This is a genomic window from Peribacillus sp. N1 (assembly GCF_054600815.1).
In genome coordinates this window covers 403,700-461,370 of record NZ_BAAHZO010000005.1, presented here as the reverse complement: position 1 = coordinate 461,370, position 57,671 = coordinate 403,700, and the positions used below count along the sequence as shown (strand labels likewise).

The following is a 57,671-nucleotide window of genomic DNA, read 5'->3' as shown; positions in this document are numbered from 1 at the left end:
GAGTTGACCAAAGGTGAGTATGTGGAGAGATAGGATAAATGCCTTCAGCATCCTGCTGATGATCATTAGTATGATCGTATATATTATTTTTCCCCAGCCCTTTACCCTCATTCTGTACTGTATATTTGGCATTGCCTTTATCAGCCTGACTTTACTGAATTAAGACTACCTTTGAATGGGTGGAGGACGGAACCAATAAGAAGAAAAGAAACAAGCCTGCCGAATCAATGGCAGGCTTTTTTGATGCATAATGTTTCATAATGAAATTATAACTATTGGCATATGAAATTGTTATTTTTATCATAAAAAATAGGTTTTATAATAAAATATACCTATATCAGCCGTAATTGTAGTAATATTGCTTGAGGAGGAGATGGAGTTCTGAGCGAGATGCAATTTTCCCGGTTAGTAATGCGGGTAATATTGAACGAGGCCACTAAAGTGAGTATTCATATCATGATTGAAAAAATGAGATAGGAGATTTTAATTATGAAAAAATTAATAGTGCTAATAGGATCCTTGCTGTTTGGACTAATCTTAATGAATGTTTATACTGATTCATGAACAATGGCACGTGATGGACTTGAAATTAATACATCATATATTAAAAACTCGAAAGAATTAGTGGCTGATATGAGTGTCTCTGGCTATATTCATAAAAAGAAAACGCTAGAAATCAGAACTACTTTAAAAGAAAAGAATACAATTTACATAGATCAAACTGGTAGTGAATTAGAATATATAGTAATCGATTCAACGGGAGAAAAGGTATACTCTGAAAAAATAAAAGGAGATACAATTCGTGCATTTGAATCAATGTCAGGAGAAGGAATCATCAAAATAGTTTTAAGTAGCGGGAAGCATACTGCGATTATTAATATAAATGAAGATGTTCTTAATAATGAATAAAACAGATTCTTAAAATCTGTACGGGAGCTAAACCGCTTCACAAGTGTAAAACGGAAGCTGATATTTAAAGGGAACCGATGAGGATATTTTCACACAATCGTACTATGAAATCCCGGGGCGCCATGGATTTAAAACGACTTTATAAGAGCCATTTTAATGCAGAAACGGTATAATTAATTGGCAGAAGTAGACATTAATATGGACTGCAACTGAGTTATACCGCGTGTTTTAATATGAATCTTGAGAGAAAGAACATTTATACAAAAGTCAAAGTAAGAAAAGGAGAAACCATGACTAATGAAACAGGATGGAATTTAGACAATAGCTATGCGCGTCTTCCGGAAAAGTTTTTCACGAGCACGAACCCGACTCCTGTACATTCACCGGAGTTGATCATTCTAAATGAACGTTTGGCGGATTCTCTTGGTTTGGACGTTAAGTCGCTGCAAAGCGAAGATGGTGTGGCGGTATTTGCGGGAAATGAGATTCCCGAAGGTGCTTCGCCGCTTGCTCAAGCATATGCTGGGCATCAATTCGGTCATTTTAACATGTTAGGGGACGGCCGGGCGATATTGCTTGGCGAACAGGTCTTGCCCGAAGGCGAGAGGGTCGATATCCAGCTGAAGGGTCCAGGAAGAACGCCATACTCCCGCGGGGGCGATGGCCGGGCTGCACTTGGACCGATGCTGCGCGAATACATCATCAGTGAGGCGATGCACGGGCTCGGCATTCCTACCACCCGGAGTCTGGCAGTGGTGACGACCGGTGAAACGGTAATCCGTGAAACTGGGCTGCCTGGTGCCATCATGACTCGTGTGGCTTCGAGTCATCTTCGTGTCGGCACTTTTCAATTCGCTGCAAAATGGGGCACGATCGAGGAACTCCGGACACTTGCCGACTATGCCATTAAGCGTCATTTTCCAGACATTGAATCCGATGAAAACCGTTATCTTTTGCTGCTGCAGGAAGTGGTCAAGCGTCAGGCTGAGCTCATTGCCCAATGGCAGCTGGTTGGCTTCATTCATGGGGTGATGAACACCGACAACATGACGATTAGCGGGGAAACCATCGATTATGGACCTTGCGCCTTCATGGATGCCTATGACCCTGCAACGGTATTCAGTTCAATTGATAGACAAGGCCGCTATGCCTATGGTAACCAACCTGTTATTGGAGGTTGGAATCTTGCGCGATTCGCTGAATCCCTATTGCCGCTGTTGCATGATGACCAAGATCAGGCCGTTACTTTGGCCCAAGATAAGATTTCCGTTTTTAATGATCTATATCATTCTAATTGGTTAGCGGGAATGAGGTCGAAACTGGGGATATTCAACGAAGAGACTCAGGATGAAGCGCTTATTAATGGCATCCTCAGTATGATGAAAAAGCATGGTGCCGACTATACTAATACCTTCCGTGCCTTGACCTTTGATAAAGTGGAGGATACGGTCCTTTTCGGGACACCGGAATTCGCTCAGTGGCAAGAGCTTTGGAAGGCGAGACTGGGCAGGCAGAAGGAATCGAAAGAATCTTCGAATCAGTTGATGCAGAACAGCAATCCTGCAGTGATCCCACGGAACCACCGGGTGGAAGAAGCGTTGGAAGCGGCAGTGGAGCAAGGGGACTATAGCGTGATGGAACGGCTATTGGATGTTCTTGCAAATCCTTATGCACACTGCGAGGAACAAGCTGAATACGCCGCACTGCCTTTGTCAACAAAACCTTACCGAACTTTTTGCGGCACCTGATTATGAAACATGTATGAAGCAGCTCCCGCGATTGAAGTCGATTCTTTGTCAGCTTCAATTGCGGGAGCCTTTTTGTGTATTCATTAGTAAAAAAGTTTTGTTTGAAGAATGTCCAGGGCACGGTCAATTTCCGCTAAATCTTCCTTCGATGCATGTTGCAGCCGGCTTTGGAAACGGGATTCTACGATTGCAAAAGCCTCGTTCATCATCATTTCCCCCTCTTTGGAAAGGCGGATGTATTGTTTCCGTCTATCTTCCGAATCACTTATTTTTTCAATTAAATTCTTTTCGCTTAATTTTTTCAGTTCACGGCTCGTGTTAGGCATGGAGATATGCTGACAGTCACTGATTTCACTTGGTGTGACAGGCTGACTGACTGTTATATATTCAAGAATTTTATATTGTACCGGCGTGATGGAATCGGATTTGGCGTTTTGTGTCAATTCGTGTGTGACTTGATGTACGGAAGTCGTAAATGTGACCATTTTTTCAAAAAGAGCTTTTTTGTCCATAACTTTCACCTCTTACTGAGAAGATAACAAAAGTGTTATCAAAATACAATTATCATTTGACAACAAAAAAGGGGGTGTAATATGATTGTTATCAAATGATAAGTAAATAGGGGGTACGTCATGAACATGCTGGTCATCTACACATATCCAAATCATAAAAGCTTAAGCCATTCTTTTTTAGAAAAAGTCATTCAAGGAAGTCAGGAGAACCCTAACATAAAAGGGATTCAGGTCTTGGATTTATATGATGAGGGCTTCAATCCGATCTTGGAGTTCAATGAGCATAAACGAAGGCGTGATATGCATCGTGATCCTCAGCTTGAAAAATATAGAAATCAGATTACCTGGGCCGACCAGATTGTCTTTGTCTATCCAATCTGGTGGGGGAGGCCTCCAGCAATGCTGATGGGATACATTGATCAATTATTTTCTGCGAATTTTGCCTACAGGGACAAAAAGGGATTGTTCCCGGAAGGCCTACTGAAAGGAAAGTCGGTCGTATGTGTGTCCACGATGAAGGGACCTGCAAAGTATCCGCTTCTCTGGTTGAATGATGCGCATAAAATATTGATGAAAAGAGCACTATTCAATTTTGTCGGAATCAAAAAAGTGAAATTTTTTGAATTCGGAAATATGGAAAGTCCAAAGGGGAAACAAAGCCAAAAGCTAGAGAAGGTTTATCGGTATTTCAGAAAGGTGGCAGTCTAAGTTTTTACGTGATTGATAGGGGCACTTGATTTGTATATTTTACTATGAACCTGATTTGCTTTTTTGATTTCCCCCCCAGGCACTCGCTTTCCGTGGGCGGTCCGGAAGCATCCTCGGCGCTCTTTACGCCTGCGGGGTCTCCCTTGGACACGTTTTTCCCGCAGGAGTTCCAATCAACATTGGGTTGGGACTTTATGTCGGCGACCTTTCTTTTTTTATCTATTTACGTGTATCAGATTACATAGTTTGTTATGCAACCACTTTGCCGTGCAGCTTCGCAATCAATCCCGTTTTGTTTTCACGGATATCCATTTGTTCTTGATAAGCGTAAGGATCATACAAATCACTAGGATCGTAAATGAAGCTAATCCGCTGAACCATATGCTTTGGAATTCACTTACATAAGGCTGGATGATGTATGAAGCGACAATGGCCAGGACCGCGCTTATCGGTATGTAGTCAGCGACTTTCCCTTTGCTGAATACGATAACAAGGATTGGTGCAAGTAATGCCGAGTATATGTTGCCTGAGTAAAATAAGAGCTCCAATAGGTTGGGGGAATAGAAGAGTGTAGCAATGAAAACCAATCCTCCAACACAGATTGAAAGCAGGCAGGCCATCCTTATTTTTTGCTGGTCGCTTTTTTTTGTTTGTAATGGTTCAAGAATATTGGCTACGATCAGGCTTACCAATGAATGCAGGCAGGCACCGAATGTTGAGGTGATTGCACTGAAAGCGCAGAGCACAAAAAGGATGAAAAAGAATGGTGTCGTTATTTTGTTTGCCAATCCAGCCAGAATCGAGTGTATATCAGTGAAGCCGCCCGTAAAGATAACCATGATGAACAGGGATGAAAAGGAGAGCGGGAATATGATCCATATAAGGCCGGATAAAGAGAATGTCAATCGAACCTTTTTCATTTCTATCATGAATAATCGCTGCCATGATGTCAGGTCAAAGAAAAACTGGCCGAACCCGACTAGAAGCCCTGCAAAAAGAAAACTCCATAGATCATATTTATTGATTACGAGCATGTATGGATGGTATAAACGGATTCCATCATAAACGGGCTGAATCCCTTCCTTGACGAAAAAGTATAAGGGGATTAATATAACCGCGGCAAACATGAAGACGACTTGAAAAGCTGCGAATCCATGAATGAGCTTTAACCCGCCGAATCCAGCATAAAGGACACAGAAACCGAAAAAAAAGAACAGCCCGACATAGAGTGGCGTATCGAAAAGAAACTGACATAGGGTGGACGCAGCCATTCCCTGAATGAATAAAATGTGTAAGCTGGTTATGACCAGAATCACGATCAATATCCAATATCCGAGGGGATTGAGCCGGGCTTTTAAATAGTCCCCAATGGTCAAGCCCATGGGGAAGTCCTGCCGGACCCTCTTCCCGATGAAGCTGAACATGAACAGGGCGATCGCTCCCATCAGGGCGTATCCGATCCCTCCGAAAACTCCATACTTCACCATCGATTCGGGGGAGGATAATATCGTGGTTCCTGTCACCCAGCGTGCCAGGAGGGAGATGATCCCTAATCCCATCCCGATTTGAATGGGGCCTTGTACGTATTCTTGAAATGTACGTGATCGCAATGTTCATTTTCCTTTCTCGCGGAACTCCTTTGGCGTGATTCCCTCTATCTTCCGGAATAAAGTGCTGAAATAATGCTGGCTATTGAAACCCGATTTTTCAGCGACGTCTGATATGCTCCAGCTGGTGTTATTGGTTAAGGTCCTTTTTGCGGCCTTTATTCTATAGTGCATTAAATATTCCGAAAACGAAGTGCCGACTTCTTCATGGAATTTCCTGCTTAAATAAGTCGGATTGGTATGCACTTCACGGGCGATGTCCGAAAGGGAGAGTTTTTCGGCATAGTTTTCATGAATGAATGAAAGCGAATGGTGAATAAGGGTTGAATAGTTATGGGAAGATTCCCTTTTGTCATACTTGGCCAGGACTTTATGCAAATCACTTTCTATTACAGGTTTCGTTAAATAATCAACCACGCCTATCCTGATGGATTGCTGGGCATAATCGAAACTTTGATGCGCGGTCACCATGATGATTTCGACCTCTTTGTTTAATGCCCTTAGGTCTTCACCAAATTCAAGACCCGATCGCCCCGGCAGGTTAATATCAAGGAAAGCGAGGTTGATTTTATGATTTTGGTTGAGGGTCAGTGCCTGACAGGCATCAGCAGCTTTATGAAACTTCCAAAAAGGGTATATGGACTGAATCATATATTCCATTTGTTCAAGGACCAATGGTTCGTCATCAACTAATAATACATTCATTCCGGCTCCGCCTCCTCCGATTTCTTATCAAAAACCAGTGGCCATGATACCTCTACCTTAGTTCCCGAATCAGTAGAAGCTATATTCAATTGTGCACGATCATTGAAATACAAATATAAGCGCTTTTGGATATTATCCAGGCCATGGCCGCCTTCGTCCGTAGCGAATGGTTCCTTTCCCATTAACCCATTATCCGCCACTTCCAGATACACCATCTGCGATTCCAGATAAAACCGGATATGCAGCAGGGCTTCACCCACTTTTTTTTCCAAACCGTGTTTAAACGAATTCTCCACCAATGTCTGAAGAATGAAGGGGGGAACAAGTGCGGTTGCTAATGGTTCCGGGCAATCCATGTCAATCTTGAGCCGATCACCGAAGCGAAGGGTCTGGATGTCGAGATAATGCTGGGTATACTGAATTTCCTGGGAAAGGGGGATCAATGGTTCTGATGCTTTATATTTGAATTTCAGGAATTGCGAAAATGCCTCCAAGGCCCGTATCAATTCAGCCGTCCTGTTCAGGCGGGCCAAGCCCAATATGACATTTAGTGTATTAAACAAAAAGTGTGGCTGGATTTGCTGGTTCAATTTATTATATTGTGCTTCTTGCAGTGCTTGCTCCAGGCGGATCTCTTTGTTTTTATTTTCAAGAAGGTCGATCCTTTTCTCGAATATGAATAGAAATAAAAGAGCGATAGCTCCCATGATGGGAGCTAAAATGAAGAGCATGATAATTAAGGTGAATCCCTCGTAACTTAGCATGGAGAACCTCTGCTGGTTATATTTTTAAATAACTTGAATTATTCTGTTTATTAGTATCATACTAAAGACCCCTCCGGAAATCTACAGCTTATGACACAATGTGACAAGCGACTTGATGATTTTGTGCAGATTGTTTCAGTTCGGGTAGCTGTGTTTTGCAGATATCCTGTACGAAAGGGCACCGTGTATGGAAGCGGCAGCCGTTTGGAGGGTCTATGGGTGAGGGGACATCACCCGTCAATAGGATCCGTTCTCTTTCATGCACAGGATTCGGTACTGGGATGGCCGATAGCAATGCCCTTGTATATGGATGCTGGGGCTGTTCGAAAATGGACTTTTTATCGGCTATCTCGACTATCTTTCCGAGATACATGACCATCACCCGATCCGAGATATGTCTGACCACACCTAAATCATGTGATATGAAAAGAAAGGTAAGGTCGAACTGGCGCTGTAAGGATTTTAATAAATTCAGCACTTGCGCTTGAATGGAGACATCCAGTGCAGAAACTGCTTCGTCACATATGATCAATTTTGGATCCACTGCCAGAGCCCGCGCAATGCCGATCCGCTGTCTCTGGCCGCCGCTGAATTCATGCGGGTATCTTTCCATGGATTCAGGTCTCAGCCCTACATGTCCCAATAATTCTTCGATCCTGCTCTTTCGTTTTTCTTTAGGGACTACATTTTGTATCGCTAAAGCTTCTCCGAGAATTTGGCCGATAGTCTGTCTCGGGTTAAGGGAGGCAAATGGATCTTGAAAAATAACTTGCAGATCCTTCCTGGTACGCCTCATTTCTTTTTTTCCTAAACTCAGTAAATCCCTGTCCTGAAAGTGAATGCTCCCGCTTGTCGGTTCATCCAATCTAAGGATTGCCCTTCCGGTAGTCGATTTTCCGCAGCCGGATTCACCGACTATGCTTAAGGTTTCACCCTGTTTGATATCGAAGGTAATGTCATCAACGGCTTTTACATGATTGATGGTTCTTCCGAAAAATCCACCCTTGATCGGAAAATACTGTTTCAATTGATTCACTTTAAGCAGAACCTTTTTCTCTGCAGCTGGTACACCCATCATTAAACCCCTACCTTCTCTTGAGCGTCATATTCCTTCTCCCATTGGGGGGTGAACATCCAGCAGCTGACCTCGGTGCTTGGGCCGATAGCCTGGAGATCCGGTACGGCTTGTTCACAAATGCTCTTCGCATGTGCACAGCGGGGAGCGAAGCTGCATCCCTTGGGCATGTTGTAAGGACTTGGAACGGTCCCTGGAATTGTAGTCAGTTCTTCCTGGTCCATGTCAAGACGCGGAAGGGAGTTTAATAAACCGATTGTGTAAGGATGTTTTGGGTTTGTGAATATTTCCTTGGCCAAAGTGTATTCAACGATTTTCCCTGCGTACATGACAGCAACCCGATCACAGGTTTCGTATACGACTCCCAAATCATGAGTAATCAAAATGACAGCAGTCCCGAAATCCTTTTGCAGCGTCTTGATCAGTTCGAGAATTTGGGCTTGGATCGTCACATCCAGTGCTGTTGTCGGTTCATCCGCTATTAAAACCTCAGGATGGCAGGCAAGTGCCATGGCAATCATGACCCTTTGCCTCATTCCGCCGCTTAGCTCATGCGGCTCCTGTTTTGCCCTTTTTTCAGGTGAGGGGATCCCGACGAGCCGAAGCATGTCGACCGCTTTATTCCATGCTTCCTTTTTTCCCAGCTTTTGATGGAGCCTGATCGCTTCTGCAATTTGCTCGCCCGCTGTATATACGGGATTCAGTGATGTCATCGGCTCCTGAAATATCATCGAAATTTCATTACCGCGTATGGACCGCATCTGTTTTTCAGACTTCGTAAGCAGATCCTCCCCTTTAAAAAGGATGCTGCCACCGGCAATCTTACCGGGTGGCGATGGAATGAGCCTTAACAATGATAGTGATGTTATGCTTTTCCCGCTTCCCGACTCTCCGACGATTCCGAGCGTTTCCCCTTTATTGAGGGAGAAACTAATTCCATTGACTGCCTTACTCGTTCCTTCATCAGTGAAAAAGTGTGTCTGCAGATTTTTTACCTCCAGTATTTTATCATCATCCTGTTTCATCATCATACCTCCTTAGTTCAAGTCTATTCTTTTGTTAAAGTATCGATAGAGGACATCCACCGCTAAATTCATGAATACGAAGATAACGGAAGCGATGAGGACCCCGCCTTGGACCATCGGCAAATCCCTCGTTCTGATTGCATCGACTATCAATCTCCCAAGTCCATTGATGGCAAAAACGGACTCTGTCAATACCGTACCGCCAAGGAGTGCACCGAACTGGAGGCCAACTACGGTAATGACGGGGATAAGCGCATTTTTCAAGCCGTGTTTATAAATGATGATATATTCTTTTAATCCCTTGGCTCTCGCGGTCCGGATGTAGTCCTGGCGAACGACTTCAAGCATGCTCGACCTGGTCATCCTGGCAACGATGGCCGCACCGCCGGCCCCAAGGGTTATGGCTGGGAGAACCATGTGGCTGAAAGTTCCCCAACCTGAAACCGGAAACAAATGAAGGTTCACGGAAAAGAAGTAGATAAGCATGAGGCCCAGCCAAAAACTAGGTAACGAGATTCCCAATAAAGCAACGATCATGATGGAAATGTCAGCTGCCGAGTATTGCTTGGTAGCCGAGATGATTCCTGCGATCATTCCAAGCACAACGGTTATGAAAATGCTGGCAAGTGCCAGTTCAAGGGTGATGGGCAAGCGGACCATGATTTCGTCCAAAACAGGGCGGCTGCTGCGGAGTGATTCTCCAAAGTCACCTTGAACGGCATGAAGGACATAGTCAACGTACTGATAGAGGATTGGACGATCCAATCCAAGCTCATGACGCAGTGATTCAATCGTTTCTTTAGTCGCTCCTTCACCTGCAAGCAGTGTTGCCGGGTCTCCCGGGACCATTTGCATGATGAGGAAAACAACAAGACTTACACCCAGTAAAACCGGTATCGTTTGAAGTACCCGTCGGATAATGAATACGAACATTTTCTCTCCTCCTTATTTTTTCATTCTTGGATCCAGGGCATCTCTAAGTCCGTCCCCGAAGATGTTGAAACCAAGTACCAGTGTTGATATCGCTATCCCCGGAAACAAAGCGATGTGGGGGGCACTGAACAAATAATCCCGTCCGCTGCTCAGCATCGCGCCCCATTCTGGTGAGGGCGGCTGGGCTCCCAGTCCCAGGAATGACAATCCGGCTGCCGACAGAATGGCCGTTGCCAGACGTAATGTGGCTTGAACGATGACGGGAGATAGAATATTCGGAAAAATATGCTTGCAGATGATCGTGAAGTCAGTTGCTCCCAATGCACGAATGGCATCGATATATTCCAGCTTCCTGACTGACAATGTGGAACCTCGTACAATCCGGGCAAACATCGGTATGGAAAAGACACCGACCGCTACCATTACATTGATTAAACTTGGACCAAGGGCACTAATGATCGCAAGTGCAAGCAGTATTCCCGGGAAAGCCAGCAGAACATCGACAATCCTCATAATGACGGTATCGATCCATTTTCCGTAATAACCAGCTGTTAACCCGAGGAGTATGCCAATAAACGCCCCGAAGAATACAGAGACAAATCCAACCGTTAATGAAAGCCGTGTTCCATATAATAATCTGCTTAAAATATCCCTTCCCTTATCATCTGTACCCATCCAATGTTCCGCTGACGGAGTCTGGAGTTTGTTGACTAAATCAATTTCATAGGGATCCTGAGGTGAGATCAAAGGTGCAAAGATAGCCAATAAAATATAAAAAAGTACGATGTACCCGCCTACCAATGCCAATTTATTTCGCTTGAATTTTTTATAAAAAGCTTTCCAGTGTCTTAGTTTCGGAGTTTTTCTTTCTTTTACATTCAATTCGGTATTATTGATGACGACCTCTGGCTTCATTGGATTTCCTCCTTTTCTTTCATTCAATTTATTCAAAAAAGGTATTGAAGTAAATATGATGCGGAAAAGCAGTAAAGATAATTAAAAAATGAGTAAAGATTCCGAAAATATAAAATTCGGTTTTTTTTTATAATTTACATTAAGCCCGATGTACTCATAGCTGAAAGTTACTTGGAGAAACAAAGGCAGGTTGAAAAGGGAGGAAATAGAATGAGAAAAAGTATGATTGGGTTGCTTTTTGCTTCTTTATTAGGCATCTCATCCGTTTTATCAGGCTGTGCAACAGAAGAAACCGGCAGTAAGGAAACAGTGGAAAAAGCGAAGGAAGGAGGAACGCTGATCGTCGCGCGATTATCTGATGCGACCACCCTTGACCCTCATTTCATAACAGACATTCCATCTGCAAACGTCGTTTATGAAAAGGTTTATCAAACATTGGTCGTTCCTGACAAAAACATGAACCCTAAACCGCTGCTCGCAAAAGAGTGGAAACAACTGGATGATGTCACTTGGGAGTTTAAATTGCAGGAGGGAGTCAAATTCCATGATGGAGCTCCATTCAATGCCGAAGCGGTGAAAACCAATTTTGACAGGGTACTGGATCCGGCAACAGCTTCTCCGCAGGCTGGTAAATTGGAAATGATCAAAGAAATTAAAGTCGTTGACGAAACGACTGTACAATTCAAGCTGAAATATCCTTATGCTCCGCTGCTATCGATTTTAGTGAGTAATGAAGGAAGCATCATCAGCCCTAAAGCGATTAAGGAAAATAGTGACAAACTGGCTCAAAACCCCGTTGGGACAGGGCCATTCGTTTTTAAATCGTGGAAGCCTGGTGAAGAAATCGCACTTTCGAAAAACAAGGACTATTGGGGGGATAAGCCTAAGATCGATGGGGTGGTATTCAAGGTTGTCCCTGAAGATGCCACGAGGATTGCAATGATAGAAACGGGTGAAGCACATGTGACCGATCAAGTGCCAGTGACGGAGATTGATAGAATCGAAGCGTCAGGCACGATGGATTTATATCGCACGGAGGGACTTGCAGTTGAATACTTAAGCTTCAATGTTAAGAAAAAACCCTTTGATGATGTACGGGTCCGTAAGGCGGTCGCACATGCCATCGAGGTTGATTCCATTATCAAAGGGGTTTATAACGACGTCGGTACGAGGGCGAATTCAACAATGAGCCCGAAGGTGTTTGGTTATGATCCGGATATAAAAGGCTACGACTATGATATTAATGAATCGAAGAAGCTCTTGACTGAAGCGGGGGTCAAGGATGGTTTGGAGTTTACATTGACGACGAGTGATCGTAAGGAAAGGATCAATATGGCCGAGGTGATTCAATCCCAGTTAAAAGGAATTGGAATTAAGGTCAAGATTCAAGTCCTTGAGTACGGGGCTTACATTGATGCGACAGCCAAAGGCGAGCACCAGGTAGCGATAGGCGGCTGGGGCAATGCTACCGGGGATGGAGATTATAATCAATACAATCTTTTCAATAGCAAATCCCAAGGTGCTGCGGGAAATAGTTCATTCTATAGCAATCCGGAAGTTGATAAATTGATTGAAAGTGCACGTAAAGAATCGGATGGAGATAAACGTAAGGAACTATATTCCAAGGCTCAGGCAATTGAAAGGGAAGAAGTTCCATATGTTCCTATCCGTAACTATGAACACTTGGCCGTATATGGCGGGACGGTTAAAGGACTTTGGCTGAATCCGGCAAATTATTTAATGCTTGATGACGTAACCGTGAAGTAGGAATTCATCACAAAAGGAAGGCAGCATAAGGAAGTTATGCTGCCTTCTCAATTAGGAGGGGAAAATATGATAGATTTACTGCTAATCCATGGGACCGTGATAACCATGGATCAAAACAGGAGAATTCTGCAAGATGGCGCCATTGCCATACATCAAGGAAGGATTTTAGCCGTAGATTCAACGGAAAAACTGAAATTGAAGTATGAGGCAGTTAAAGTCATGGATTGCAGCCATCAGTGCATATTGCCTGGATTGATAGATGTTCATGGTCATGGGGGGCATTCCATGTTCAAAACGATTGCAATGGAGAATATTGATTTTTGGATGCCGATCATGACGAATGCGTATAAGCATTTTGTTACGGATGACTTTTGGTATTACGAAGGAAAGCTATCCTCGCTTGAGAGATTAAAGGCGGGCGTGACAACTGGGGTTAGCGTGTTAGGATCCATGCCGCGGTCCGATGAACCGATTTTCGCCATCAATCATGCAAAAGCATACGCCGAAGTGGGAATCAGGGATGTGGTATGCACGGGTCCTTGCAACCCTCCATGGCCCCATTCATTCAGCCGGTGGATCGACGGAAAGCGAGTGGTAAAGGAAGTTTCCTATGAAGAAGTGTTACAGGGGGCGGAAGCTGTAATCGAGGCGCTGAACCATGCGAATGAAGACCGCACGAGAGCCTTCATTACACCATTTGTCATCGTTACATCAGTGGATCCCTCGAATCCCACCTCACCGGACAGGCTTTATGGGCTGACTGATCATGACCTTTATCAAGCGAAGAAAATAAGGGAGATTGCCAGGAAATATAAAACACGAATTCACTCAGATGCCTTTGGCGGGATGATTCATTTAGCGATACAGGATAAGGAAAACGCCCTATTGGGTCCAGATGTCCATTTACAGCATTGTCGGGGCATTTCCTTCGATGAGGCAAGAATACTGGCTGAAACAGGTACCAACATCAGTGCATCACCTGGATTTGGCCAGGTTCATGCCCGTACCCCGATAACCGAATTATTGGAGATGGGGACAACTGTGGCAATCTCCACGGATGGGACTTCCCCTTCCACAAGCTTTGATATGTTTCAGGCAATGAGGAAAACACAGTTTGTTCACCAGGCAGCGCTTAGGGACTACTATTATTTACCTCCAGGCAAGCTACTGGAAATGATCACGATAGATGCTGCGAAATGCATTGGGTGGGATGATGAAATAGGCTCCCTTGAGATCGGGAAAAAAGCGGATGTCATTACGGTCAATCTGCATCAGCCCCATCTGACCCCTGAATTCATGCATGTTCACCGGCTTGTATTTCAAGCAGTGGCGAATGATGTGGAGCATGTCATCGTGGATGGCAAATTGATCATGGAAGGAAGGAAAGTACGGACGGTCCATGAAAGTACAGTGCTTGATGAAGCGAATGAGGAGGCCTTTTCAACGATAAAGCGTGCCGGGCTCGAAAAGTATATGCAGCCGACGAAATACTTCTGGGGGCATGCCAGGGCCTATGTAGATGAAAAGCGATATGACGAACGCGAAGACGCTGCCGTGATGGTGAAAGGGGAATAAGATGAAAACCAAGCTTAAAGGAAGATATGTAATTGGATATGATGGATACGATCATGTCATTTTGGAAAACGCAGAAATCGTTTATGAAAAAGACACGATTCTGTATGTCGGAAAAAATTATCCTGAAGAAGTGGACAAGGTAATGGATGCCGGTAACGCCATTATCAGTCCCGGGTTCATAGATTTAAATGCATTAGGGGACATTGACCATGATATTTTACATTTTGAAGCCGGTGCCGACAGACAGAAAAACCTTCTTTGGTCAGAGAATTATATAAAAAGCGGACATCCTGAATTAATGACCGAGGAAGAAGAAGCTTTTAAATCACTATATGCTTATTCACAACTCATTCTTCATGGCGTGACGACGGCGATGCCCATCACTTCCGTTTTTTATAAAAGCTGGGCTGAAACCTATAATGAATTGGCAGCTGCGGCAGAACATGCCGCTGGATTGGGATTAAGGATTTACCTTGGCCCAAGTTTCCAATCAGGAATGAGAGTCGTCCAGCCTGACGGGAAAATTAAACTGCATTGGGATGAAAAAGCCGGTGAAGCGGGATTACGGAAAGCGATCGAGTTTGTAGAAAAATTCGATGGAGCCCATGAAGGCATGGTCAGGAGTATGCTTGCTCCAGAACGTATAGAGTCTCAAACGGCAGATCAATTAAAACAGATTAAATATTACAGCGAAAAATTGGATGTACCGATAAAGCTTCATGCTGCACAAGGAAGTTTTGAATTCAACACCATCTGGGAAGCCCATCATGTTACACCGATCAGATATTTATACGACCTTGGCTTTCTCGGTCCAAGAACAGGGATCCCGCACTCCCACTTTGTTTCAGGATATAGTAAAGCGAAATATGGCCAAGGTGATGACTTGGCGCTGCTAGCTGAAACGAATACAACGGTGATTCATTGCCCGCTGATCATTGGGAGGCATGGGGAGGCGTTAGAATCTTTTGCCAAATATAAACGGGCTGGGATCAATATAGCCCTTGGAACGGACACATTCCCTCCGGATATGTTCCAGAACGTTAGGACAGGCAGCATGCTCTCACGGCTGGCGGAAGGAGAAACGGAAGGCTCTGTATATGCCGATTTCTTTCGCTCAGCCACACTTGATGCGGCCGCCTTTCTTGGCAGGAACGATTTAGGACGCATCGCAGTTGGGGCCAAGGCGGATATAATCGCGATTGACTTGGATGGTTTTCATATGGGGGTAATCGATGATCCGATTCGAACCATGTTCGTAAGCGGGTCCGGGAGGGACGTTAAATTATCGATCATCAATGGAAAGGTGGTCATGAAGAATCGAATAATCCCCGATCTTGACTTAACGGAAATCAAATATAAGGGGCAGCAATATTTTAATAAGATGAGAAGAGGCTATATGGAAAGGGATTATCAGGAGCTTCCCGAGAAAGAATTGTTTAAGCCCTCATTCAAGGTCGTGGAATCGATAAGCGATACAGAAGCGTAAAAACCAAACAAGTAAAGAAAATGAAAAACATAGTAAAGATATTCGAAATGAATAGTCAGAATATTTCCTATAATTAGATAAGTATTCAAAAAATGAAATCGGGAGGTCGAAGTCCATGGGGTTAAAACGTGGGACAGGAAAGTTTTTTCTAGTCATGATCATGGCCATCATCATTACGGGCTGTTCTTCTAACAATGACGTAAGCACAACAGCAAGTGATCCGAACAAAGCATCAAACGAAGGGGGTACATTGGTTATTGCCCGCTTATCCGACGCCGAGAATTTGGATCAGCAGTTCATGTCCACGATTAACGCCGCTAGCGTCACTCACCATAAAATCTATGAAGGTCTTGTACAACGGGATGAGAATAGTGAGATACAGCCAATGCTAGCAGAAAAATGGAAGCAAATAAATGACACGACCTGGGAATTCAAGCTTAGGGAAGATGTAAAGTTTCATGATGGCACACCATTTAATGCAGATGCGGTAAAAAAGACGTTTGATCGACTATTAGATCCGTTGGTCGCTTCTCCGAGAGCGGTAGTATTCGATATGGTAAAAGAGGTGAAACCGGTTGATGAATTTACCGTGCAATTCATTCTGAAGGAACCTTTTTCCCCTCTCCTTTCCATATTGGCGAATCATGAAGGCGGAATCATCAGTCCGAAAACGATTGAAAAGTATGGCAAAAAGATTATCCAGGAACCGAATGGAACAGGTCCTTTCGTTTTTGATTCATGGTCCCCGGGCCAGGAAATCATATTGACGAAAAACGACAGCTATTGGGGAGATGAGCCAAAAGTGGACAAGGTCCTATTCAAGGTCGTCCCGGAAGACTCCACGAGGATATCGATGATAGAAACCGGTGAAGCGCATATCGCAGAGCCTCTTCCTGTTGCTGTAATGGACCAGGTGGAATCTTCACCGGCAATGGACGTTTACCGCAGTGAAGGGTATGGAACCGAATATTTAGGGTTCAATGTCAATAATGAACCGTTCAATGATGTAAAGGTACGTAAAGCCATTGCTCATGCCATTGAAATGGACTCGATCATCAAGGGTGTCTTTAATAATGTGGGAGTAAAGGCGAACTCCTTGATGGGCTCTAAAGTATTCGGGTACAACGAAGATCTCGAAGCCTATGATTACAACCTGAAGGAAGCAAAGAAACTGATGGCCGAAGCTGGATATTCTGAGGGCTTGGATGCAACCATCCTGACAATGGACAGTAAAGAAAGAGTTAACTTGGCCGAGGTCCTGCAATCCCAACTGAAAGGTATCGGCATTAATTTGAAGGTACAGGTGATGGAGTACGGTTCGTTCGTGGAACAAGTGAATAAAGGGCAATCGGAAATGTTCATCATCAGTTGGAGAAACGCGACCGGCGATGCTGATTATAATCAATATAATCTATTTCATACCGATTCACAGGGAGCGGCAGGCAATACATTCTTTTACAGCAATCAAAAGGTTGATCGTTTAATAGATGCCGCCAGGAAGGAAAAAGAAGAAGAGAAGCGCAAAGAACTATACGCAGAGGCACAGGAAATCGAGATGGGTGACACCCCGTATATTCCTGTAAGGGTCATAGAAAATGTTGCTGCAGTCGCGAAAGATGTAAAAGGATTTTCAATCAGCCCCTCAGGTTATCTGGAGATAAATGACGTAACGATAAAGTGATGTAGTGTGTAGAGGAAAGGGGTTCGGAGTCCGAATAGGGAGAATGGTTTTTTCCTGTAAACCCCATTGGAAGAGATTTGCGAAACTCCTGCCGAATTACTGGCTGGCCGAGACCCCAAAGGCCGAAAGCGAGTGCCTGAAGTGGAAATCAACGTCTATAAAAGGAAGGAAGCGGATCTCTGAAATTAATTGAACGTTTCAAATACTGCAGGCAAACTGAGTTATCATCGAGTTGTCTACAGTCTGAAAGGGTTCATCCATTAGGGTGAGCCTTTTTCTTTGGCACAATAAGTAAAAATAACTTAAAAACGAGTAAAAATTCTGAAATTATTTGCTGATCTTTAAAACTATAATGAAAGTGATGCATGTTCAATCTGAAATGGAAGGGTGAGTTTAATGTCTCAATCGTATTGGTTGACGAATGTACGCTTGGAAAATGGTTTTACTTATAATGAAAATGAAACGATCACCGGCACTGAAACCGGTCATTACCACATCAAGATTGAAAATGGAAAAATATCCTCCATTTTATTGGCGAAGGAATCGATAACTGATCAGGACCTGCAGCATGATGTTCACGGCCTCCTGATGGTCCCCTCGTTTAAGGAAATGCATATCCACATTGATAAAACCTATTATGGCGGTCCGTGGAAGGCTTGCATGCCTGCCATTAATGGCGTGAAAACCCGGATAGAGGAAGAGCAGGTTTTACTGCCAGAATTATTGCCTACCGCTAAAGTAAGGGCAGAAAAAATGCTGGATTTATTATTGGAATTCGGATCTACCCATATTCGTACACATTGCAACATCGACCCCGTTATAGGACTGAAAAACTTAGAGGCGACCATTCAGGCACTGGAAGGATATAGTGATAAATTGACGTATGAAATCGTCGCATTTCCGCAGCATGGACTATTACGCAGCAATTCCGCTGGTTTAGTAAGGGAGGCCATGAGGAATGGGGCAAATCTGGTAGGAGGCGTGGATCCAGCCACCATTGATGAAAACATAGAGCGGTCACTTGAAACGATCATGGATATCGCGGTTGAATACAATTCCGATATCGATGTCCATTTACATGATCCGGATCACCTTGGTCTCTTCACCATGCAACGCCTAGCTTCACTTACGGAAGACGCAGGCTGGCAAGGAAGGGTAACGGTTAGCCACGCCAGCGGTTTGGCAGATCTTTCAGTCCCGGAGGCAACGGGCATCGCCGAAAGATTTTCGGAAACAGGCATATCGATTACATCCACAGTGCCCATCTTCAGAACGATCCCCATCCCCCTGCTTCATGAAAAAGGGGTGAAAGTCGAATTGGGTAATGATAGCATCACTGATCATTGGACACCCTTTGGCATCGGGGACAATCTGGAAAAGGCCGGTCGCCTTGCAGAGAGGTTCCGCATGATTGAAGAACGTTCCTTAGCGCAAAGCCTGCAATTCATAACAGGTGGGAAGACCCCATTAAACCAAGACGGGGTCAAGACATGGCCTAATGTCGGGGATGAGGCAAATATCGTTTTGCTTAAAGCAAGCTGTTCTGCGGAAGCGGTGGCTAGAAGGGCAAATCGTGCCGCTGTCATCTTCAGGGGCAATGTTGTTAGCGGATCCATTTCATCTTTTGAGACGACAGGTGTTTAATCTTCTATTAAAGAGAGTGATTTGATGAATGAAGCATACTGGCTTACAAACGTTACGCTTGATAGTGGATTTGTTTTTGAGAATGAACGAATTGATCGGACGAAGACAGCTACATACAACATGTATATACAAAATGGGGTCATAAAGGATTTGCAATTGGCTTCAACTATGCCTTTGAAAACGGATGGACCTGTTCACGACGCGGGAAAGCTGCTTGCACTTCCTCCTTTTAAAGAGATGCATAACCATCTTGACAAGACTTATTTAGGACTGCCATGGAAATCATGCACTCCGGTTCCGAACTTAATCGAACGCTTAAAATTAGAAGCAAAAGAGCTTGCTGAACTGGCTGAAACCGGGCGGCTCCGGGCTGAACGGATGCTTCAACTATTGTTAAGCGGCGGGGCAACGCATGTAAGGACGCATGTTAACATCGATCCATACATCGGTATGAAGAACTTGGAAGAAATTCAAAAGGCGCTAAGTAGTTTCAGTGGGAAAATGACATACGAGATCGTGGCTTTCCCGCAGCATGGACTGCTAAGAACGAATTCAAAAGGGCTGATGAGACAGGCGATGAAAGAAGGGGCGTCATTGGTGGGCGGCCTGGATCCTGGCGGAGTGGATAATAATATAGAAGCTTCCCTATATGAAATGGTTGATCTGGCCGTTGAATTTGATGCAGATATTGATATTCATATACATGATCCCGGTCATCTTGGTTTATATACGATCAAGAAACTGGCTTCTTTGATCGATGAAGCAGGGTGGAAAAACAGAGCCGCTGTGAGTCACGCTTTTGCACTGGGTGATGTTTCAATTGGAGAATCAATTGAAGTGGCCAGTGAATTATCAAACCTGGGGATAGCCGTCATGTCTACGGTTCCGATCAACCGGGTCATTCCCCCGATTGATTCACTGCATGAAAAAGGTGTCCATGTTGCTCTCGGTTGCGATGGCTTTTATGACTCCTGGTCCCCATTCGGTACCGGAGATATGCTGGAAAAGGCAGGCCGATTGGCCGAGAGGTACAACTGGAAGGACGAGTATGCATTGTCTCAATCGCTCCAATTCATTACGGGCGGGGTCAAGACACTGGACCCTGAAGGAAATCGCTTATGGCCGAAGGTGGGAAATGAAGCAAGTATGGTTTTTGTGGATGCATCATGTGCTGCCGAGGCAGTTGCCAGGAGATCGACGCGTGCTGCCGTTATGGTCGATGGAAACCTGGTTTTTGGCGGACTCGATCGCGAATTTGCCTTGAAGAAGAATTGAAGGTCTATTTCAAGAAGGGATGAAGATCATGAATACAATCTATTGGTTAAAGAATGTTCGTTTGGAATGTGGCTACCGAAAAGAGAATGGTAGAGTTACAGGAACGATGACCGGGCCATTTCATCTGTTGATCGAGGATGGGAGAATCACGAAGATTGTCAAAGATGGAGAAGCCATACGTGATGATTTACCAGTGGAAGATGCAAAAGGATTGCTGGCGTTACCATCCTTCATTGAAAAGCATGTTCATCTTGATAAAACACTGATGGGGGATGTTTGGAGGGCGTGCACTCCTTCTTCAAGTGTCATTGAACGCTTTGAAAATGAGAAGAGGGTGCTGCCTTCCATTGCAACAAGCACATGTAAACGTGCAGAATCATTACTGGAAATCCTTTTAGCTTCTGGATCTGCACATATCCGTACTCACGTTGATATCTATCCGGAAGTGGGATTGCAAAACTTAGAGCAAGTACAACAGGCGCTTGCAGGCTATTCCAATAGACTCAGTTCGGAAATCGTCGCATTTGCACAGCACGGATTGCTGAGGTCCGGTTCTGTCAAGCTTGTCAGGGAGGCATTGCGAAACGGAGCAGGAATCGTCGGGGCGGTGGATCCAGCGACAGTCGATAACAATATTGAAGCATCGCTGGTTCAATTGATGGATTTAGCAGTGGAAGCGAACGCTGATGTGGATTTGCATTTACATGATCCAGGCCATCTGGGCACGTTCACCATGAAACGTTTGGCAGCTCTGACAAAGCAGGCGGGCTGGGAAGGCAGGGTGGCATTAAGCCATGCTTTCGGTATCGGGGACGTATCCAGGGAAGAAGCCTATGAACTGGCTGACGTTCTGAGGGATGCGGGGATTTCCATCGTCACCAGTGTCCCTATTAACAGGCAGATGCCCCCTGTTGATTTATTACAAGAAAGAGGGGTTGAAGTATCGGTAGGAAATGATAATATCTTTGATGTATGGTCACCTCTTGGGAATGGTGACATCCTAGAGAGAGCAGGGAGGCTCGCAGAACGTTTCAAATGGATTGATGAAGTCTCACTTTCCCGAACACTCGGGTATATAACTGGGGGAAAAACCCCATTGGATGAAAAGGGTAACAAGGTATGGCCGAAGGCGGGGGATGCTGCAAGTCTTGTGTTGATTGACGCAAGCTGTTCGGCAGAGGCAGTTGCCAGGCGTTCTGAACGTAAAGCGGTCATTTACAAGGGGAACTTAGTTGCCGGTTCACTATATAAACAAAAGCAGTCAATTGAACGGTAGTACTAAACGAAAAAGGAATTCTGGATACTTCCGGATTTCCTTTTTCGTTTTGGGTATGGAACGGCTTCCATGTACTTTTACTTACTAATGTTATATGCTGAGGAAGTGTTTTTTTGCTCTCATTTCATTACTGTTATACCCCAATATATTTAAAACGGTCTCGCTTCTGATTGCCCATTTGCCTTGCAACAGTAGTCAAGCCAACAAATTAGCAGGGAGCCTCAGTCTTTGTTACTATTAATGGGAACGTTATCATTTATCATGAGAGTCTGCAAAGGTCAAATGACATAAATCATGTGTTCAGCAATGCAGCGGACCATCCGGGACCGCGTTTATTAGCATGGTGCTGTCCTATCGCCCTTTTTAAGGGAAGGACAAGTGAAATTCACCATGAGTTTGAAAAGTATCATGTTCAAAGGAGATGGAATCTATGAAAAGTTGGAGATCTTCTGTGACTCTATTTTCTTCTTTTCAATGGTTGTTTTTTATTTTTGCAAATACGGTAGTTGTGCCCATATCGATTGGCGCAGCTTTTGATCTTCCTCCCAATGTTACGGAAATGACCATGAGAAGCTCGCTCATTTTCACCGGGATCGCTTGCGTGTTTCAGGGGTGGAAGGGGCATAAGTATCCGCTTATGGAAGGGCACTCCGGTCTATTATGGGGAGTGATGCTGAATTTAGGTTTATCTGCACCATCCATAGGGCTCGGATATGCTGAAGTAGGAGGGGGAATTGCTACTGGCCTCATTGCCGCGGGTGTAGTGACCCTCATTATTTCTGCCTTCAACCTGATTTCTCATGTCCAGAAGATTTTCACTCCCATGGTCATGACGGTTTATTTATTCCTTTTGACGTTCCAGCTCATTTTTGTCTTTTTTAAGGGGATGCTGGGGATTACGGAGAATGGGGAAATTAACATCCCGGTCAGTTTCCTATCAGTGGGAATTGTACTTCTAGTAAGTATATTAAAAATAAAAGGGCCAAGGACGATTAGCAATTTCTCGATATTGATTGGGATTATAGTGGGATGGATTTTTTACGAGCTGCTATTTCCGGAGGCTGGAGGAGAAATGGGCTCGACTGGTGCCGCTTTTTCACTTTTCCCATTAGGTGCTCCAAACCTTCAATTCGGGATAATAGCGATTTCCTTTTTTGCAGGATTACTGAATTTGTGCAACACGTTCGCTTCCATTCAGGCTGCATCGGAATTAATCGGTGATGAAGCTGAACACAAGCAGTATCGAAATTCTTTATTCATGACTGGCGGCTTTACCATTTTCGCTCCCTTGCTTGGCCTTGTTCCGTATACACCTTTTACTTCATCGATCGGATTTTTGCAGAGCACTCAAATCTATGAGCGGAAGCCCTTCTTGCTTGGAGGCATGTTATTGACCATAATTGGGCTCATTCCCCCTTTTACCTCTTTCCTGGCTACGATGCCGATCACAGTCGGGAATGCAGTATTGTTCGTTGCGTACCTTCAGCTGTTCGGTACGGCTTTCAACAGCGTCAAGGGTCAGCATTTCACTTCAGACACGATATTCAGGCTTGCCGTACCAGTATTGATTGGCGTGAGTTTGATGAATATCCTGCCTAATGCATTTTCGAACCTGCCCACGCTATTACAGCCCTTTTTGACGAATGGGCTCATAATGGGCGTATTGATATCAATCGTGCTGGAAAAATCGGTCAACTGGAAACGTTATGAACAACTGCAGAACTAATTGGAAAGAGTGATGTGTGGAATTCTTATTAAGCACAAGAGGTAACTTCCTATTAAAGATTCTATACAGCTTTCTTATATTTTAAAAGACATGGAGAAACGCCTGATTGGATACGGCAGTACATAAGTGATTCTCCCATCAACAAGGGTGGGGCAATGTTTATAATAAGGATTTTTTCATTGTAAATGACGAAGAAAAAAGATACTCGTAAGGCAATTAATATGAAAACCAGAAGGGTGTTGGGGACCTTCTGGTTTTTTTGATTGTGTTTAAGGTTTAACAATTTTATAGCATAAACTTGTTCGGTTTGAGACATCAAACTTTCTATAGAGATTTTGCAAATGTCTTTTTACTGTATTAACACTAATAAATAGTTCGCTGGCAATGGTGATATTGGTATGCCCTTTTAGAACCAGTTGTAATATTTCTGCTTCTTTTGATGTTAAATCTGGTTGTCTGAGATCTTGAGAACTAGCCAGAATCTTATTTTTCAAAGGATTAATGTTTTCTTTGGGAACGCTTACAGAAGGATAAGGGAAATCACTTGTTTTTTGCGATAAGAACCTAGAAATAACCTCTAAACACATAATATCGGATGTACTAAAAGGCTTCTCCTTTTTGGATCTAACGAAGTTCAGAACACCTTTAATGCTGTTTCTATCATATAAAAAAACACCCACATCATAATAAAATCCATATTTAAACATGAAATCATTGTAGTATACACTTTTTTCATATAATTCAGGCGGAAGTAAATCAAGGTTTTTTATAACAGTTTGTTTACTTGCTTTTTGCCTATTATATTTTGGGGCTAGCAAATCTAATTGATAAAAGTTATTAAGATAATCATCCGTAACATATTTATCTATATTTAACGTAATAGGTTCGATCAAGTCATTATTATCATCACATAACCAAAAAACAGATTGGCAGTAACCAAATAAATTTTCAAAGGTCTGTAGTACTTTTTCACGGAAATTTACATTAGAAAAAGTAATTTCATCCATAAAAGATAAAATTTTTTTATAGCTGGGGTTAGACATATCCTTCATAGGCTTTCCTCCAAGTTAACTTTTTTTGATTATATAACATTTTAAAATAAAATGAATTACTTTTTGATATAAAATGACCCATTTGGGTAATAGTAAATTTTTTGATTTTTCTGGATAATATAAAATACTAACATGTAATAGTTCATAAATTAGAAAGACTTTTTAAAATAAACCTAAGGAGATGAAAGAAACGAAGTGTGTGAGGTAGGAAAATAAACATCTCCTTATCAAAACCGAATAAGTGAATGCATAGTACACTTTTGAGTTATTGAATTAAAGGTAATTGAAGGAGAGTAATGTTTATTTGTATAACGTTTTTGTAACGGTTGTTGAATTTTTGGGTATATTTATGTGTTTTTTAGAGTTACTAATTACTCTATCTCTTAAAAAAAATCAATAAAATAATGGAAGAGGTATGCTTTCATGGACAATTCAGAAATTGAAACGCTAACTCGTGCTGAAATAGAAGCACTGTAAATGAGCAGATTTCAGACTACATTATGACATATCTATCTGAATATAGAGTTTATCGAATGAAGTTTAAAGAGCTAAGGATTACTCCTGATGACATTCAATTTTAATGGATGCCATTTACCAAAAAATAAGACTTAAGAGTTCATTATCCATGTTGAAAAATCATAATAATGTAATCGCTTTCAACTCTGTGTGTAAACAAAGTTAGGGGCTTTTAGCTTATTCAAGATACGCATCACATAAGGAAACCTAGCTATCTATGTTTTTCAAAATTGTATGGTTAGTAATTTCGAAGTTTTATCAAAAAAATAAATAAGAGGTGGAGAAAATGAAAAAATATCAACTATTTATCGATGGAAAATGGACAGATTCACTCTCAGGAGAAACATTTGAAACGATTAGTCCTGGCACAGGAGAAGTTCATGCCCTTGTTTCACAAGGGGGCGAGGAAGATTTAAACCATGCAGTTAAAGCAGCTCGAAAAGCGTTCGAATCCGGACCATGGGCGACTATGTCTCCTAGTGACCGAGGCAGACTTCTGTATAAAGCAGCTCAGAAAATGTGGGAGAATTCAGACTTTTTAGCGGAAGTAGAATCAAAAGATAATGGTTTACCAATCAATGAAACCAAGCATATAGCGCTTCCTTCTACCATAGATGTACTGGAGTTCTATGCAGGACTTGCAAACAAGGTTCAGGGTGATACATTAGCATCACCTCATAATCGTTTCAACTACACACTAAAAGAACCATTAGGTGTAATTGGCGCCATTGTCCCTTGGAACTTTCCTTTAATGCTGACGATGTGGAAATTAGCTCCTGCTTTAGCTGCTGGAAATACAATTGTAATTAAGCCAGCAAAAGAAACATCAACAAGTATTTTAGAGCTGGCTAAACTATTCCAAGAAGTCGGTATTCCTGATGGGGTGATTAATATTGTACCCGGTCCAGGTTCAACCGTGGGATCTGCTTTAGCTTCTCATCCAGACGTCGATAAAATTGCCTTTACGGGGTCAACGGACACGGGTCGCTTAATTATGCAAGCAGCTACAAAAAACTTGAAACCAGTTTCGTTAGAATTGGGAGGGAAATCACCTAACATTGTATTTGACGATGCCACTCTTGAAGATGCAGTTAATGGAGCGATGTTTGGCATTTACTTTGCACAAGGTCAAGTTTGTGCTTCTGGTTCTCGTTTATTTGTCCAAGAAAGTATTTATGATAAATTTATGGATCTTTTTGCTAGTAAAGTACAATCAATACGGGTAGGAAATCCCCTTGAAGCGACAACACAAATGGGTCCACAAGTTTCCGCACAACAGTTAAAGACGATTGAAAAGTATGTAGCGATTGGTCTTGAAGAAGGTGCGGAATTAGTGACGAGTGGCCAAAGAGGCAAGAAAAATGGATATTATTTCACACCTACCATCTTTGGAGATGTAACCAACGAAATGACAATTGCGCGTGAAGAGATATTTGGACCAGTCGTGTCGGTTATTCGCTTCAAAGATGAAGAGGATGCTCTACGACAAGCAAATGATACTATTTACGGTTTAGCTTCAGGGATATGGACCAATGACTTAAAAAGAGCTCATCGTATGGCGCGCCGTATCCAAGCAGGAACTGTCTATGTTAATACGTACAGTATGCTAGATAGTACAACTCCTTTTGGAGGAATGAAACAAAGTGGATTTGGTAGAGAATTAGGGGTACAAGCCATGGATATGTATACACACTCAAAGAGTGTATGGATTGATTTAGGTGAAAAAGGCTTAAATTGGTACGGTGGCTAAGACTATTATTTCTAATGAAAGTTAAAAATATAAAATGAAAGGAAACATTCTATGAAAACAATGCAAAGAACTTTCAAAGCAGCAATTATTGTAATGACTGCACTAACTTTCATATTCTCTCCTTATTCACTAATTCATAATCACAATGCTTCTGCTCATGGCGGTGAAGTGGAATTAATTAAGCTAGAAACAGCTTTAGAAGGTACTGGTGCAACTGTTAAATCTGATTTTTGGAGTTTTTTCACAAAAAAAATCACCATCGAAAAAGATGATACGGTCATAAAAATAATACCTGATTCTGATAAAGCGTATATTAATGGAAAAGCGATTACACTCGAATCAAACGTAATAGAAAAAGATGAGAAAATCTACGTAACGGATCATTTTGTGAATGAAGTTCTCCCTGAAATCAAGCAAACAGCTAAAATAAAGGAAGCTTATCATCCTTTAGATCCTTTAACTCCTAAAGAAATTAAAGCAGTCGTTAATGTAATCAAAAAGGCAGGGAAATATAAAGATACTCTTCGTTTTACAGAAATTACACTGAAGCTTCCCGAAAAAAAGAAAGTGTGGGAGTGGGAGTACGATAAAGAGAAAAAAGACAACGCATTTACAAGAAAAGCAGAGTTCATTGCATTGAATGGCAAACAAGTTATTGAGGGTGAAGTGAATATATCATCAAAAAAACTAGTTTCATGGAATGAAATGGACGGCGTTCAGGGCATGGTAATTATGGATGATTTTGCTACTGTTCAAGGAGCCATTGAAGCAAGTGAAGACTATGCAAAAGCGCTAAAAAAGCGGGGGATAGATGACCCTAAAAAGGTCGTTGCGACCCCTTTGACAGTAGGTTATTTCGATGGTGAAGATAAATTGGAGCATGATAAGCGTCTATTGAAAATAGTATCTTATTTGGATACAGGTGATGGGAATTTTTGGGCGCATCCAATTGAAAATTTGGTCGCAGTTGTAGATCTTGAAAAGAAAGCGGTTATTAAAGTAGAAGATGATGGTGTCATTCCAATCCCGATGCAATTAAACGCATATGATGGTAGAGATTATGAGAAGAAATCCGATGTAAAACCGCTTAATATTACCGAGCCAGAAGGCAAGAACTATGAAATAAAAGGAAATACGATTAGCTGGCAAAACTGGGATTTCCATTTGCGATTGGATACTCGGGTAGGACCTGTGTTATCAACCGTTACTTATGATGACCATGGGAAAAAAAGAAAAATCATGTATGAAGGATCACTGGGTGGGATGATAGTTCCTTACGGAGATCCTGACGTTGGCTGGTACTTCAAGTCCTATTTGGATGCTGGTGAATATGGAATGGGCACATTAACTGCACCGCTGGAACTTGGAGCGGACGTACCAGAAAACGCCGTGCTGCTAGATGCAACAATTGCAGATAACTCGGGCAATCCTTACGTTATTAAAAATGCCATTGCAGTATTTGAACAATATGCGGGGCCAGAATATAAACATGCCGACCTTGCGACATTTAAAGAAGAAAATCAAAGCCGTGAACGCCGTGAATTAGTGGTTCGCTGGGTTAGTACAATAGGAAACTATGATTATATCTTTGATTGGAAGTTATCACAAAATGGAATAATTAATATTGATGTAGGAGCATCCGGTATTGAAGCAGTTAAAGGTGTTAAATCAAAAACAATGCATGACAAAACTGCAAAAGAGGATACAAAATATGGTACTTTGCTTGATAATAATATTGTCGGAACCACTCACCAGCACATTTACAATTTCAGGCTTGACCTAGATGTTGATGGCGAAAGTAATTCCCTAATGGAAATTAATCCAAAGGTAGAAGAAAATCAAGAGGGCGGTCCACGCAAAAGTGTTATGGTAACAGAAGAAAAAACAGTAAAGACGGAGCAAGAGTCGATTCAAAAATTTGATTCTTCCACTATTCGACTGTTCAGTAATCTTAATAAGGAGAATAAGGTAGGAAATCCTGTTTCCTATCAAATCATCCCTTTTGCAGGAGGCACTCACCCGATTGCCAAAGGAGCCTTATTTAGTGATGATGACTGGCTTTTTAAGCGAGTTAACTTTATGGACAAGCAGTTGTGGGTCACTAATTATGACCCGGATGAGCGTTATCCGGAAGGTAAATATCCGAACCGCAGCAAAACAGATACAGGATTAGGACAATATTCGGCAGACAACGGTTCCATTGACAATACAGATAATGTGGTATGGATGACCACAGGTGCAACTCATGTAGCACGAGCTGAAGAATGGCCAATGATGCCAACAGAATGGGTACACGCCATGTTAAAACCGTGGAATTTCTTTGATCGTACTCCAACATTAGACTTACCAAAAGAAAATTCAAAGTGATTAAATAAAGTCCTTGTATAAGTTAGTGCAAGGGCTTTTTTTTTGGTCCGAAGCGAGATTGGATTCATACATTAATTGTTTGGAGTAGCATCGTAATTCATAGATGAAAAGGATATTGATGTTCTATGTTTATAACTTGCACCAGAGCCCATTTCGCGTCGATAAGCTAAGCTCCCAGGCTTTCCAAGTTAATTCCGGATTCTTACAGCTTTGTTCGGAGTTTTTTCATTTGTACCAAGCCACATAATTAATATAGTGATTATCCTATTTCCGTCTTGAACCGTTTTAAGGAGATTCAAGGAAATTAGGCGCTTTAATCAGTGGCAATACCCACTCCCCTGACATAATTTGTTGGAGGGATTACTTGACGTGGTGTTAAATTCCCTGACCATTTCTTTCAGGTTTCCTGTTCTAAGCACTATCTTATAAATAAAAAACGGAGGTTATATAAAATGTATGAATTTCAAAATCAATTGCAAAATCTGAATGTCGATGATTTCCAGGTAACTCAGCCAGTTCCTTGGGATCAAAACCAGTACAATCTGGATGATTCGTCCCGGCAATTCATTGGTGTGGGCGGCTGCTTTGGCTGTTTTGGCTGTTTCTTATGCTTCGGTTGCTTTGGTTGCGGCGGTCGCTGTGGTCGGTGTGGTCGCTGTGGTGGATGCGGACGCTGCGGCGGTTGCGGCGGACGTTGCGGACGTTGCGGGGGTTAAGTATCCAGGTTTTCTAAAGGAAGTCCCTGCATGTGCAGGGACTTTTCTTTATAGCATGAGACATAAGGGACAAATTGTCGTACATAGGATTAAAGTGAAGTGCTGTGCTAATAGCAGTACTTAGAATGCATCGGGTTAGGAGGAGCGGAATGGTGAATTTGACCCCTTCTATGCGTTTGAAAGTGAAAAGGGACACGTTTTTTCTTCCGGAACCGAACAGAGGTGTGTATTTCAGGAATAACATAAGTTCGTTCCGTATGGAGGGCAGCTCGATCGTACAGTGGATTGAAAAGCTATTACCGATGTTCAACGGGAACCATACATTAAGCGAGTTGACGGATGGATTGCCTGGCCCATACCGGAACCGGGTAATGGAAATTGCCGAGGTTCTGTACGGGAATGGGTTTGTTCGGGATGTAAGTCAGGACAGTCCCCATCAATTAAGGAATCAAGTACTTGAAAGGTATGCTTCGCAAATCGAGTTCCTGGAAAGTTACGGCGATTCCGGGGCTCACCGTTTTGAAATTTATCGAAAGAAAAAGGCGTTGGCTATAGGTTCTGGCCCATTGTTCCTTTCATTGGTGTCCTCACTGATTGAATCGGGATTGCCTGCATTCCATATCTTCATTACGGACACGGTACAGACCAATAGAAAAAGATTGAATGAAATCGTGGCACATGCGCGTAAGACGGACGACGAGGTTGCGATAGAGGAGGTCGTGCTTGAAAAGGGAACAGAGATTGAATGGCAGGAGATCGTGCGGCCCTTTGACTCGATATTATATGTGTCACAGGAGGGTGAAATAGAGGAATTAAGAGAACTTCATTCGGTTTGCAGGCAAGGGGAAAAGAGCCTGTTTCCTGCAAGGATCATCAATCAAGTAGGCATGGCTGGTCCGCTTGTCCATCCAGATTCAAAGGGGTGTTGGGAGTCAGCGTGGCACCGTTTACATCAAGCTGAGCTGGAGAAGAATCAGGCATCATCTTCTTTTTCCGCTACAGCCGGAGCGATGTTAGCCAATATAATGGTATTTGAATGGTTTAAAGACGCTACAGGAGTTACGACAGCAGAACAAGCCAATCAATTTTATCTGTTGGATATGGATACATTGGAAGGAAAATGGCACCCGTTCATTCCCCACCCGGGGGTGACGGGAAAAGGGACTGCAACATGGATTGAAGATTTTGAACGGCGGCTTGAACAGAATTCGGAACCGGTTGAGCCGGGGAAGGTATTTATGTATTTCAGCCGGTTGACATCCTCGGAATCCGGAATTTTTCATCGTTGGGATGAGGGGGATTTAAAACAGCTGCCGCTGGCTCAATGCCGCGTTCAGGTTGTTGATCCGCTGTCGTCCGGTCCGGCCGAACTCCTGCCCGAAATCATCCGTTCAGATCTGACGCATGAGGAAGTTAGAAGGGAAACCGGTCTTGCAGGAGTTGAAGCATATGCATCCCGAACACTCAGCCAGCTCGTTGCGACTCTTCCTCCGCTTCAGGGAGCAGACGAAATAAAGGAATCGATCGGTTTCGGAGCAGGGGAAACATTTGCTGAATGTGTTTGCCGTGGACTGCAAAGCAGTTTGGATACAGAGTTTTTAAATAAGCGGTTCAATCAGGAGAAACTTGTGACGGTGCAATTGGCTCAAGTGGAAGATGAGCGCTGCAGGTATTATTTACAAGCGCTGACCCGGCTGCAGGGAGATCCAATCATAGCCTTGGGTGAGGAAGTGTCCGGTTTCCCGGTAGTTTGGGCAGGAACGAACGATGGCTGGTCCGGGGCTGTCGGTTTGAATGTAACGATCGCATTACGGAACGCGTTGCAAAGGGCTGTCATGAAAGTCCAAAACCAGACCGTTTGCCTCACAGCTCCCGGTTTAGTGGCATCGCCTGTTCTTGAGGAAGAAAAGGTGAATCTTGTGATTCCTTCATGCGGGGTGAAAGGGAATTCCGAACTAGTACAGTCCGCCATTCAAGTCTTGAAGAAGAACAGTAAGCGAATCTGTGTTTTCGAATTAAATCTGGAACCTCTCTTGAAGGAAGAAATGGCAGGAGTGGTCGGGGTGTTTTTGCGAGAGGAGGAATCAGGGTGAAAACTGACGTATTGGTTGTCGGGGAAGGAGTGTTGGCTGACCATGTTCATGGGGACCTGTCCGGCCAATATCAGGTGAATCGCCAAACCGATTTCGAGGCAGGAATCCCGCAAACCACGGCGATGGTCCTTCTGCTGCAAGATGCTTGGAATCCCGCTGTCCATGTAAAGGCGGAAGAGGTGATAGGGCAAGCGGGCATTCCATGGCTGCGGGGGTTCGTATCATTTGGAGAGGGAGTGGTAGGGCCGTTGGTGCGCCCGGGTGTTCCTGGCTGTTCACAGTGTGCGGACCAAAGGCATCTCATGGCCGGGCGTGATCGAAAAGAAATGTGGGGAATCCGCAAGCAGCTTGAGGAAAATGGGGGGATGGAGCGTGATCCGGTGGCATCCCGCACTGGCCTTTTACAAATGGCCCACATGATTTGTGCAGAGGTGAGGAAGGTGATGAAAGGAGAACGCGCCCGTTCGGAGGGGCATGTATCTTTAATCAGCCTGAAAACGCTGAATGGTTCTTGGCACTCCTTTTTACCAGATCCATTGTGTCCGGTTTGCTCAACATTACCTGATGACTCGAAGGAGCGTGCAAGGATTTCGTTGAAGCCAAGTCCGAAAATCAGTCCCGACAGTTACCGAACCCGTTCAATGGATGAGCTGAATGAAGTGCTGGCCAAGGATTACTTGGACCACCGCATGGGATTCCTGAATAATAAAATGATAGACCTTGTGCCGCCATTTGCCGATGTAAGTGTTAATTTACCTTTGTTCATAGGCGATGAGGGAGCGGCAGGCCGGACCCTCTCATATGCGGTCAGTGAGATGACGGCCATTTTGGAGGGACTGGAAAGGTATTGCGGAATGGAGCCCCGCGGCAAACGGACAGTCATACATGACAGTTACAACAACTTGAAAGATTCTGCGCTCGATCCCATCAGAATAGGGGTGCACTCGAAGGAAAATTATGCACAGCATGATTTCCCGTTTCAACCGTTTAATCCTGACCGCCCGATAGATTGGGTGTGGGGCCACTCATTCTTGCAAGAGCGGCCGATCTTGGTTCCGGAATTGCTTTCTTATTACAGTTTGGGCTGCGGTCATGGATTTGTCTATGAAACTTCCAATGGCTGTGCTTTAGGGGGAAGTTTGGAGGAGGCCATTTTCTACGGCATCATGGAAGTGGTGGAACGTGATTCGTTCCTGCTGACCTGGTATGCGCAGCTGCCCCTCACACGCCTTGACCCTTATTCTGCAAATGACAAAGAACTGGAACTGATGATTGACAGGGCAAGGGCGGCAGCGGGATATGATATCCATTTGTTTAATGCGACGATGGAACACGGTATACCGAGCGTATGGGCGTTGGCGAAAAACAGGAAACAAAAAGGATTGAATATCATCTGTGCGGCAGGGGCCCATCTCGACCCGGTCCGGGCTGTGAAAAGCGCGGTCTTCGAGTTGGCTGGCATGATGCTGACACTTGACGATAAATTGGAAGAGAACCAGGATGAGGTTGAGAAAATGCTGCATGATTCCTCGCTGGTACGGAAAATGGATGATCATGGCATGCTCTACGGTTTACCGCAAGCCGAAGAGCGACTGCAGTTTCTGCTGGATGATGACCGCCCGATGCGAACTTTCGCTGAAGAATACGGGGAAAAGGTGAACCGTCCGGACTTGACGGAAGATTTGCAGGAAATCCTTCAGGAGTTTCGCCGATTGCAACTCGAGGTGATTGTGGTGGATCAGACGACACCGGAAATTGCACGGAATGGACTACATTGCGTGAAAGTGCTGATCCCGGGGATGCTGCCGATGACATTCGGCCATCATCTTACCCGCATAACGGGCCTTGAGAGAATACTGAGGGTTCCGATGGAACTTGGATATGCTGAACGGCCGCTTGATTTCGAACAGCTCAATCCGCATCCGCATCCTTTTCCATAAGCGGTGACGTAGGAGGTTGGAGGATGAGTCTAGAGGCATTTTTGTACAATTTACATTTTGATATCGAAAAGGCAAGTCCGCCAAATTGGGAAGTGGATTGGGATGATGCACCGCTAACGTATAAGCTTTACCGTGACTTGCCTGTTTTTCCACTATCATTGGAGGTGCCGCTGACGCTCGAGGGGGAGAGCGGGCCTTCAAAGCAGGACCTCGAAGAAATCGGTCATTTCCTCTGGTATGCCTATGGCCTGACCCAAGTCAGTCAGGTACCGAGATCCTCGGAATCTGAGGATCTCATGCAGTCATTCCGGCGTTTCCCGCCATCAGGGGGAGCTTTGTATCCAAGTGAATTGTACGTATACCTGAAGATTGAGGGAATACCTGCTGGAGCATACCATTATGATGCGGCGCACCACCGGCTGGTTTTGCTGCGGGAAGGGAATTTCGATTCATATGTAACAAAGGCTCTTGGTGGAACCATTGATATGTCCGCTTGCTTTGGCACAGTTTTCGTATCGACGATGTTTTGGAAAAACTTCTACAAATATAATAACTTTTCATACCGTCTGCAAGGTCTTGATGCAGGCGTGCTTATTGGACAGTTGCTCGAAGTGGCGAAACGGTTTGGAATCGCTGCCGGGGTGTGCTTCCAATTCCTTGATCGGGCCATCAATCATCTGCTCGGGCTTTCGGAGGAGGAAGAGAGCACGTATGCGGCGATTCCCTTATCGGCAGAGCCTTCTTGGAGATTTAGGGAAGAAAGGAGTAAGGGCGGACCTGTCACCTCGACGGAATTATTGCTGGAATTGAAGGGAATTCAGCCTGAACACTATGTTCGGTCGCAAAGGATCAGGGAATTTCCGATGCTGACTAAAATGAATGATGCATCCATGATCGAATCCACCCAATCATTTCGGCGGATCCATCCAAAGAATGGGGCGGGATCAGAAGGGAAAATTGTAGCCCTTCCTATCGTGAAGCGGTTGTCCTATGACTTGGCAACAGTTTGCCGGAAGCGATTTTCACCTGAAATGGACTTTGTACTCGGGAAAGTCAGTCAATCGCAACTGGCCGCTCTCCTGCAGGAGGCAACCGCTTCGTTCTCCTACCGAAATGACTTGGATGGAACAAACGGGAACAACGAAAATCGCGTTTCCCTCTATGCTTGTTTATATAATGTGGAAGACATACAAGATGGTGCCTACCATTATGACAGCACGACACATTCATTACGGCAGATACAACCAGGAGATCATCGGCTCCTATTGCAATACGGAATGTCCCTCGATATCATGAATTTTCAGCAAGTGCCAATCTGCATACATGTAGTTGGTGAGCGGGACCATTCCAAAACGCAACTTGGATATAGAGGATACCGCATCCAGCAAATGGAGGCGGGGATGCTCGTTCAGAAATTACTGCTGGCGTCGTCAGCCCTCGGAATGAATGGGCACCCGCTGCTCGGCTTTGATGTGAATATGTGTGATGAACTTTATAAGATAGACGGTCCGCAAAGGAAAACGAGCCTGATTCAAATCCCTATCGGACACTATCTGAATCGCCCTTGGCTGAAGGGGAGTCTGCATAGTTGAAGAAGATGAAGCGAAAGCCTCCATTTCATTTTGAGAAATGGAGGCTTTCGTTTTTATATTGTTGGATGGCAGGGTGCAATAATCTCTGCTGAAGATTATACTGAATAAAAAGGTTTTACCACTTTTGGGAATGAATAAGTAGAGAAAGATATTAATGCAGGACGCTTTTAACTAAACATTTTAAAGGATGTAGCTTATGGAATGGAAAACGGACAGAAAATCCAAGAAACCTTTATATAAACAAATAGCAGCTTACATCGAGAGTGGCATTGCTGATGGAACATTTTTATTGGATAAGCCGTTACCGTCTGAACGCTTCCTGGCAGGTGAATTGGGAGTTAACAGAAGCACAGTTGTTGCGGCTTATGATGAATTGGAAGCAAATGGTCTGGTAGAACGAAAAAAAGGAAGCGGAACGATGATCAGCAAGGATATCTGGGGAATTACCCGAAAACGTATCCCTAGTTGGAATAGATATATCGAAGCGGGTTCTTTTTTGCCCAATATGCCAGTAACCCAAAAAATACGTAAAGAGACGGAAGGGCATAACCTTATTAACTTAGCTAGTGGGGAGCTTTCAGAAGACTTATTTCCAGTCCAATCCTTACGTGAAATCATTTCCAATAGGTCCTTCATTGGTAGCTTAGGTTATGATCACCCTCAAGGCAATGCGGTTTTAAGGGAAACGATAGCCAATCATGTTAAACAGTATAGGAGAATTGACACGGATCCATCTTCTATACTCATTACTTCTGGTGCACAGCAAGCCCTGCATCTGGTGGTCCAATGCTTGTTAAAGCCAGGGGATGCCGTTGTATTGGAAGATCCATCATATAGTTACAACCTTCCCATCTTTCAATCCGCGGGGCTAAGAACTTTTCCTTTGCCGGTTGATAAAGATGGCATCAACCCAGAGGACTTACTGGAACTCCATAAAAAACATCGGATCAGGATGATTTTTTTGAACCCTATATTTCAAAATCCTACAGGAACTGTCCTTCATATCAACCGCCGTAAAAGGATTCTTGAGCTTTCATCCGAATATGGAATACCGGTCATAGAAGACGATCCATATAGTTTAACGTCCTTTGCCGGGGAAGAAATTTCCACTCTTAAATCGATGGACAACAACGGAAATGTTTTATATATAAGCTCTTTGTCAAAAATTGTTGCTTCCGGTTTAAGAATTGGGTGGATTATAGGACCGAAACCAGTCATAGATAGACTATCTGATGCTAAGCAGCAGGTTGACTTCGGTCATGGCTCATACACTCAATGGATAGCAAACGATTTTTTGGATTCAGAGTATTTTCCTGCCCATATTGCCGGCTTAAGGGGGCATCTGGAAAATAGAAGGGATGCAATGGTTTCGAGTCTTCAACAATTCCTGCCAAAAAAAGTTGAATATTATTCGCCAAATGGCGGAATTCATTTGTGGTGTAAGCTGAAAGTGCCATTGAACGAAATAAAGTTACTGGAGGAATCCATCAAAAGGGGAGTCATATATGTTCCAGGTTCAACGCTAGGTACAGATGAGGGATACGTACGCTTTACTTTTGCAAGGGAAAATGAGGCTTCCATTCACGAAGGCATCAAAAGGTTTGCAGAGGCGGTAAAAAGTTTATAATCATATGCTTTGATATATATAGAAATAGAATGAATCCAGACTGTAGACAAACTTGATGAAAACTCAGTTTGCCTGCAGTTTTTTTTATTAAAAAGTGTTGATTTCAGAAATCCGCTCCCTTTCCGCCGACTGTCTGCCAAGCCTCCTCGACTGAAGCGTCTGTGGGGTCTCGGCTAGCCAGTAATTCGGCAGGAGTGTCGCAAATTTCTTTAATCTAATGAGGGTTCCATCCATATAAAAAGTAAAAAAACATGAAGGATAATCAGGTCTTTTTTAAAATAATGGTTCAGGATGAGACCATTTCGAACCATTATTTTAAAACAAAGTTGATTGGAACGGAAGGTACGAGACTCCTGCGGGAAAAGCGCGTCGAAGGGAGACCCCGCAGGCGAGCGCCGAGGAGGCTCCCGGACCGCCCGCGGAAAGCGAGTGCCTGGAGTGGAAATCAACATCTCAAATTGTAACTATACCCGAGGAGTTGAAGGTCTTTTTTGTGGATACAAGTCAGGCCTGAGTTCCTGCATTACGCGGTTCTTAGCGATTTCTTCAGTGGCGCTTTGGGGCTTTAGTATGGATATTAGAGAGTATTCAAAAAGTGGATGGTGAAAATTTCCCTTGATTGGATGGTCCTAAAAATGGTTGTTCTTTTATTATAGAGGGGAAGGGTTTTACTAATATATTTACTCAGTAAACACGAAGAGCGATCTACCTGTAATTTTGCGATCTCTTTATGTAGTTACACTGCGATCTACGATGGGAATCGGAATGATTTTAAATGGATCAAGGTAATGGATAATAATATTTGGAGGCGTTGAATCATGACGATAAGTGTAATATTAGTAGTAGCCATTAGTTTAGTTGCTCTGGTTGGCACCCTTTCATTAACGGGGAAGAGTGATAGTAATTATTCTGCAGCAACGAGAGGGAATTTGTTGAACCTTAGTTATATTTATATTGGTCTTGCGCTAGTATTAACTGTGGGTATCATCTACTTCGTAATAAAATCAGCCTAAGAAAGCGTGAATGATTATTATAATAGTATATCAAAATGCATAGAAATATTGCCTTGATTCGTAAGACATACTTTATTTGCTTGTGAAAAAATGTGAATTTGTTCACAAATGTTACGGAAATATGAACAAAAAGAATCTGATAGATACCTAAAAAAAAATGAAACGTTAATAGAACGGTCACTTCAAAGAAAAACTGACCGCCTCTTAAAATAATAATGTAGCGGAGATGATCAAATATGACATTGCCTGTATTGATTTTGACAATTATCTTAAGTTTGCTTAAATTATTAGTTACCTGTCTTCCAACCGATGCAGTGAATTGGATTATGAGTAAATTTAAAATACATTCAGAAATTAGTGACGCGAATTCAATCATAACCTTTGATGGAAAACGTTTGGAAGGTGAAGACAAAATTCAAGTAATTAATTATTTTAACGAAGCTAAGTTTTTGAAAAAAAATCATATATTCCCCGGGAACGAGCAATTGTTTTTACATCCAGAGAACAGTGGGACTCCAATAGTCATTGATACTAAAAGAGGGAAAAACGATGTTAGATTATTTGTGTACAGTTACAACGACCATGTGGATGTAGTCAAACAGTACAAGAAGAAAGTAGTTGCGTATAGTCTGCTTTCCGAGAGCCTCCAAGAAAGTACCATTCCGGTAATAAGGAATTTAGCTTAATAGGAACATAAAAAATTAAAGTGAATTGCACTCCAATTGTCAGTAACATCTAACCAATTGGAGATGCAGTTTTTTTATATGATGAATAACGAAAATGGCTTTCAGATGCCGAAAGTCAGTCGTTCTCGGTTAATACCTTTAAAGTCTTTTCCCTGATGCTTATCCTGTTTTTATAATCTTTAGCAACCAGCTCTGTATATATTAAATCAAAAAGTAATAGTAGCGGAAGCAATGGAGAGATGTTTTGTCCCATATGCATGCTGTTTTTGCTCGTGACCAATAGCGATAGATCGCCAAGCAGTGAGAGCTCGGAATTCTTATCTCCAGTAAAGACCAAGATACGCGAGCCTTGCTTCTTTGCGATTTTAACTGCTGAAATCACTTCTTTAGTCGTTCCGGAAATGGAAATGCCGATGACAACACTTTTCTCGTTACTTAAAGCTGCGTCCATCATTGACTGGTGGGGATCTGTAATAGCCTCAACAGATAAGCCAATCCGGAAAAACTTGGATTTGAACTCCTGGGCCGCTAAACCCGAACTCCCTATTCCATATACATGTATCTTATTTGCCTGTGTAAGGAAAGATACCGCTTTCTGGATATCGTCATATGTGGTTATATGAAAGGTATTATCTATGATGCCTAAGTGATCTTGATACAGTTTAGCGAAATAATCCACTTGCTTGATGTCCTTCATATTTTTCGGTGTTTTTCGGAGATCCACGAACCTTTTTAACTCATGCCTGAACTCATTAAACCCAGAAAAGGCTAATTTTTGGCAGAAACGCGTAATCGTTGCAGGTGAAATATGAAGCTTTTTAGCTATTTGACTAATGGTTAACTGACTTACTTCTTCAGGGCGCTGCAGAATATAATTGGCCAATTCTTCCTCTGTTTTGGTGAACTTGTCCATGCTGCACTCTATGCCATATATGAGGTTTTCTGCTAAATATTCCATTGAATCACCCATTTCAAAATTTCTTATATGTATTCATAGTTTAATGTATCCAGTACGGACGTCAATAACCGGAGGAACGTTTGCAGCAATTTGAATCGAAAAAAAGACCCAAACTGCTGTCAGTCTGGGTCTTTTCATTACTATGTGCCATTTTCTATTCTTGGATAGCGTCCACGAATCTTTTAGTGATTTGCTGCGGTCTGGTAATGGCACCGCCCACCACTACTGCATGGACATTCATATCCAATACAGAGCGGGCGATTTCCGGTGTTATGACATTTCCTTCAGCGATCACTTTCGCTTTTTTCACTGCTTTTACTATCTCCTTGAGCAAAGCGTAGTCATCCTGATATATTTTCTGGCCGAACGTTTCGTTCGTATAGCCGTATAAAGTGGGCGCCACAATATCGAATCCTAAAGCGTCAGCGTATATGGCTTCCTCGATGGTGGATACATCGGCCATTAGTAAAACATCCGGATATTTTGCTCTTATTTCACCATAAAACTGCTTTAGCGTTTTACCGTCCGGCCTTACCCGGGATGTAGCATCCGTCGCAATGATTTCCGCTTTGGTTTCCATCAATGCATCTATTTCGGCCATGGTGGGAGTGATATAGACATCGTTTTGTCCATAAACCTGTTTAATGATCCCTATGACTGGAAGGTCCACATTTTTCTTGATTTCGATTATGTCAGCTACAGAGTTTGCGCGAATGCACTTCGCACCGCCTTCTTTGGCAGCAATGGCCATGCGTCCCATAATAAAAGAGCTGTGCAGCGGCTCATTCTCCAATGCTTGACATGATACAATTAAGCCTTTGTGAATTTTATCCAGCACCTGTTGCATGTTTAACACGTCCTTATCGTTGTCTATATTCTCAATGACCCAAGTATTCTTCCACTTCATTTTTGATGATCGTCACTTGGGGACCGTAAACTATTTGAATGCCATTTCCTTTTTTTACGACACCTTTTGAACCGGTTTGTTTAATGATGTCTTCTTTCACCAATGATTCATCCTTTACGGTGACACGCAGACGGGTTGCACAGCAATCGACTATATCGATATTTTCCTGTCCGCCTAATCCGTTAACAATGGTCTGGGTTCTTTCTGATGCCGTTACTTGTGTAACAGCGGCCTGTTCATCATCTTCACGTCCGACCACTTTCAAATTCTTCTTCCTGATCAAGAATTTAAAAGTGAAGTAGTATAAGAAAAACCACGGAATGCCGACGAGAAGTACATAAATCCAGTTTGTTTTACTGATGCCCTGGAGTATCCCGAATAAAGTAAAATCAATGAATCCTCCAGAAAAGGTTTGACCGATCGTTATATTGAATATATCTGCCATCATGAAGGCAAGTCCGTCAAACAAGGCATGAAAAACATAAAGGATTGGTGCGACAAATAAGAAACTGAATTCAAGCGGCTCGGTGATGCCTGTTAAGAAAGAGGTCAATGCAGCTGAAAGAAGCAAACCGGCCACGACTTTCTTATTTTTAGGTTTAGCGCAATGATAAATGGCCAATGCCGCTCCAGGTAAACCAAACATCATCGTGATGAACCGTCCGGACATGAACCGGGAAACACCCTCATAATATTTGACGGTAGTTGGGTCGGCCAATTGCGCAAAGAAGATATTCTGGGTCCCGCTGACAATCTGCCCTTTAATCTCCATCGTTCCGCCTAATGCTGTTTGCCAGAAGGGAAGGTAGAAAATATGGTGCAACCCTAACGGTCCGAGCATCCGTAATATGAATCCGTAAAAGAAAGTCCCGATCGTACCTGTGCTCGTTACCAGCGCACCTAATTGGTTTATGAAAAGTTGGAAATAAGGCCATACGATAAAAAGCACGGCTCCAACCAAGATGGACGCGAAGGAAACGATAATGGGAATGAAACGTGAACCCCCGAAAAAACCTAACACTTGCGGAAGCTGAATTTTATTATATTTATTGTGCAAAAGTGCGGCAACGATACCTACTACGATACCGCCAAACACACCGGTCTCCAGTGTTTGGATCCCGACCGCCATTCCTTGTCCGGCACCTGCCAAATTCTCTTTGGCAAGTTCCCCGTTTATTTGAAGCAGTGCATTAATTGAACTGTTCATGACAAAATAGCCGATCATGGCTGCCAATGCAGCGGTACCTTTATCCGACCGTGCCAATCCTACTGCAACACCTACTGCAAAAATAACCGGCAAGTTGCCGAATACGATGCTCCCTGCAGAACTCATGATCGTGAAAATGGCCTGTAGCCAAGCAAAGTCTAAAAATGGATAGGCTTCAACTGTATTAGGATTGGAAAGAGCACCGCCAATTCCCAGCAATAAACCGGCCGCTGGCAAAACGGCAATCGGGAGCATAAAAGATTTACCGAACTGCTGTGCTTTCTCAAAAGCTTTCTTCATAATGATTCCTCCCTCATTTAACGAGCCATTGATACTCTTTATTTTTTATCGCTCTATACTAGCTATATTAAATCCACATGAGAGCGTTTTCAATGCGGTGCAAGGTTATATCAACTGTTTTCAATCTTGTGCTTATTTCTCTGAAAAAGTTTTCATTAATAGAGGGTGCTGGATTGGATAAAAAGTTATATGAATATATTGAAATCTTTATTGCTTATTTTTATAATTCGTGTATTGGTGAGTAAATGTGCAATTTAATTTAAAAAAAACATTTTTTTGTGCGAAATCCGAATATTATCTTGTGCAATCAAGAAAAAGTATATATAATTACCTCAAACGATAGTATGGCAGGTGATAGTCATCTTAGCGATAAACTCTAACGAAACGAAAAAATTGCTTTCTCTTATGTATAATGAGGTATCGAAGGAATTGTTCGGCTTTGGTACGACGCTGCTGAAGGTTACTGTTGAGCAGAATGTGATTACATTTCAAGCCAAACATCGACGTGCCCCGCGCTCTGAAGCTTTAGAAGGGGAAGTTCCCAGCCTGAAGCAGGAGGTTGACTTTCATATGTCCCTGCTTTATAAAAAGAAACTGAAACAAAAGCTGGAAACGCAAACGAATTGGGATATCGAAGCTGTCCTGAGGGATTATGACTCAGCGACACAGCTGGCATTCACCAATATTGTATTGAAGGAAAAAATTATATAATCATATAAATGGATTTCCCTTCGGATTTATCTGGAGGGAACGCCGCTAGAGAACCAAATGATAAGTTTTATCTTTGTTTACAAAGAAAAGACAATCTTGGGTAGAATTTCAATTCTATTTAAGATTGTCTTTTTTTACATTTATATCAGTAAAAAGGAAAGTTTAAACAATATAAAATTGGAGGTTTGGATGATGAAAAAAATATTGATGATGTTATCGCTTTTCACATTAGTTTTAGCTGCATGCTCTTCAAAGGACAATGGAAAGGAAAAACCAGCCAAATTAGTCGTTTCCACTTGGGGATTCGCCGATGATTTCTTCCGTCCTGAAGTCTATGAGCCATTTGAAAAGAAGCATAATGTAGAGATTGTTGTTGATTCAGGAAATAATGCAGATCGATTGAACAAAGTACGCCAAGCGAATAGCGATGTGGATGTTATTTATTTATCCGACTACTATGCACAGCAAGGCATCGATGAAGGGTTATTTGAGAAAGTTGACTACAGCAAAATTCCGAATATTGATAATATATACGACAAAGCAAAAGCACCGAATGGCGAGGAGTTTGGACCAGCCTATACCATTGCACAATTTGGCATTGCCTATAATCCCGATGAATTGAGTAAACCGATCACTTCTTGGAAAGATCTTTGGAGCAAGGATTTGGCAGGGAAGATCACGATTCCATCCATCACTTCAACAACTGGACCGATGTTTTTGGATGCCGCTTCAAAAGTTAGCGGAAGTAAAGAGTTCAATGAAGATAAAGCCTTCGATCAAATGAAAAAGATCATGCCGAATGCGGTTAAGGAATATGGGCAAACATCAGAGTTCGTCAACATGTTCTCGCAAGGGGAAATCGCTGCAGGCCCGATCATGGAAATGTATTTTGGCGATTTACAGGAAGCCGTTCCTAATGCTAAGTTCATTTCCCCTGAAGAAGGCGGCTACGCAGTGATGAATACAGTGAATATTGTTAAAGCCAGCGATCAAAAAGAATTGGCCGGCGAATTCATGAATTACATCTTAAGCAAGGAAGTTCAGGAAAAATCAGCGAAAGCGAAAGTGGATTCTCCTGTCAATACGGAAGTCAAGCTCTCTGAAACGGAAGCGAAAGGCTTAACCTATGGAGATGAAGTCATTAACAGCCTGCGTGTATTGGACATGAAGTTTGTTAATGAAAACTCGAAACAATGGATCGATCGTTGGAATCGTGAGCTTACACACTAAGAAAGAAATGAGGTGTGCTTGATGAAGAAAAAAATGATTCTTGATGTGGATACTGGAATAGATGATGCAATCGGGATCATTCTTGCTGTTAAAAGCCGTCAATTCGACATATTGGCGGTAACAACAGTGAACGGGAATGTATCACTTGATACAGCCACATTGAATACATGCAAAATATTGGATTTATTGAATGAACAAGACATTTCAGTCATAAAGGGGGCAGATAGCCCAATTATCAGGAGGCCCTTTTTTGAACACCGGATCCATGGCGAAGACGGGATTGGCGGAGCCTTGAAGGATATGCCAGTCAAAAATCAGCCTGATGATGGATTTGCTTCTGATTTCATCATCAATTCGATTTTGAATTTTCCAGGTGAAGTGACGCTTGTCATGACGGGACCTCTTACGAATTTAGCATTGGCGGTGAAAAAATGTCCGCAAATCACCAAGCTCGTTAAAGAAGTCATTTTCATGGGCGGAGTTGTCAAAGGGGTTGGCAATGTCACGCCAACCTCTGAATATAACACGTATGTCGATCCTGAAGCAGCCAAAATCGTATTACAGGCGGGATTCGCATCCATCACGCAAGTTGGTCTTGATGTTACGAGAAAGGTTCTGTTGGATGAAGAGCATATCCAATTGATTCAAAACCATGAACTTGCTGACTATATAAGGAAAAGCACATCAGATTATCGGAAAAGGTATTTTGAACGTAACGGTATATGGGCATGTGCGATGCATGATCCATTAGCTGTAGCCATTGCTTTGCAAGAAGATCTTGTCACCAGAGAAGAATATTATGTGGATGTTGAAACAAAAAGCGAGCTTTGTGACGGACAAATGGTTTGCGACTTTCAAAACAGGCTGATGAAGCAGCCTAATGCGCATGTTTGTCTGGACGTCGATGCGGAAGCGTTTTTCGACCTGTTCATTCGCATAATCAATTCATAAATAATACGAACAGGGGGTTCCGAGGTGAAGAAACGCTATCTATACCTGCTGCTGTTACCAGGCGTTCTATTTTTAACGATTTTCATGATCATTCCGATCCTAATGACGATTGGCACGACATTCTTTAATGAAAGCGGCGGTTTTTCCATACAAGGATATCTCGATTTTTTCCAAGACCGATACTTTATTGAAATTCTGCTGACGACACTTAGGGTGAGTCTGTTCACGACAATCATTTGCATTCTATTAGGATTTCCAGCAGCTTATTATATTTCAAAACTGAAACAACGAAAAAAAGCCATCATGCTTTTGCTGACGATCTTCCCGCTGTTAACAAGCCCTGTTGTCCGCTCATTCAGCTGGATGGTGATCATCGGTAAAAACGGTGTCGTGAATAAACTGCTTATGGGCATGGGCTTGATTGAAAAGCCGCTTGATATTTTGTACACGCCTACTGCCATCATCATCGGATTGGTCCATTTATTCCTGCCATTGATCATCGTGACGCTGGTGGGTGTGATGGAGAACATCGAGACTGACTTATTAAAAGCGGCGGAAAGCCTTGGAGCTTCAAGATTGGCTGTATTCTCAAAGGTAATCATTCCGCTTTCGGTTCCAGGCTTGGTCATTGGCAGCATCCTTGTTTTTGTAGGAAGCTTCACTGCTTATACAACGCCTGCTTTATTAGGCGGGAAACAGCGGGTCATTTCGACATTTCTTTATCAAAACGCAATTACATTGAACGAATGGCAAGTGGCATCGATTGTCGCTACGATAATGATTGCAGTGACAGTTCTTATCATATCGATCATGAATGGTTTGGCAAAAAAATTAAATCCAAAGGGGTAGAGGTGTATGCAGGAAAAAAATCGAGGATTGGCCCTGTTTACTCTCCTGGTGTTCATTTTTTTACTAGGGCCTTTGCTTATCATATCCGTTACGTCATTTGAAGGCGGAAATATTTTGAAGTTCCCGCCAGAAGAGTTTTCTTTAAGATGGTACGAAAATATTTTTAACGTGGAAATGTTTTTGGTCGCTTTTAAAACGTCCATCCTTGTTTCACTCGGAGGCAACCTTTTGGCACTGTTATTGGGAGTGCCGGCTGCCTATGCATTAAGCCGGTTTGATTTCAAAGGGAAAAGCGTGATTAATGCCTTTTTCGTTTCTCCTATATTAATACCGGGAATTGTTCTTGGCTTTGCATTTTTACGTTATATTGTTGGGACTTATCAGCTACCGATTTATGCGGCCCTGTTTGTGGGACATACTGTTATCATGCTTCCGTTCATCATCCGTGTGATTTCTTCAAGCTTATCAAACTTTGATTTTTCCATTGAAGAAGCGGCGGAAAGTCTCGGAGCCAGTAAATTGGGCACATTCTTTACAGTCGTCCTCCCTAACATAAAATCAGGAATTCTGGCAGCAGTCATGATCGCCTTCTTGGAATCCTTCAATAATGTCGACATTTCAGTTTATATGACAGGCCCTGGGGTAAGTACGTTTCCGATTCAGATGCTGACGTATGTGGAGAACTACTTCGACCCTACCATTTCGGCCATTTCCGTATTGCTCATGTTCATAACCGCTTTCTTCATGTTTATAGTAGAACGGCTCATGGGATTGTCTTATTTCACAAAACGATAAAGGAGGTAATGATGGATGGCTTTATTCACTTTACAAGATATATCTGTAGCATATAACAAACAGAATATATTAAAAGATTTCAATCTTGAAATTGAAAAAGGGAAACTGGTATCCCTTCTTGGCCCGAGCGGCTGTGGGAAAACGACGACCCTGCGTTTAATTGCCGGGTTTTTACAGGCGAACGAAGGGAAGTTTTTATTCAAGGAAAAGGACTATACGAAAGTGCCCGTCAACAAGCGGAATTTTGGCTTTGTGTTCCAAAACTATGCATTATTTCCGCATTTGTCGATATTCGATAATATTGCATTCGGTCTCCGTCTGAGAAAGAATTCCAAAAGTGAAATCGAAAAAAAAGTAATGAATGTGCTCGAAATCGTTAATTTAAAAGGATTTGAAAAGAGATATCCCCAAGAGCTTTCCGGAGGGCAAAAGCAACGGGTTGCGATTGCCAGGGCGCTGGTGATTGAGCCGGACATCCTATTATTTGATGAGCCATTGAGTAATCTTGATGCCAACTTAAGGGTGAATATGAGAGTCGAGATTCGCCGTATCCAGCAAGAGCTGGGGATTACAACGGTATATGTTTCCCATGACCAGGAAGAATGCTTTTCGATATCCGACCAGGTGGCGATAATGAATAAAGGGATCATCGAGCAGCTTAGTGATCCTGCGACCATTTACAAATATCCTGAAACCAAATTTGTCGCTGACTTCATCGGCTTCAAGAACTTCATTGACTTCGATAAGCGGAGGGATCATGAAGGTAAAATCGAACTGAACAAATCTGGATACTCATTTGTGCTGCAAAAGGATTCGCAGATGACCAATTCAACGGGAAAAATAGGCGCCATCAGGCCGGACGATCTGTTGATCAGGGAAAAAGATAACACTGGAGCTGTTCAGGAAAATAGTTTACCTGGCCAAGTTAAGGTAAGCACCTATCTGGGAAGAAGCTATCAATATGTTGTTGAAACTCCAATAGGGGATTTCACTGTGAACAAGGAAATGGCGGAATCCTATCGGACGGGTCAGGAAATCATCCTTGAAATTCCGAAAAACCAGATGGTGCTTGTTGACTAGCTTAGGAGGGTAAGTTATGCGAATGGATATGCTTGTAAGAGATATCAACGTGTTTAACAGCTATTTTAAAAGATTCATTAAAGGGAATGCAGCCATCAAGGATGGGAAATTCTATTATATTGGAGAACGTGAATTGGATGCCTTCGAGCCGGATAGAATCGTCGATGGACAGGGGAAGTATATGGTTCCAGGTCTAATCGATATCCATCTCCACATTGAAAGTACGATGGTGACGCCTGCGACTTTTTCCTACGGGTTAATCAAGAACGGTGTGACGACGATCGTGCCGGAACCGCATGAAATGGCCAATGTTTTTGGGATTTCCGGTGTGAAGGAAATGATCAAAGCAAGTCAAGATTGCGTAGCGGATATGTTTTATGCCATCCCGAGTTCCGTTCCAGCCACATCGATGGAAACAACAGGCGGTTCGATCGAAATAGATGATATAGACGAATTGATGCAAACGGAGGACATTATATGTCTCGGCGAGATCATGAATTACTATGAGGTCATAACCGACCCGGATTGCAAAACGAATAAGATCTTGTCCCATATCCGTTCCCGTTATCCAGATTTGATCATAGAGGGGCACGTTCCAAAGCTGCTCGACTTGGACTTGCAAAAGATTATTAATGCCGGAGTGAATTCAGATCATACACACCAGACCGTGGAAGGGATGGAAGCGAGAATCGCTGCCGGGATGTTCATTGAGATTCAAGAGAAATCAATGACTGAAGAAGTGATGAATTACTTGAAGGAAAATCAGGTGGATGAGCATTTCTGCTTTGTCACCGATGATGTCATGACCGACTCTTTCCAAAACAGGGGACATCTGAACGTCCTTTTAAAGAAAGCCGTTCAAATGGGGATGACTCCGGAAAAAGCCATTTATGCATGCACCTATACACCTGCACAGCGGATGCGGATGTATGATCGCGGCGCCATTGCACCTGGAAAAACGGCAGATTTCTTGCTGCTATCGGATTTGGAAACATTTGAAATTGAACAAGTATACAAAAATGGTGAGCTAGTTTATGAATCTTCACGGCCATATGTCCAAGAAGTGAAGGAAGAACAATTTCCTGAGCATTTCTATCAAAGTGTGAAGCTTGCGGAACTTACCGAAAACGATTTTAACATCACGATCCCGGATAGGCTTGAAAGCAGCAAGTGCCGGATCATAAACGTGCAGAACGGTTCTACTTTCACTTCTGAAACCCATGATCGTATCGAATGCAAGAATGGTCAATTAAGCTGGGAAGAAAGCCCTTATGGTTTAATCGCCACATTCGAACGATACGGGAAAAACGGTAATCGGGCACACGGGTTGATCACCGGCGATGTATTGAAGCGTGGAGCTGTCGCCACAACCTATTCGCATGATAACCATAATCTTCTGGTGATTGGCCATAATAAGCAGGATATGATGATTGCCGCTAACGAAGTAATAAGGAAGCAAGGCGGTGTCTGCTGCGTTGAAGATGGCAAGGTCCTATCGATGATTCCTCTGCCGGTAGGAGGGATTCTTTCAGAAGAGCCGATGGACATCGTATCAAAGCAGGTTCAGCACCTGACAGATGCACTTAAATCGTTAGGCTACGAACATTATAATGTCATTATGTCATTAAGCACCTTATCGCTTCCTGTCAGCCCGGCTCTGAAAATAACCGATCATGGATTGATCAACGTGAACGAAGGGAAAACAGTCCCTCTCATAATGAGTGATGAAGCTTAAACCGAAAAGGGGATTATCCAATGGATAATCCCCTTTTATTAATGACTTACCTGGCGTCAAATGTTAGCCGGACTTGTTTATTTTCATATAATTACCATTAAGGTAAAAATATGATAAAATAGAGGAACAACTGAGGATAGAGTGGTAGGTCACGCTTTGCTTTTCCATCTAATGATAGATTGGAAAGGAGGTGACCGCTTGATTCATTTCTTATTGAACTTGATTACAGATATGGGTAAAGAGATATTTGTTGCTGTAGCAACCAGTCTTATCCTGTCTATGTTCGCCAAGAAACGGAAAAAGAACCACTCATCCTCCCAAGATGGCAATGGTTCTTCTTCTGACGATTAATTAAGTTAGTTGTGACCAACCACTCTTGCTAGTTGTCAGCCTCATGTTAGCGCATGAGGCTGTTTTTAGTTTATGTCAATATAAGGATAACATACCCCGATTTTAAAGTAAATATTCAGACAATGAAAAGGGGAGAACCATGGGCTTGGCTGCATTTTTTTCTTGAATCTTTTAATAAAACTTTGGAAAATGGCAAAAAATGAATTGACTCTTTCTTACTGATATGGTATGTTAATTCCAATCTAAGAAAAGGTGTGGTGTTTTATGTCGGGAGTAGGTATCAACTAATTTAGTTGAATAAGGTATTTAATCACTGATTTGTCAGTGGATTAAGTATGCCTTTTTTCACAGTGCAATTCTGCATTGTGAATACCTACCTTAAGACTGCTTCCTTTTCCATAAATCGTGTAACATGCAGGTGTTACGGCGAAAAGCATGGTGGGATTTGTCCTATCATGCTTTTTTGTGTACGCAGGTCTATTCGAGCTGCCCTATTTGTTATCGATTTTAGGTACTTATCCATGGATAAGGCCGATGCCCGCAGGAGCTTTCTACTCAAATGGCTTGTTCATTTGTAAAGGTAGGGGGGACCATTGCGGGCATTTTTTGGATTCGGGAATTTTAATCACTCACTCATTCAAGGAGGATCATTAGATGAATACAATGACTTATGAAAAATTACAATATATCCAACTCAAGGAAATGGTCAAAAACCATTGCGTAAGCGGTTTAGGGAAAGCGTTATTGGATCAGCTTAAGCCGAGCAGCACCTTGAAGGTCGTTAAAAATCGATTGAACGAGACCACGGAGGCAAGGAACTTACTGAATGCGGAAAGCCATATTCCCTTAAAGGGCATATCACATATTGGCCTCCATATCGACAAACTGGAAAAAGGAATGATTTTGGAGCCGTCAGAGTTAGTGGCGATAGCAGACTTCTTAAGAGGCTGCAGGAATATCAAGAAATTCATGACCGATAAAGAGTTCTTTGCACCGACACTGCATTCCTACGCCCGCTCCATGACTGAATTCAGGAGCATTGAAGAAGAAATCCAATTCACCATAAAGGGAAATGCTGTCGTTTCCTTAGCAAGCAAGGACCTGAAACGGATTAGGAACCAAATCATCAAGACAGAAGGTAAAATAGAGGAACGGCTGAATAAGTTCTTGAAGAGCGGAGCCAATAAAGAGTTCATTCAGGAATTTTTCATCAGTAAAAAGGATGATCGCTACACCATCCCGATCAAAGCCTCCTATAAAAATCAAGTGGCCGGAACAATCGTGGAAGTATCGGCAAAAGGGGCTACCGTGTTCATTGAACCTGCCTCTGTTACGAAATTGAATGCAGAATTGGCAAGCTTAAAAGCGGAGGAATCGATGGAAGAGTATCAACTTTTGGCCACATTATCCGGAACGGTTTTCGAACAGCTGAAACCGATCAAGATAAACATCGAGTTAATCAGTCAATATGACATGATCTTCGCAAAAGCCAAGTTCAGTAAAAGCATGGATGCCATTGAACCGAAAATCAATGATCACGGGTATATTAAATTAACGGGCTGTAAACATCCACTATTGCCGCAAGACAGCGTACCTTTGGATTTTGAAATCGGTAAGGACTATCGCAGTTTGATAATTACAGGCCCTAATGCCGGGGGGAAAACTGTCGTCCTGAAAACGATCGGCATCCTTACATTGGCTGTCATGTCAGGACTGCATGTTGCCGGGAAAGAGGGGACGGAGCTTGCCGTCTTTGACCAGGTATTCGTCGATATCGGTGATAATCAAAGCATGGAAAATGCACTGAGCACGTTTTCATCGCATATGAAAAACATCTCGGAAATCATGGGGGCAATAACCAATAACTCCTTGCTGCTGTTCGATGAAATCGGGAGCGGAACAGAACCGAATGAAGGAGCCGCATTAGCGATTAGCATCCTTGAGGAATTTTATCAAAGGGGGTGCATAACCGTTGCGACGACCCATTATGGTGAAATCAAGCGCTATTCGGAAATACACGGTGATTTCATGAATGCGGCCATGCAATTCAACAGTGAAACACTTGAGCCAAAATACAAGCTGTTAATCGGTCAATCCGGGGAAAGCAATGCCCTTTGGATAGCCAAAAAAATGAATGTCCGTGAAAAGGTTCTGCAAAAGGCAAAGCTCTATATCGAAAATAAAGACTACGACTTGGAGCGTGTCCAGGAAAGTAAAATCAAAAAAGCGAAGCCAGCGGCCGTTTTCAAAGAATCATCTTATGAATATGAAGTCGGCGACAAAGTGAAGGTAAGCGAACTGAATGGGTACGCGATCGTTTATAAGAAAAAGGACTCCTTCAATAATGTCGTCGTACTTTTCGAAGATACCTTCAAGGAAGTTCATGCCAATAAGCTCGAGCTTGATATAAAGGCCGTCGATTTATATCCTGAAGGCTATGATCTCAATACTTTATTTGTCGGCTACAAAGAAAGGAAATTGAACCATGACTTAGAACGGGGATCGAAAAAGGCGCTAAAGAACGTAGCAGCGGATATCCGGAAGAAGCTTGGTGAATAAACAGGGTTGGATTTTGAACGGAAAAACCAAATCCTGATGATTTATGAAATTGTAATATAGCGGTTGTGATAACCGTGTTCCACCAAAAAAGTTAGACATTGGCAGGGTATGAGTTCTGTTTTAACAGGGCTCATACCCTTTAATTTTGTCATAATTTCTCGTGTGAAGAAAGAAGGATTAGGCTCTAGACGCAGATATAAAAGGTATTAAACAATCAAAATTTTAATAGTAATCAGGTTTAATAGCTATTAAATTTAAAAATATTCAAAAAACGAAGAAACAACAAAATCAATTAGAGATGAAAGATAAAATAAGAAAGGGATACATACATCATCTGAAAAAGGTTGTTAGTATCACCTGGATATTTAGCTTCTTACATCTTTTGAATGATCAAACATCTTTAAAATAAAAATTGAACTTAGAAAGAGTACTGGTATTCCTACAACAAAATAATAAATACCTTTGGGCATATACATATCAAAGAAATATAAAAATAATACTACCCAGAGAAATAGGACAATATATTTTTTTGATTTTTTCATTATTAATCAATCATCCTTTGAATTTAATAAAAATCTATCCAACCATAGCAAAGCCAATTGCTCCGTTAAGGTTAAACACCCAAATACCTAGAATGAAAATCACAGTTTACAAATTCTTGTTTCCAAAATAAACTATTTTTTTAGTTGGTGGGTTCCAAAAATGACCAGTACAATTTCAAAAATGATACGGCCCTCCTTGTTTAGCGGGATAGATGTCGTCGTACTTTTCGAAGATACCTTCAAGGAAGTTCATGCCAATAAGCTCGAGCTTGATATAAAGGCCGTCGATTTATATCCTGAAGGCTATGATCTCAATACTTTATTTGCCGGCTACAAGGAAAGGAAATTGAACCATGACTTAGAACGGGGATCGAAAAAGGCGCTAAAGAACGTAGCAGCGGATATCCGGAAGAAGCTTGGTGAATAAGAGTTGGATTTTAAACGGGAAAAACCAAATCCTGATGATTTATGAAATTGTAATATAGCGATTGTGATAACCGTGTTCCACCAAAAAAAGTTAGACATCGGCAGGGTATGAGTTCTGTTTTAACAGAGCTCATACTTTTTTGGTTATTTTCTTGTGTGGATATACCCGTTCAAAAAGGAATACATAATATGAGCGTACTGTTGTTTGAAAAATGTAGGTTTAGAATTATAACATGAAGAGATTTCGACAGTATGATCATCGTTAGGTGAGGTAAAAAAGTTTGCGGTTTTTTGCAGCTTGAGTTACAATCAATTACAGATATTAAAAGTCTGTAATAGTTTTAATTATGAGGTGCATCAATGAAGTATTCAAAGGCAACCAATTATGCACTACATACAATGGTGCATTTAACGATGGAACCAAAAGGTCATACGGTAAGCGTGGATCAGCTGGCGTGTATGCAGGATTTGTCTCCGACGTACTTGTCGAAGATTTTGACGAAGCTTGTGAAGGCTGGATTAATTGAATCAGTGCCAGGGGCAAAAGGCGGCTACAGTATTTCACGCCGCGCGCAGGACATTTCGTTTCTGGATGTTATTGAAGCGGTGGAGGGTCAGTCGGTGCTTTTCAACTGTGCGTTTGACCATGAAGAAAGCGATTGTTTAATTGAGCGCGTGATGATCGAGGCGGAAGGCAACATGAAGAAAGAACTTGCTGGACGGACCATTCAGAGCATTGCGGAGCAGAGTAAGGAGACAAAAAAAGAAAAATAAATTTTTTTACACAAATTAAGGATATTAAGGGTCTTTAATAGATTTTATAAAGAAGGAGTGTTGCATGTGTTGGATTGTGTAATTATTGGCGGAGGACCTGCAGGACTGAATGCTGCATTGGTCATGGGGCGTGCTGGACGGAAAACAATTTTGTTTGATGAGGATAAACCCCGTAACCGGGTGACGCAGGAGTCTCACGGATTTATCACACAGGATGGCGTAAAGCCGTCAGAGTTCAAGAAGCGGGCAAGAACGGATGTCCAGAAATATCCGTCCGTCTCCATTAAGGAGGAGCGGGTGGAGATTATTGAAAAATCCAGTGGTGTGTTCCGAATTCAAACGAAAGGCGGAACGGATCACATGGCGAAAAAAGTGCTTCTCGCAACAGGTCTTCGGGATGTCTTGCCGGAGATTCCAGGCATACAGAATGTATACGGAAAGAGTGTTTTCAGCTGTCCTTTTTGTGACGGCTGGGAAATGCGCGGCAAAGCATTGGCGGTGATTGCAGAAAATGAACGGGCCTTTCATATGGGAAAACTGCTGTCAAACTGGAGCGGTGATGTAATGGTGTATACAAATGGCTATCAGGTGCTTGATGAGGAGAAGGATATCTTGGCTAGGCAGCACGTGACAGTCGTGGAAGAAAAGATTGAAGATCTTATATCGAAAGGAGGGGAGCTGACATCGATCCTGCTGCAAAACGGACAGGAAATCAAAAGGGAGGCAGGTATTGTGGTGACAGACTTGGTGCAGTCCGCTCCTTTTGCGGAACAGCTCGGCTGCGAAATCACTCCAAACGGCGGGATTAAAGTGGATTCATTTGGACGAACAACGGTTGAAGGAGTATATGCATCCGGAGATACATCACTAAGCACGCCTTCTCAGCTCGTGATTGCGGCGGCGGAGGGCAATAAAGCGGCGGCTGGAGTCATCATGGATTTAGTTGAAGCTGCATTTCTTTTGGAGGCATAAATTCCTTTTTTAAAAAAGAAATCCATTTGTAAAGGAGATTGAAGTATGACGGAAATCTGGGAATCAAGTTTTATAGAAAATCAAATGATGTGGGGATTTGAACCTTCTGACTCCGCAATCTTGACAAAGGATTTTTTCCTTGAAAAGAAAGTTAAGAATCTATTGATTCCTGGTATTGGATATGGCAGAAATGCCAAGATTTTTACGGACAACGGAATACATGTAACAGGTATCGAAATTTCAAAAACAGCGATTGAATTGGCAAGGCAAAATGAGCTTAATCTTAATATTTTTCATGGTTCAGTAACCGATATGCCTTTTGATAACAAACTTTATGATGGTATATTTTGTTATGCCCTTATTCACTTATTGAATAATCGTGAGAGAGATAAGTTTATTAGAGATTGCTATAATCAGTTAAAGCCAAATGGATATATGATTTTCACTACTATTTCAAAAGAGGCCCCAATGTTCGGTAAGGGCAAACAACTGGGGAAAGACTATTTCGAGATAATGGAAGGGATAAAAATGTTTTTTTATGATTCCGACTCGATTAAACAAGAATTTGGAAATTATGGACTGATAGAGTTTTCAGAAATTGTTGAGCCGCATAAGAATATGGAAAATAAACCTCCATTTAAATTTATAATGGTAAAATGTCAAAAGGACTAGAATGGCTTTATCCATAAAAAGGGCATGTTTTGATCAATCATTTTTTCAACACATGCTCTTTTCTATTTGCTCTCGGCCGCCGACAAAGTGAAGGCTGAGCTTGAATATAGGGCCGACGATTAAGCTTGGTGAATAGTACGGTCATCAAAAAAAAGGCTGCAGGCAAAAAGAGTTCTATCCAAATTTTTATACATAGTTGATTGGAGCGGGTGTGCGAGACTCCTGCGGGAAGAGTGAGTCCAAGGGAGACCCCACAGGCGCAATTGCGCCGAGGGCGGACCGCCTGCGGAAAGCGAGTGCCCTACGTTCCAATCAACGTCCAAATTTGTGCAAGCAAAAAAACTGTAGACAAACACGATTTTCATCGAGTTTGACTACAGTCTGAAGCCTATCTAAATGAGAGGCTTTTTTACATTGTATTGCCAAAAGTCTATTTTATTGAATTCTTTTCCTTCTTTCATTATACAGGTTGATCAATTCTGCATTTTGCTCATTCATCTTTTTCACATTCTTATTAATCGTTGCCAATTCCCACAGTACAGCCAATCCAAAGATTAGCATAAGCGTTAATAAATCCATTGTTGCCCTCCTATTGATGTTGTGTACCTTTAATTAAATGATTCTTTTCACTTGGATTCATTTCCTTAACCCGGGAAGGCAAGTTCTTTCTTTGAAAATAATTGTTTTGAATCAAAGCATATATCACTAAAAAAGTTCCGAGTAATTCGTAGGATGATAGTGATCCTCCTTGGATGAAAACGATGGCCAACGTGGTGATTGGAACTAAATTGATAAATAGGATTCCATTGATCGGCGTTAAAAGTTTAATGCCTAAATTCCAGCTTAAAAGGGCTATGGCACCAGGGAAAATAATCATGAAAATCATCTCGCCATAAATGGATTGCATAACCTCTGCCGTAGGGACGGACAGGCCCATTGCCGTTGCGAGGAATGTTATGATGGCTGATACGGCTGTTCCTAAAATGCACGTTAAAGTCGAATAGCGAAGTGTTGACCATCCGTTGAATTGGTTGCCGCCCATCGTATAAATAACCCACCCTATAACCCCGATAAGAATGAAAAGGATAGGGATGATACTATCTTTCAATAAAAATACGAATGATAAGCTGCCATTGGTAATGACAAGAATGGCCCCTATCAAGGCAAGGAACATGCTGGCGATGGTATACTTCATGGGGCTGGCATTTTTGAAAACCCACAGAATTAAAATTGAAATCATGGGCATTAATGATTCCATGATGGAAGCAACAATCACCCCGTTATGCCCCAGTAAATCTTGACCTGCGAAAATGAGAAAGTTGTATACAGTGAACGCCATCGTCCCAAAAAACAATAATTTCTTTCCTTGCCCTTCCAGGCTAAAAGACTTTTTACCCTCTTTCATTAAAAGCAATATCCCTAAAATGACGCTAACAGCTAAATATCGTAAAAAAGCGAAATAAAAAGGATCAATATACATTAAGGCCCTTTCTGCAACTGGAAACATCGCTCCCCAAGAAATGCTGGCAGTCAGACATAAAAGTGCACCGATTAAAACTTGATTTTTTTTCATAAAAGCTTCCCCTCAAAAATAATGATTGATTTAATTCCTATACACACCTTATGATAAAGTCATTATCATGTAAAATGACTTAAAATGAATATAATCATCATTATTAATGATAGTTGAAAAGGGGGGGCACTTTTATGGAAATGCGGGATTTGCAAATATTCCAGTGCGTCGCTAAATATGGCAGCGTAAGTAAGGCGGCCGTTGAGTTGAATTACGTCCAATCCAATGTAACGGCGAGGATTAAGCATTTAGAGCAGGAGTTACGGACGCCTTTATTCAACAGGCATAAACGTGGCATGTCTCTAACTGCGGAGGCCAGAAAAATGCTGGAGTATGTAAACAAAATTTTGCTTGATGTGGAAGAACTCAAGCAAGTATTTCTGGATAGTGAAACAC

At 42.6% G+C, this 57,671-nt stretch carries 47 protein-coding genes (1 of these 47 cut by a window edge); 33 read left to right on the top strand and 14 right to left on the bottom strand.

What is annotated here, in order from left to right; genetic code table 11:
* The first annotated feature begins 567 nt into the window (after nucleotides 1-567).
* Together ACYP5M_RS20705 and ACYP5M_RS20700 are read left to right on the top strand one after the other, a co-directional pair.
* Nucleotides 568-909, top strand: a complete 342-nt coding sequence (locus tag ACYP5M_RS20705; protein ID WP_459735475.1) for a hypothetical protein — start codon at nucleotides 568-570, stop codon at nucleotides 907-909.
* Nucleotides 910-1,199: 290 nt separating this feature from the next.
* Complete coding sequence (locus tag ACYP5M_RS20700; protein ID WP_459735474.1) at nucleotides 1,200-2,657, top strand: protein adenylyltransferase SelO; 1,458 nt, start codon at nucleotides 1,200-1,202, stop codon at nucleotides 2,655-2,657.
* An 83-nt stretch (nucleotides 2,658-2,740) separates the two neighbouring features.
* Here ACYP5M_RS20700 and ACYP5M_RS20695 read toward each other — a convergent pair whose 3' ends face one another.
* On the bottom strand, nucleotides 2,741-3,169 hold the full coding sequence (locus tag ACYP5M_RS20695) for a MarR family winged helix-turn-helix transcriptional regulator (RefSeq protein WP_230177115.1): 429 nt from the start codon (nucleotides 3,167-3,169) through the stop codon (nucleotides 2,741-2,743).
* 120 nt (nucleotides 3,170-3,289) lie between these two features.
* On the opposite strand from ACYP5M_RS20695, the gene ACYP5M_RS20690 reads away from it, so the two are divergent.
* Nucleotides 3,290-3,877, top strand: coding sequence for an NAD(P)H-dependent oxidoreductase (locus ACYP5M_RS20690; RefSeq protein WP_459735473.1), 588 nt, complete (start codon nucleotides 3,290-3,292; stop codon nucleotides 3,875-3,877).
* A gap of 281 nt (nucleotides 3,878-4,158) precedes the next feature.
* Here the strand turns inward: ACYP5M_RS20690 and ACYP5M_RS20685 are convergent, their stop codons facing one another.
* From ACYP5M_RS20685 to nikC, 7 genes are all read right to left on the bottom strand, one after another.
* Nucleotides 4,159-5,487 carry a sodium:solute symporter family transporter gene (locus ACYP5M_RS20685; protein ID WP_459735472.1) on the bottom strand — a complete coding sequence of 443 codons (1,329 nt, stop codon included), beginning with the start codon at nucleotides 5,485-5,487 and terminating at the stop codon, nucleotides 4,159-4,161.
* A 3-nt stretch (nucleotides 5,488-5,490) separates the two neighbouring features.
* On the bottom strand, nucleotides 5,491-6,189 hold the full coding sequence (locus tag ACYP5M_RS20680; protein WP_101224408.1) for a response regulator transcription factor: 699 nt from the start codon (nucleotides 6,187-6,189) through the stop codon (nucleotides 5,491-5,493).
* Nucleotides 6,186-6,953, bottom strand: a complete 768-nt coding sequence (locus ACYP5M_RS20675) for a sensor histidine kinase (RefSeq protein ID WP_434168647.1) — start codon at nucleotides 6,951-6,953, stop codon at nucleotides 6,186-6,188. The genes ACYP5M_RS20680 and ACYP5M_RS20675 overlap by 4 nt, the downstream gene beginning before the upstream one ends.
* Nucleotides 6,954-7,041: 88 nt before the next feature.
* Entirely contained in the window at nucleotides 7,042-8,028 is a 987-nt protein-coding gene (locus tag ACYP5M_RS20670) for an ABC transporter ATP-binding protein (RefSeq protein WP_260356752.1), read from the bottom strand.
* 2 nt (nucleotides 8,029-8,030) lie between these two features.
* Entirely contained in the window at nucleotides 8,031-9,053 is a 1,023-nt protein-coding gene (locus ACYP5M_RS20665; RefSeq protein ID WP_397314223.1) for an ABC transporter ATP-binding protein, read from the bottom strand.
* Between the two features lie 12 nt (nucleotides 9,054-9,065).
* On the bottom strand, nucleotides 9,066-9,986 hold the full coding sequence (gene nikB / locus ACYP5M_RS20660; protein ID WP_101224404.1) for a nickel ABC transporter permease: 921 nt from the start codon (nucleotides 9,984-9,986) through the stop codon (nucleotides 9,066-9,068).
* Between the two features lie 12 nt (nucleotides 9,987-9,998).
* Nucleotides 9,999-10,901 carry a nickel transporter permease gene (nikC, locus tag ACYP5M_RS20655; RefSeq protein ID WP_101224403.1) on the bottom strand — a complete coding sequence of 301 codons (903 nt, stop codon included), beginning with the start codon at nucleotides 10,899-10,901 and terminating at the stop codon, nucleotides 9,999-10,001.
* 210 nt (nucleotides 10,902-11,111) lie between these two features.
* Between nikC and ACYP5M_RS20650 the strand changes: the two genes are divergently transcribed.
* The 8 genes from ACYP5M_RS20650 (at nucleotide 11,112) to ACYP5M_RS20615 (ending at nucleotide 23,331) form a co-directional block, all read left to right on the top strand.
* Nucleotides 11,112-12,668 carry a glutathione ABC transporter substrate-binding protein gene (locus tag ACYP5M_RS20650; RefSeq protein WP_101224402.1) on the top strand — a complete coding sequence of 519 codons (1,557 nt, stop codon included), beginning with the start codon at nucleotides 11,112-11,114 and terminating at the stop codon, nucleotides 12,666-12,668.
* Between the two features lie 66 nt (nucleotides 12,669-12,734).
* Nucleotides 12,735-14,243, top strand: coding sequence for an amidohydrolase family protein (locus ACYP5M_RS20645; protein WP_459735471.1), 1,509 nt, complete (start codon nucleotides 12,735-12,737; stop codon nucleotides 14,241-14,243).
* Between the two features lies 1 nt (nucleotide 14,244).
* The gene (locus ACYP5M_RS20640; RefSeq protein WP_459735470.1) at nucleotides 14,245-15,729 is read left to right on the top strand and encodes a chlorohydrolase family protein; all 1,485 of its coding nucleotides are present in this window, start codon (nucleotides 14,245-14,247) and stop codon (nucleotides 15,727-15,729) included.
* 115 nt (nucleotides 15,730-15,844) lie between these two features.
* Nucleotides 15,845-17,410, top strand: coding sequence for a glutathione ABC transporter substrate-binding protein (locus tag ACYP5M_RS20635; RefSeq protein ID WP_434168651.1), 1,566 nt, complete (start codon nucleotides 15,845-15,847; stop codon nucleotides 17,408-17,410).
* A 396-nt stretch (nucleotides 17,411-17,806) separates the two neighbouring features.
* Nucleotides 17,807-19,054: an amidohydrolase family protein gene (locus ACYP5M_RS20630; RefSeq protein WP_459735469.1), complete on the top strand. Its 1,248-nt coding sequence runs from the start codon at nucleotides 17,807-17,809 to the stop codon at nucleotides 19,052-19,054.
* A gap of 24 nt (nucleotides 19,055-19,078) precedes the next feature.
* Nucleotides 19,079-20,329 carry an amidohydrolase family protein gene (locus ACYP5M_RS20625; RefSeq protein WP_459735468.1) on the top strand — a complete coding sequence of 417 codons (1,251 nt, stop codon included), beginning with the start codon at nucleotides 19,079-19,081 and terminating at the stop codon, nucleotides 20,327-20,329.
* A 28-nt stretch (nucleotides 20,330-20,357) separates the two neighbouring features.
* On the top strand, nucleotides 20,358-21,605 hold the full coding sequence (locus ACYP5M_RS20620) for an amidohydrolase (protein WP_459735467.1): 1,248 nt from the start codon (nucleotides 20,358-20,360) through the stop codon (nucleotides 21,603-21,605).
* A gap of 430 nt (nucleotides 21,606-22,035) precedes the next feature.
* A complete protein-coding gene (locus ACYP5M_RS20615) occupies nucleotides 22,036-23,331 on the top strand; it encodes a uracil/xanthine transporter (protein WP_434168654.1) in 1,296 nt (431 codons plus the stop codon).
* Nucleotides 23,332-23,600: 269 nt separating this feature from the next.
* Here ACYP5M_RS20615 and ACYP5M_RS20610 read toward each other — a convergent pair whose 3' ends face one another.
* On the bottom strand, nucleotides 23,601-24,383 hold the full coding sequence (locus ACYP5M_RS20610) for a response regulator transcription factor (RefSeq protein WP_434168655.1): 783 nt from the start codon (nucleotides 24,381-24,383) through the stop codon (nucleotides 23,601-23,603).
* Between the two features lie 802 nt (nucleotides 24,384-25,185).
* Here ACYP5M_RS20610 and ACYP5M_RS20605 point away from each other — a divergent pair.
* The 8 genes from ACYP5M_RS20605 (at nucleotide 25,186) to ACYP5M_RS20570 (ending at nucleotide 38,683) form a co-directional block, all read left to right on the top strand.
* Complete coding sequence (locus ACYP5M_RS20605; protein ID WP_459735466.1) at nucleotides 25,186-26,649, top strand: aldehyde dehydrogenase family protein; 1,464 nt, start codon at nucleotides 25,186-25,188, stop codon at nucleotides 26,647-26,649.
* A gap of 51 nt (nucleotides 26,650-26,700) precedes the next feature.
* A complete protein-coding gene (locus ACYP5M_RS20600) occupies nucleotides 26,701-29,016 on the top strand; it encodes a copper amine oxidase (RefSeq protein ID WP_452445381.1) in 2,316 nt (771 codons plus the stop codon).
* Nucleotides 29,017-29,468: 452 nt separating this feature from the next.
* Nucleotides 29,469-29,732: a heterocycloanthracin/sonorensin family bacteriocin gene (locus ACYP5M_RS20595; protein WP_076372345.1), complete on the top strand. Its 264-nt coding sequence runs from the start codon at nucleotides 29,469-29,471 to the stop codon at nucleotides 29,730-29,732.
* Nucleotides 29,733-29,881: 149 nt separating this feature from the next.
* A complete protein-coding gene (locus ACYP5M_RS20590; RefSeq protein WP_459735465.1) occupies nucleotides 29,882-31,825 on the top strand; it encodes a putative thiazole-containing bacteriocin maturation protein in 1,944 nt (647 codons plus the stop codon).
* Nucleotides 31,822-33,765: a TOMM precursor leader peptide-binding protein gene (locus ACYP5M_RS20585; protein WP_434168659.1), complete on the top strand. Its 1,944-nt coding sequence runs from the start codon at nucleotides 31,822-31,824 to the stop codon at nucleotides 33,763-33,765. Before ACYP5M_RS20590 ends, ACYP5M_RS20585 begins: the two co-directional genes overlap by 4 nt.
* A 23-nt stretch (nucleotides 33,766-33,788) precedes the next feature.
* Nucleotides 33,789-35,357 (top strand): SagB family peptide dehydrogenase, encoded by a 1,569-nt coding sequence (locus ACYP5M_RS20580; protein ID WP_459735464.1) that lies wholly within the window; start codon nucleotides 33,789-33,791, stop codon nucleotides 35,355-35,357.
* Between the two features lie 196 nt (nucleotides 35,358-35,553).
* Entirely contained in the window at nucleotides 35,554-36,984 is a 1,431-nt protein-coding gene (gene pdxR / locus ACYP5M_RS20575) for a MocR-like pyridoxine biosynthesis transcription factor PdxR (protein ID WP_459735463.1), read from the top strand.
* A 1,249-nt stretch (nucleotides 36,985-38,233) separates the two neighbouring features.
* Nucleotides 38,234-38,683: a YfmQ family protein gene (locus ACYP5M_RS20570; protein WP_101224388.1), complete on the top strand. Its 450-nt coding sequence runs from the start codon at nucleotides 38,234-38,236 to the stop codon at nucleotides 38,681-38,683.
* A 115-nt stretch (nucleotides 38,684-38,798) separates the two neighbouring features.
* Here the strand turns inward: ACYP5M_RS20570 and ACYP5M_RS20565 are convergent, their stop codons facing one another.
* The 3 genes from ACYP5M_RS20565 to ACYP5M_RS20555 form a co-directional block, all read right to left on the bottom strand.
* Complete coding sequence (locus ACYP5M_RS20565) at nucleotides 38,799-39,641, bottom strand: MurR/RpiR family transcriptional regulator (RefSeq protein WP_434168662.1); 843 nt, start codon at nucleotides 39,639-39,641, stop codon at nucleotides 38,799-38,801.
* Nucleotides 39,642-39,795: 154 nt separating this feature from the next.
* Complete coding sequence (locus tag ACYP5M_RS20560) at nucleotides 39,796-40,488, bottom strand: N-acetylmannosamine-6-phosphate 2-epimerase (RefSeq protein WP_230177422.1); 693 nt, start codon at nucleotides 40,486-40,488, stop codon at nucleotides 39,796-39,798.
* A gap of 31 nt (nucleotides 40,489-40,519) precedes the next feature.
* Nucleotides 40,520-42,055, bottom strand: coding sequence for a maltose/glucose-specific PTS transporter subunit IIC (locus ACYP5M_RS20555; RefSeq protein ID WP_434168663.1), 1,536 nt, complete (start codon nucleotides 42,053-42,055; stop codon nucleotides 40,520-40,522).
* Between the two features lie 405 nt (nucleotides 42,056-42,460).
* Between ACYP5M_RS20555 and ACYP5M_RS20550 the strand changes: the two genes are divergently transcribed.
* From ACYP5M_RS20550 to ACYP5M_RS20490, 13 genes are all read left to right on the top strand, one after another.
* Nucleotides 42,461-42,766 (top strand): DUF2294 domain-containing protein, encoded by a 306-nt coding sequence (locus ACYP5M_RS20550; RefSeq protein ID WP_081113038.1) that lies wholly within the window; start codon nucleotides 42,461-42,463, stop codon nucleotides 42,764-42,766.
* A 192-nt stretch (nucleotides 42,767-42,958) separates the two neighbouring features.
* A complete protein-coding gene (locus tag ACYP5M_RS20545; RefSeq protein WP_402940754.1) occupies nucleotides 42,959-43,996 on the top strand; it encodes an ABC transporter substrate-binding protein in 1,038 nt (345 codons plus the stop codon).
* Between the two features lie 21 nt (nucleotides 43,997-44,017).
* Nucleotides 44,018-44,947 (top strand): nucleoside hydrolase, encoded by a 930-nt coding sequence (locus ACYP5M_RS20540; RefSeq protein ID WP_101224384.1) that lies wholly within the window; start codon nucleotides 44,018-44,020, stop codon nucleotides 44,945-44,947.
* A 24-nt stretch (nucleotides 44,948-44,971) separates the two neighbouring features.
* Nucleotides 44,972-45,796 carry an ABC transporter permease gene (locus ACYP5M_RS20535; RefSeq protein WP_101224383.1) on the top strand — a complete coding sequence of 275 codons (825 nt, stop codon included), beginning with the start codon at nucleotides 44,972-44,974 and terminating at the stop codon, nucleotides 45,794-45,796.
* A 6-nt stretch (nucleotides 45,797-45,802) separates the two neighbouring features.
* Nucleotides 45,803-46,591, top strand: a complete 789-nt coding sequence (locus ACYP5M_RS20530) for an ABC transporter permease (RefSeq protein WP_101224382.1) — start codon at nucleotides 45,803-45,805, stop codon at nucleotides 46,589-46,591.
* Between the two features lie 15 nt (nucleotides 46,592-46,606).
* Nucleotides 46,607-47,671 carry an ABC transporter ATP-binding protein gene (locus tag ACYP5M_RS20525; RefSeq protein WP_434168664.1) on the top strand — a complete coding sequence of 355 codons (1,065 nt, stop codon included), beginning with the start codon at nucleotides 46,607-46,609 and terminating at the stop codon, nucleotides 47,669-47,671.
* 16 nt (nucleotides 47,672-47,687) lie between these two features.
* On the top strand, nucleotides 47,688-49,406 hold the full coding sequence (locus ACYP5M_RS20520) for an adenine deaminase (protein ID WP_459735462.1): 1,719 nt from the start codon (nucleotides 47,688-47,690) through the stop codon (nucleotides 49,404-49,406).
* A 198-nt stretch (nucleotides 49,407-49,604) separates the two neighbouring features.
* Nucleotides 49,605-49,757 (top strand): hypothetical protein, encoded by a 153-nt coding sequence (locus ACYP5M_RS20515; RefSeq protein ID WP_153246156.1) that lies wholly within the window; start codon nucleotides 49,605-49,607, stop codon nucleotides 49,755-49,757.
* Nucleotides 49,758-50,411: 654 nt separating this feature from the next.
* Nucleotides 50,412-52,316 carry an endonuclease MutS2 gene (locus tag ACYP5M_RS20510; RefSeq protein ID WP_459735461.1) on the top strand — a complete coding sequence of 635 codons (1,905 nt, stop codon included), beginning with the start codon at nucleotides 50,412-50,414 and terminating at the stop codon, nucleotides 52,314-52,316.
* Between the two features lie 702 nt (nucleotides 52,317-53,018).
* Entirely contained in the window at nucleotides 53,019-53,285 is a 267-nt protein-coding gene (locus ACYP5M_RS20505) for a hypothetical protein (protein ID WP_459735460.1), read from the top strand.
* 359 nt (nucleotides 53,286-53,644) lie between these two features.
* On the top strand, nucleotides 53,645-54,058 hold the full coding sequence (locus ACYP5M_RS20500) for an RrF2 family transcriptional regulator (RefSeq protein WP_048687492.1): 414 nt from the start codon (nucleotides 53,645-53,647) through the stop codon (nucleotides 54,056-54,058).
* A gap of 66 nt (nucleotides 54,059-54,124) precedes the next feature.
* A complete protein-coding gene (locus ACYP5M_RS20495) occupies nucleotides 54,125-55,030 on the top strand; it encodes an NAD(P)/FAD-dependent oxidoreductase (protein ID WP_434168671.1) in 906 nt (301 codons plus the stop codon).
* Between the two features lie 45 nt (nucleotides 55,031-55,075).
* Nucleotides 55,076-55,702 (top strand): class I SAM-dependent methyltransferase, encoded by a 627-nt coding sequence (locus ACYP5M_RS20490; RefSeq protein WP_434168672.1) that lies wholly within the window; start codon nucleotides 55,076-55,078, stop codon nucleotides 55,700-55,702.
* Nucleotides 55,703-56,137: 435 nt separating this feature from the next.
* Here the strand turns inward: ACYP5M_RS20490 and ACYP5M_RS20485 are convergent, their stop codons facing one another.
* Complete coding sequence (locus tag ACYP5M_RS20485) at nucleotides 56,138-56,281, bottom strand: YrzO family protein (RefSeq protein ID WP_133350491.1); 144 nt, start codon at nucleotides 56,279-56,281, stop codon at nucleotides 56,138-56,140.
* 10 nt (nucleotides 56,282-56,291) lie between these two features.
* On the bottom strand, nucleotides 56,292-57,275 hold the full coding sequence (locus ACYP5M_RS20480) for a DMT family transporter (RefSeq protein WP_434168673.1): 984 nt from the start codon (nucleotides 57,273-57,275) through the stop codon (nucleotides 56,292-56,294).
* Between the two features lie 134 nt (nucleotides 57,276-57,409).
* Here ACYP5M_RS20480 and ACYP5M_RS20475 point away from each other — a divergent pair, with 134 nt between their 5' ends.
* Nucleotides 57,410-57,671, top strand: partial view of a LysR family transcriptional regulator gene (locus tag ACYP5M_RS20475; RefSeq protein ID WP_434168674.1) — the beginning only. The gene runs 635 nt beyond the window's last position; the window shows 262 of its 897 coding nt (coding positions 1-262); it begins with the start codon at nucleotides 57,410-57,412; the stop codon falls past the right edge of the window.

Coding starts and splice junctions, on each gene's coding strand:
- ACYP5M_RS20530 (WP_101224382.1), top strand. CDS start 45,803: ATGCAGGAAAAAAATCGAGGATTGGCCCTGTTTACTCTCCTGGTGTTC.
- ACYP5M_RS20520 (WP_459735462.1), top strand. CDS start 47,688: ATGCGAATGGATATGCTTGTAAGAGATATCAACGTGTTTAACAGCTAT.
- ACYP5M_RS20625 (WP_459735468.1), top strand. CDS start 19,079: ATGAATGAAGCATACTGGCTTACAAACGTTACGCTTGATAGTGGATTT.
- ACYP5M_RS20600 (WP_452445381.1), top strand. CDS start 26,701: ATGAAAACAATGCAAAGAACTTTCAAAGCAGCAATTATTGTAATGACT.
- ACYP5M_RS20490 (WP_434168672.1), top strand. CDS start 55,076: ATGACGGAAATCTGGGAATCAAGTTTTATAGAAAATCAAATGATGTGG.
- ACYP5M_RS20545 (WP_402940754.1), top strand. CDS start 42,959: ATGAAAAAAATATTGATGATGTTATCGCTTTTCACATTAGTTTTAGCT.
- ACYP5M_RS20650 (WP_101224402.1), top strand. CDS start 11,112: ATGAGAAAAAGTATGATTGGGTTGCTTTTTGCTTCTTTATTAGGCATC.
- ACYP5M_RS20580 (WP_459735464.1), top strand. CDS start 33,789: ATGAGTCTAGAGGCATTTTTGTACAATTTACATTTTGATATCGAAAAG.
- ACYP5M_RS20555 (WP_434168663.1), bottom strand. CDS start 42,055: ATGAAGAAAGCTTTTGAGAAAGCACAGCAGTTCGGTAAATCTTTTATG.
- ACYP5M_RS20500 (WP_048687492.1), top strand. CDS start 53,645: ATGAAGTATTCAAAGGCAACCAATTATGCACTACATACAATGGTGCAT.
- ACYP5M_RS20610 (WP_434168655.1), bottom strand. CDS start 24,383: ATGAAGGATATGTCTAACCCCAGCTATAAAAAAATTTTATCTTTTATG.
- ACYP5M_RS20560 (WP_230177422.1), bottom strand. CDS start 40,488: ATGCAACAGGTGCTGGATAAAATTCACAAAGGCTTAATTGTATCATGT.
- ACYP5M_RS20675 (WP_434168647.1), bottom strand. CDS start 6,953: ATGCTAAGTTACGAGGGATTCACCTTAATTATCATGCTCTTCATTTTA.
- ACYP5M_RS20635 (WP_434168651.1), top strand. CDS start 15,845: ATGGGGTTAAAACGTGGGACAGGAAAGTTTTTTCTAGTCATGATCATG.
- ACYP5M_RS20485 (WP_133350491.1), bottom strand. CDS start 56,281: ATGGATTTATTAACGCTTATGCTAATCTTTGGATTGGCTGTACTGTGG.
- ACYP5M_RS20680 (WP_101224408.1), bottom strand. CDS start 6,189: ATGAATGTATTATTAGTTGATGACGAACCATTGGTCCTTGAACAAATG.
- ACYP5M_RS20590 (WP_459735465.1), top strand. CDS start 29,882: ATGGTGAATTTGACCCCTTCTATGCGTTTGAAAGTGAAAAGGGACACG.
- ACYP5M_RS20595 (WP_076372345.1), top strand. CDS start 29,469: ATGTATGAATTTCAAAATCAATTGCAAAATCTGAATGTCGATGATTTC.
- ACYP5M_RS20510 (WP_459735461.1), top strand. CDS start 50,412: ATGAATACAATGACTTATGAAAAATTACAATATATCCAACTCAAGGAA.
- ACYP5M_RS20615 (WP_434168654.1), top strand. CDS start 22,036: ATGAAAAGTTGGAGATCTTCTGTGACTCTATTTTCTTCTTTTCAATGG.
- ACYP5M_RS20505 (WP_459735460.1), top strand. CDS start 53,019: ATGACCAGTACAATTTCAAAAATGATACGGCCCTCCTTGTTTAGCGGG.
- pdxR (WP_459735463.1), top strand. CDS start 35,554: ATGGAATGGAAAACGGACAGAAAATCCAAGAAACCTTTATATAAACAA.
- ACYP5M_RS20665 (WP_397314223.1), bottom strand. CDS start 9,053: ATGAAACAGGATGATGATAAAATACTGGAGGTAAAAAATCTGCAGACA.
- ACYP5M_RS20565 (WP_434168662.1), bottom strand. CDS start 39,641: ATGGAATATTTAGCAGAAAACCTCATATATGGCATAGAGTGCAGCATG.
- ACYP5M_RS20705 (WP_459735475.1), top strand. CDS start 568: ATGGCACGTGATGGACTTGAAATTAATACATCATATATTAAAAACTCG.
- ACYP5M_RS20640 (WP_459735470.1), top strand. CDS start 14,245: ATGAAAACCAAGCTTAAAGGAAGATATGTAATTGGATATGATGGATAC.
- ACYP5M_RS20570 (WP_101224388.1), top strand. CDS start 38,234: ATGACATTGCCTGTATTGATTTTGACAATTATCTTAAGTTTGCTTAAA.
- ACYP5M_RS20540 (WP_101224384.1), top strand. CDS start 44,018: ATGAAGAAAAAAATGATTCTTGATGTGGATACTGGAATAGATGATGCA.
- nikC (WP_101224403.1), bottom strand. CDS start 10,901: ATGAAGCCAGAGGTCGTCATCAATAATACCGAATTGAATGTAAAAGAA.
- ACYP5M_RS20695 (WP_230177115.1), bottom strand. CDS start 3,169: ATGGACAAAAAAGCTCTTTTTGAAAAAATGGTCACATTTACGACTTCC.
- nikB (WP_101224404.1), bottom strand. CDS start 9,986: ATGTTCGTATTCATTATCCGACGGGTACTTCAAACGATACCGGTTTTA.
- ACYP5M_RS20605 (WP_459735466.1), top strand. CDS start 25,186: ATGAAAAAATATCAACTATTTATCGATGGAAAATGGACAGATTCACTC.
- ACYP5M_RS20620 (WP_459735467.1), top strand. CDS start 20,358: ATGAATACAATCTATTGGTTAAAGAATGTTCGTTTGGAATGTGGCTAC.
- ACYP5M_RS20525 (WP_434168664.1), top strand. CDS start 46,607: ATGGCTTTATTCACTTTACAAGATATATCTGTAGCATATAACAAACAG.
- ACYP5M_RS20480 (WP_434168673.1), bottom strand. CDS start 57,275: ATGAAAAAAAATCAAGTTTTAATCGGTGCACTTTTATGTCTGACTGCC.
- ACYP5M_RS20550 (WP_081113038.1), top strand. CDS start 42,461: ATGTATAATGAGGTATCGAAGGAATTGTTCGGCTTTGGTACGACGCTG.
- ACYP5M_RS20645 (WP_459735471.1), top strand. CDS start 12,735: ATGATAGATTTACTGCTAATCCATGGGACCGTGATAACCATGGATCAA.
- ACYP5M_RS20630 (WP_459735469.1), top strand. CDS start 17,807: ATGTCTCAATCGTATTGGTTGACGAATGTACGCTTGGAAAATGGTTTT.
- ACYP5M_RS20670 (WP_260356752.1), bottom strand. CDS start 8,028: ATGGGTGTACCAGCTGCAGAGAAAAAGGTTCTGCTTAAAGTGAATCAA.
- ACYP5M_RS20700 (WP_459735474.1), top strand. CDS start 1,200: ATGACTAATGAAACAGGATGGAATTTAGACAATAGCTATGCGCGTCTT.
- ACYP5M_RS20690 (WP_459735473.1), top strand. CDS start 3,290: ATGAACATGCTGGTCATCTACACATATCCAAATCATAAAAGCTTAAGC.